Here is a 57,671-nt window from a genome sequence, read left to right as displayed (position 1 = left end):
AAAGAAAGATTTGATATAGCGACGGTCACAGGTAATGCAGCTCATCCTACTGTTCTGGAACAGGCAGGGTTAGATACTGCCGACATGGTTATTGCGGTAACCGACCGTGATGAGACTAATATGCTGGCCTGCATGATTATCAATACGCTGTATAGCCGTCCTAAAACCATCGCGCGGGTACGGGCCATTGATTATCTGAAAAATCCGAAATTATTCGGTCCAGCGGGCATACCGGTAGATATTGTCATCAGTCCGGAACAGATGGTTATGGAATCAATTCGCAATTTAATCGACTTTCCCGGTGTTCTGCATATTTCCGATTTTGCTGAGGGCCTGGTACGGCTGTTTTCAGTTAAAGTGGTGAATGGCGGCTTTTTGACGGGTAAAAGAATTAATGACGTGAAGGAACGCCTGGCTGACGGCAAAATCCGCGTGGTGGCAATTTTTCGGCAAGGCGTGCCCCAGGCGGTGGATGGCGAAGCCATTGTAGCTACAGGCGATGAGGTTTTTTTCGTTGCGCCTCGCAATGAAGTGCGTCGAGTGTTGAAGGCATTGGACAAGCTGGAGGCCCCGTTAAATCGTATCATTATTGCCGGCGGCGGCCATATTGGCAAACGGTTGGCGCTGGCGCTGGAAAATGATCATCATGTAAAAATCATCGAAAAAGACCCTGTCAGGGCAAAAAAAATCGCCAATGATCTTGAACATACGGTGGTATTGAGGGGGGATTGCGTTGACGATACCTTGTTGCTGGATGAGTCCATCGACAATACCGATTTGTTTTGCGCCATCACCGATAATGACGGTGTAAACATTATTTCCGCTTCCCTGGCTAAAAATTTGGGCGCCCGCAAGGCCATCTGTCTACTTAATCATGTTTCTTACAGCAAATTATTACCCGGCACCGGTATTGATGTGGCTGTGCTCCCCAACCAGGAAACGCTGGGCAGCATTTTAAAGCATGTACGCAGAGGTGACGTAGCCCAGGTCAGTTCGTTATGCGGCGGCACCGCCGAAGCCATAGAGGCCATAGCCCATCGAAGCGGCGGCCCTCATTCAGTGGTTGGGCAACGGGTAGACAGTATAAAGTTTCCTGCCGGCATTGTGATGGGCGCATTGATTCGCCAGCAGCAAGTCATTCCAATCCATCATGACACAGTATTTGAAGAAGGCGATCATGTCATAATGTTTGCGAGGGAAAAAAAACTGGTTGCAGAGATCGAGAAGATTTTTCAGCCGCTTCAACCATAAGGGGCGCAACAACCGTGCTGATGATATTGTTTTGCGAACCTTTGCTGCTCTTTATGCCTCATTGTTCTGGCAGGCAACAATACGATAACCCAGTTTTTCGTCTTTTGCTGCTGTGGTGCAGCCTGGCTTTTAAATGCTGACATGAATGTCATTGTTATTATTATCCACGTCTTTGGCTTGGTCCTAATGGGATTTAGCGGCTTAATGGCCACCTGTCTGCTGACTTCCTTTATAGCCGGGGACGGCGCCGCTAGCGCTTTTTCCAAGGGCTCTTTAATTACCTTGCTGACCGGCGCTCTGATGTTTATCCCGACCCTGCGAACGCCCAAATCGGTATCAAGGCAAGCAGGGTTTCTGTTAGTGGCGATTACCTGGTCATTGACGCCGGTATTTTGTACTTTACCGCTGCTGTTTTATTTGCCGGGAATCAGTTTTATCGATGCTTATTTCGAAGTCGCTTCCGCTCTTACTACGACCGGCGCCACGGTTCTAAGCGATATTGACCATTTGCCGATGTCAATTAATCTCTGGCGACATGAGCTATGCTGGATTGCCGGCATGGGCATTATTATTTTTGCGGTCGCCATTTTACCTATTTTAGGTATCGGCGGCATGCAATTGTACAAAGCTGAATCGCCGGGAACTGTCAAGGAAGCCGATTTGCCTCCGCGCGTGGCCCAAACAGCAAAAGCATTATGGTTGGTTTATGCGGGCATTACGTTGGCCTGCATTATCGCTTTGCGATTGGCGGGAATGAACTGGTTTGATGCAATCTGTCATGCTTTTTCCGCGATGAGCTTGGGCGGTTTTTCCACGCATGACAGCAGTATAGGTTTTTTCGATTCCTTATCTGTCGAAGTGGTATTAACGGTATTTCAATTGCTGGCAGCCATCAATTTCGCCACTCATTATATCGTTTTTAAAAAACGCTCATTAAACCCTTATGGGCAGGACCGGGAGGCAAGGAGTTTTCTGCTGCTCATGTTAGTAAGCTGTGTGGTGTCGGCAGCGATTTTGCAGCACGCAGGAACCTATTCCGATTTCCTTACCGCTTTGCGCCATGCTTCATTTAATGTGGTCACTATTGCAACAGATTGCGGATTCTCTACCCAGGATTTTAATCAATGGCCTGTTTTTGTGCCTATGTGGATGCTGTTTTTGAGTTGTATTGCCGCCTCATCCGGTTCTACCGGCGGCGGTATTCGTATGATTCGGACAATTGTTCTTATGAGGCAAGCCCGACTGGAACTGTATAAATTTATCCATCCTTATGCCGTCAAGCCCCTGAAAATAGGCGATACTGTTGTCAGCCACGATATTGTTACTTCGATCACCGGTTTTATTTTTCTGTATTTTATGAGCATTGTAATTCTGGTATTTATGCTGCTGTTGAGCGGGCTGGATTTTATGACCTCTTTCTCCGCGATTATCGCCTGCTTCAACAATGCCGGTCCCGGCCTTGAGCAAGTGGGGCCGGCAATGACTTACGCCAGTTTGAGCGATTTTCAATCAGGCGTATGTATTCTGGCCATGCTGTTGGGCCGGGTACAAATATTCTCCATTGTGATTTTATTCGTGCCTGAGTTCTGGAAAAAATAAGTTCTGCCGCTCTATGAATTTGTCGAAGCTTATCTCTACTTTGTCAGATTACACGATCACTATTTTCCAAGATCGTCATTCCGGCATGGATTGCCGGAATCTAGGTTCCATGGATGGATTTGACCTTGCCATCCATGGCACTGGATACCCGCTTCCCGGCGAGTATGACGAGCTTGCACATTAATCTGACAAAGTAGAATTATTCACCGGCGTTATTATTCAGGCCGTCAATCAAATCAGGGCTTAATCAATGGCCAATGTTTCCAGACTATTTTTTGCTTTATGGCCTGACGATACCACCAGACAAAAGTTGGTGCGGTTGTGTCAGTCCATTCAGGCTAAAGAATTCAAATGGGTGCTGCCGCAAAATTTGCATGTAACCCTGGTGTTTTTAGGAAATATTGACACAAGCGCTGAATTATTAATTAAAAAAAGCGCCGCCGCTATTTCTGCCGAACCTTTTGTAGTAACGTTTGACCGGCTCACTTACTGGAAAAAACCCAAAGTGCTATGCCTTGCCTCTCGGCAGCCGCCGCCAAGTAAATTAATGATATTGGTCGAAGCGTTGGGTCTGGCGGTTGAAAATTGCGGTTTGCAAATTGACGCCAGGCCTTATGCGCCTCATATTACCCTGGCCAGACATGGCAACGCATGGGTTGATCAGGATTGCGAACCTGTCGTTTGGCAGGCCAACTCATTTTGTCTTGTTGAATCCTGTAGCAAGGCTGGCGGCGTTTTTTATAAGGTGATCGAGCAATGGCCGTTTGAAGCCGGATCTTTAGCGTAATCAGCAAGAAGCAAAAGGCGATATCTCTTCCGTATATTGACTGTTAATCATCTTCAATCGTCTGGATCTGACTGGTGAATTGACCGTGGGCAATGCGGGTTTGTACCATATCGCCCGGGGCCAACTGTTCGGTAGAGCGGACAAGCTGTCTGGAAGGCAGGTGGATAGCCATTGCATAACCTCGCTTCAATGTCGCCAGGGGACTGACAGCATGTAATGTCTGGCTTGAGTTTACTAAGCGCTGGTTTAACTGATCCAGTTTGTGTTGAGTTATGTTGATCAGGCATTTGCTTAAATAAAGTTGTCGCTGTTGATGATTTTTTATAAGTACGGCAGGATTAAATTGCCATAAATTAGCCATTTTAGTCTCAAGCTTGCTCAGATTATGGCGAAGCCTTATCTGAATGGCCTGATTAAGCCTTAACTCAAGCTCGTCCATTCGCTGCGCATTTCTTGCCATTTTCTTGCCGGGGTGCAGCTGCTGTAATCTTTTAGTTAACCAGCCTAATAACTGCTGCTTCTGGCTCAGTTTCCTCTGCAGTTGCTGTTGCAATCGAGCTTCGAAATAAATAAATTTGGCCAGCCATTCCTGATGGTCGGGAGTTGCATGTTCAGCCGCTGCCGAGGGCGTGGCTGCCCGCAAGTCTGCCGCAAAATCAGTGATGGTAACGTCGGTTTCGTGCCCTACGCCTGAAATGATTGGAATTTTGCTGGCAAAAATAGCCCGGGCAACGATTTCTTCATTGAAGGCCCAGAGATCTTCCAGTGATCCGCCGCCCCGTGCCAGAATAATCACATCGCATAGGTTGTGCTCATTAGCTGTGGCCAGTGCCCTGACAATTTCATTTTTTGCATTTTCTCCCTGTACTGCAACCGGATAAATAATAACCGGCACCGCCGCAAACCGCCTTTTTAAAACAGTCAGAATGTCCCTGATCGCAGCGCCTGACGGCGAGGTTATTATTCCTATGGCTTTTGGCAAGGCCGGCAGGCGTTGTTTGATGGCAATATCAAACAAACCTTCCTCTAGCAATTTACGTTTTAATGCATCAAACGCCTTGCGTAAAGCGCCGTCGCCGGCTTTTTCAATATGCTCGACAATAAGCTGGAAGTCGCCTCTAGGCTCATACAGACTGACCTGCGCTTTCACCACAACCTGTTTGCCGTTTTCAGGCTTGAAATCCAGTTTGCGCTGGTAAGTGCGAAACATTGCACAGCGTATCTGGGCGTTCGCATCTTTTAGAGAAAAATAGATATGTCCTGACGAGGGCGTACTCAAATTGGATATTTCACCTTCAACCAGAACAGTCAGAAAATGCTCGTTAAGCAGTTGACTGACTTCACGGTTCAGTTGGGTAACAGTCAGTATCAGGCGTTGTGCAGCAGGGTACGAGGAAATAGTCATGAATTAAACAAGGGGCAGGCATAAGGAACGGAATTCAAACTGCTATAAATCAACCAGAGGCAACAGTCCGGTTTAAGGTCAGAAGAGTCAAGTTTTAAATTTGTTTTCTCTCTCGATCTTCTGCATATAGCGCTGGATAGCGGATTCAAAGGCAGAAGTTATATGGGTAAATTTACAGCCTATTTTCTCAATTTTATTCAGTTTTACCGGGTTAATCAGATACACATTTCGTATTTCAAAAGAAACAGTATCTTCGTCTGCTTCCGCGAGTACAAGTCTGCATTGATCAAACTGCGCGTTAAGAACCAGCAAATGAGAAATTTCGCCTGCTTCATTAAGCATTGAAAAACCGGAGAGACTGATATCATATAACTTAAGATCGATTGGCTCCCGGTTTTCCAGTAACACCCTGCAGTAACTGGACTTTGAAACAGGTGATTTTACCCGGTAGAATTCTCTGCGCTGTATCCAAAGAATTACCTCAGGAATAGGCATGATGAATGCCGGACCTCCTTCATATTGAGTTTTTATCAGCCGGGTTACGGGGAAAGTGACTTTGATGCCAAGGTATTCAGTTTTGAAAATTGTATTGGCAGAATTAAGCGCTTGCTGACTTAAATATTCTTTTGGGGCATAATCCAGAATTAGCGAATGATTTTTTTTATCAATTTTTATTATGGTAGTAATGAAGGAATCGTTATTATCGCCAAAATTAGCGCTGATCAGGCATTTATTATTAAATAATAACGATAGATGACTGATTATTTGGGCTGGATTACCGATCAGGAACGAGGATTTGCTTTCCATTTATAATACTGGGCAATTTTCAGGTATATATCATCATGCTATTGTAAAATATCTTAAATATATACACAAAGAAAGGGGTAATCGTGGCGTGGGTGCTTTTATTTTCTGCGGGTTTCGCCGAAATAGTGTTTGCTTTAAGTCTTAAATATAATCAGGGATTTACCAAACTGTGGCCCAGCATAGGCACAATGGTGTCCGCTGTGGTCAGTTTCTATTTGTTGATGATGGCAATAAAAACCTTGCCGCTGGGAACCGCTTATGCTGTCTGGACCGGTATGGGAGCAGTTGGAGTGGCTTTAGCGGGCATTGTCCTGTTTAAGGAATCGGCCGACTTATATCGGCTGGTGTCGCTTGCCCTGGTAGTCGTCGGCATTATCGGCCTTAAATTGACTGATAAAAATTAGCGTGTTGCACCTTGTTTTTCAATCGCCTATTGAGACTGCCATCCTGGAACGAAGTGATTCTGGCGATGTAATCGTCTTCCTTGAAAACTCGGTTCTGCGCATTTTGCAAAAAGGGGCGCTAAGTGACAGCTTAAGCCGGCAACTCACCACCAATCGGCTTTGTGTATTATCCGATGACATAAGCGTGCGTGGAATAATGGCTGAGGAGCTGGTTAAGGGAATAGAAGTAATTGACTATGCTGAGCTGGTTGACCTGACTATTAAAAATACGGTAATTCAATCATGGTGTTGATAGTTAAAAAGCTGTGTCCTGAAACAAGCGAACAGGGCTTTTTAGTGAATCCCGCGGACTGGAGCGAAGAAGTCGCAAAGCGGCTTGCCGAGTTAAATAATATCTCGTTGCAAGAAGGCCACTGGGAAATTATTTTGTTTATGCGTGATTTTTACAAGCGCTTCAAGTACCTGCCAAATAGCCGTGTGTTCATTAAGGCAGTGGCCAGGGAACTTGGAGATAATAAAGGCAATAGCCGGTATTTGCATAAATTGTTTCCTGACGGGCCATTGAAATATGCCTGCAAGCTGGCTGGATTGCCTAAACCGCCCACCTGTTTGTAGAGAAGTGGATGACGCCTTTCTATTTTTGCTTGAAACTGTGAATCAGCCGTCTTTCTTTCTTGTTCGGTTTGTGATTGCTGGCGCTGAAATCAAATAATTCCCGCTGTTCACGACGCTGAATGGTTTGTTGTTCACGTCTGGCTAGACTTTCACTACTTTCTTCGTAGAGTAAAGCCGCTTCCTTAGCCGGGCGGCGTTGGCTTGAGATAGCAGTAATTGTAATTTCCCAGAGACAGCTGTCCCTGGTTATGGAAAGAGCGGCGCCCGGTTTAACTTCCTTGCCGGGTTTGGCGCGCTGGCCGTTAACATGTACTTTCCCGCCTGAGATGGCCTCGGCGGCCAGTTTGCGCGTCTTAAAAAAACGCGCAGTCCATAACCATTTATCCAGACGGATTGATTCCAGTTCAGCCATACAGTACTTTTAATATTTTGTCTCTGACCTAAAGTGGGATGTCAGACAGAAATCAGTGTTCCAACTGTTTCTTTAATTCTCTGGGCAATGAAAAGACGACTTTTTCTTCTATGCCCTGATTCTCGATAGTCGATTGCCCGCCCCATTGCCTTAACTGATTGATAACTTCCTGGACCAGTACTTCCGGTGCGGAAGCGCCGGCGGTAACGCCGACCACGGCAATTCCCTCAAACCAGCTCTGCTGCATATCATCGGCAGTATCTATCAGATAGGCCCTCTTGCCCAACTGTTCAGCAATCTCGCGCAGGCGGTTGGAATTGGAGCTGTTAGGCGAACCCACTACAAGAATGGTATCGGCTGTTTTAGCCAGTTCATAGACAGCATCCTGACGGTTCTGGGTGGCGTAGCAGATGTCATCTTTTTTCTGTTCCTGAATGGCCGTAAAGCGCGCTCTCAAAGCATCCACCATGATTTTGGTATCAGTCATTGATAAGGTAGTCTGCGTCACATAAGCCAGATTTTTCGGATTGTTTACTACCAGATTTTCAACATCCTGCGGCGTTTCCACCAAATAGATGCCGCCATTTTTTGTCGCTTTTTCATACTGGCCCATGGTGCCTTCAACCTCCGGATGTCCGGCATGACCGATAAGAATCACTTCGCGATCCGATTTTGCATGTTTGGCAACCTGCAAATGAACTTTGGTGACCAGAGGGCAAGTAGCATCAAAAACTGTTAAATTACGTTCTTTAGCTTCCTGCTGTACCTGTTTGGAAACGCCGTGGGCGCTAAATATCAAATAGGAACCGACCGGCACGTCATTTAAATTTTCAATGAAAATGGCGCCTTTTTTTTTAAGACCGTCAACCACCGTCCGGTTGTGCACAACTTCGTGCCGTACATAAATCGGCGCCCCGAAGGCTTCGATGGCCTGATCAACAATTTCAATGGCGCGGTCTACGCCGGCGCAGAATCCCCGTGGGTTGGCAAGTACAATTTGCATAGTTTGGCTTCTTTAAGTTGGAGTGTTGAGTTATTTTAACTCAACAGGGTTTCAGATACGATGATTCCATCGGTATCGGCATATAAATAATGATTTTTTCTGAAATTGACGCCGGCAAAAGTGATTAACAGATCGCGGTCGCCATGGCCGGATTTATGGCTCTTTAGAGGATGGGTATGCAATGCGCGAATGCCAATGGGAAGTTTATCAATAATGGCGCAATCCCGGATGCAGCCATAAATCACCATGCCCTGCCAGCCATTGTCAATGGCAATCCTGGCCAGATTATCGCCGACCAGCGCGCACCGGTGCGAACCGCCGCCATCAATAACGAGTACTCTATTTTCAACTTTCTGTTCCAGAATTGCTTTGACCAGAACATTATCCTCGAAAACTTTCACCGTGGTGATCTGCCCGCAAAAGGCAGGCCTGGCGCCATAAGGCCTGAACAGAGGCTCGGCAATCTGAAAATATTCTTCATCGGAATGCGCATCGCAAAGATCGGCAGTAGTAAAAGTCATGGTTCAAGACCCGAAAATGAATGTTTGGGCGGGTTAATGGTCTGTATGACATATTCTATAGCAAGCTTCTTGTTCAGGCCAAAAAAGCAAAATTTAAATGTGGATAGTGTTATTTATAATCGCCTGCATGTTTGTTCTGGGTAATGCCTTGATTCTCCTGCGCACGGCAAAAAAGCCGAAAATTCCTGATAATGTGAAAGCACAGCCTTACGATAACAACAATTCCAGTAATGGGTAGTAATGCTGCTGCAGATATAGGTGCATTATTTAAATAGCCAAGAGAGAACAGGGGTAGCTTATAAGGTCAGGTTTTCAGCATAAAGGTAACCGGGCCGTCATTAACCAGGGAAATCTGCATATCGGCTCCAAACCGGCCGAACTCCACCTTGGGATAAGTTGTTTTTGCCTTATGCTCAAGATATTCGAACAGTTGCCGGCCTTTTTCCGGCGCTGCGGCCGAGCTAAAACCCGGGCGATTGCCTTTTTGCGTATCTGCTGCAAGCGTAAATTGTGGAACCAGTAACAGGCCTCCGTTGATATCTCTTAAACTCAGGTTCATGCGGTCATTGTCATCTGCAAATATCCGGTAGTTGAGGATGCGCTCAAGCAAGCGCTCGGCATCTTTTTGCGTATCATTTTTTTCAACCGCCACCAGCGCCATAATGCCGGTATCGATTTTGCCGGTATCCTGGTTGTCAATCGTGACTTTGGCGGTGGCTACTCTTTGGATAATGGTGATCATGAGGTTTCGCGGAGTCGATTAATTTTGTTGTTTTCAATTCATGGAAGCGCTGCTACTTCCTTAACTGGCGCAGTTACTATTTGAATGAAAAGAATGAAGGCCGGCGCGTCACAACTCAAGCAGGTCTCAGCTCTGGAAATTTAAGAAACTGCAGGCTCAATCAGCTCAAGGCCTTCAGTGGGCGATTATAGAGGTAGACCCATGCAGTAATGCCACTCCCGCTCCTGAGAAATACTTCTTGTTTTTCACGTATGTATTCGTTGGGTTGAGAGAATTCCGGTCCGTATTCTTCATACTGGTCCAGACGCAGGAGCACAATATCTGCATGGTGAAGTAGATAGACTTCACCGTGCACTATAGCATTAGGATCATTAGAAGGAACCACGCCTGGATAATCGTTAACTTTATAGAGCTTGCCGCGATAAGTGGCCTCATCCACAAATTCGGCATGCTTTGCCAAGAGGTGATGCATTTCGCTATTTGTGCCGCGTCTGAGTGTTCCATAAACAAATATATACTCGTAATTCATGACTCTTGATTTAATTTTCGAAACTTTCTGACGAGTTTGATTAAGCCCTTAAAATTTTGCTCTTCCAAGTATTTTACAATGAAGTCATGCTTACCCAAACCCCGTATATACTATTCGAACATTGATTGAACTTCATTTATCTCAAGCTGTTTCAGTTGCACGAGGCTTGCGCTGAACTCAAAAAAATTCAGATAATCGACAAATTTTTCTTCAAGTAATTCATCCGAATGATTTGCTAGTACCACTTGAAATTGACGAATCTTATCTTCATTACCATAATCCAGCAACTGGCGTATCTCAGCATATTTAGCTTTGTAGAAAAACTTCTCAAATAATAAAAAGAGGACTTGTGCCCTTTGATATTTGCTATTCTGAGTGTAAATGTAGAGGGTGTAACCGCCACCGATAAGTGCTGCTACTAGAGTAATAATATCTGTCATATTTTCAGGCTAATGTAAGTAAACATTTATGTGAATAACTATAAGGTATCATAGTTGGTTGAAAATTTATTTTATCGGGCGAAAACCCATCCTACTCACTTTCTGAGCCTTTTAATAGAAGGCTCATTATTTTTGAAACTAGATAACTTCATGAAGTTATTATTGTTATTATTGTTATGGCTGCCGTCGTGGACAAGCGCGCAAATCTATGAATGGCAAGATAAAAGCGGTGGTACGCACTTCTCCGACCGCTCTTATCCGCAGGCCAAACTGGTCGATATCAAGCCCGGCTATGGCTTTTACCGGGTTAAAACGGTTTACGATGGCGATACGGTCGTGCTGGAGGATGGCCGTAAAATCAGATTGCTCGGCATTAATACGCCGGAAGTTCAACACCGCGACAAGATGGCGGATGCGGGCGGCGAAGACGCCAGGCGCTGGTTAATTAATAAACTTCAGAATAGCAAAATAAGGCTGCTGACCGATGCCGAAAAAAAGGATAAATACGGCAGAACCTTAGCCCATTTGTTTACTGAAAAAAAAGAACATATTAACTTGTCCCTGGTTGCCGCCGGCCTGGCGGAAGTCAGCATTTACCCGCCTAATCTATTTTATGCAGATGAGCTGGTCAAAGCCCAGAGTCTGGCGGAAAAAGCCAGGCTCGGTATTTGGCGGCGGCCGGAATACGCTGTTATACCTGTGAACCGCCTTAATGCCGAGGACCATGCCGGCTGGACTCGTCTGGCGGGGAAAGTTGTTAATATTCGCAGTAGCCGAAAGTTTGTTTATCTTGAATTTTCCCGGCAATTTGAAGCGCGTATTGAGCGCAAATGGTTGTCATTGTTTCCGGACATAAATGGCTATCTCGGGAAATATATCGAGGTGCGCGGCTGGCTGAACAGGAACAGAGGGCGATATTCGATGTTAATTCGCCATCCCAGCGCTATTAAAGTTCCGCTTTAGGTAAGATTGATTTGTCCGCTGCGTGTGAATTTGCAGCCTAGATAATTTTCAGAAGTTCCGGAAGAAAGAATTCACTCACGAGCATTTGCCTGTGCCTGATGGCGTAAACAGTTCTTCTGCCCCATACCGGCTGTTCGAGTTTGGCTTCATTCCTTGCCGCCTGAGTCCATGTGGATTGATGAATCAAGGTGACATCCATTTCCATGCGTTCCAGTGCGGGGTCAGAGAAGATCACCTCTCCCAAGGGCCGGTTGCCCAGATGAGACAAATTACTGCGGGCAACTTTTATGGTCTTCTCCGGAATGATGGTTCTGGCCATAATCAGCGGCTTGCCGTCAGCATGAAGTAAAACCTCACGGGTCAGGCTGTATTTGTTTTCAGCTAATTTGAGCAGCCTGCGCTCACTTAAAAATGGCATATGCCATTGATGAAATAGAATTTTGACGGCAATGGAATTGCCGTAATAGCTGCGAAGCCGCCGGGTCAGTGAGCCAGGCTCGTAAGTCCATGATTGGACAGCTTCGGGGAGGGTGCGGCGAATACCCTGGCGGTTTTCAATCCACAGCGGCTCCCGGCTGAATAAAAAGCTTTTAATAGCCAAACCCGGACTAAACCTCTGAATATTCCGTCGATGTGCCCAGCCAGCGATCACACAAAGGCTGTATGGCGTGTGGCGAGTCCTTGAAAAATCTGTCGCCGGTCTGCTGAATATCATTCAGTAAATCAGAATCCCTGGCTAAATCAGCGATTTTAAAATGCATTTGCCCGGTTTGCCGGGTACCCATCACTTCGCCGGGACCGCGCAATTGCAGATCTTTTTCGGCGATGACGAAGCCGTCATTGCTATCCCTCAGTATTCCCAGCCTATGGCGGGCGGTGTCTGATAAAGGTGATTGATACATCAGCAAACAGTAGCTGTCGCCTTCGCCGCGGCCGACCCGTCCGCGCAGCTGGTGGAGTTGGGAAAGACCGAGCCGTTCGGGATTTTCTATAATCATTAAACCGGCATTGGGCACATCGACGCCGACTTCGATAACGGTAGTGGCGACCAGTAAATCAATCTGGTGATTCTTGAATGCCCGCATGATCGCTTCCTTTTCAACAGCTTTCATACGGCCATGAATCAGCGACACCCGCACGGCAGGCAGGGTTTCAGTCAGAAGTTGCGCGGTTTTTTCCGCGGCTTCGCACTGCAGCGCTTCCGATTCTTCAATCAGCGTGCAGACCCAATAGGCTTGCCGTTTTTTATCTACCCAACTGTTAATTCTTTGGACCACATCGGCTCGCCGTTCAGAAGGAATAATGCTGGTTACGACCGGTTTCCTGCCGGGCGGCAGTTCATCAATAATGGAAATATCCAGATCGGAATATTGCAGCATTGCCAGAGTGCGCGGAATCGGGGTGGCAGTCATGACGAGTTGATGCGGTCTGATATTGTCCTGCTGGCCTTTTTCTCTGAGCGCTAGACGTTGATGAACTCCGAACCGGTGCTGTTCATCGATGATGATTAAACCGAGGCGGTGAAAATTAACGCTTTCCTGAAATAAGGCATGGGTGCCGATAACAATGCCTGTCGAGCCGTCTGCGAGCGACTCCAGCACGTCTTTTCGCTGACTGCTTTTAAGCTGTCCGGTCAGAAAACCAACATGGGTCTGAAAATTCTCAAACCATGCGCTGAAATTGCGAAAATGCTGTTCCGCCAGTAATTCCGTTGGCGCCATGACAGCAACCTGATAACCGGCTGTTAAAGCCAGTAAGGCTGCGTAGGCAGAGACCACCGTTTTGCCTGAGCCGACATCGCCCTGAATCAGCCTCATCATCGGCTGCGGCCGGCGGCAGTCTGCTTCAATTTCCGCCATTACGCGCTGCTGAGCGTCGGTCAACCTAAAACGCAGGGAGCGAATGAAATGATCGGTTGCGGTTTTATCGCTGATAAATTCGGGTGCCTGCCAGACCCTGATTTTATTCCTGGTTTTCCGAAGACTCAGATGATGGGCGAGAAGCTCTTCAAATGCGAGCCTTTTCAGAGCGGGTACGCTGCCGTTTTGTAATGCCTCGATTGAAACTGATTCATCCGGCGCATGCAAGGTCTGCAAGGCCTCGGATAATGAAGGATAGCGATACTGCTTTAGAACTGCTTCGGGAATCCAGTCTGCTAAAAGCTGATTTTCTTCACTGCAAAGCCTTAACGCCTGTTTTATCGCCTTCCTTAAAGTAGCTTGTTTCACACCTTCAGTCAGAGGATAAACAGGAGTCAGGCATGTTTCGGTAATGCAGGAATCCGGCTTTGAGAGAATAGCGTAGTCCGGATGAACCATTTCCAGGCCGGCAAAACCCTGGCGAACTTCACTAAAACAACTGATCATCGTGCCGGGTTTTAGCAGAGTGTGCTGGGCGCCGGCGAAGTGAAAGAATTTTATCGAGATAAAACCGGTGCCATCGCTCACTCTGCATATCAGGCTTTTGCGGCCTCTGCTTAAAATATCGGTGAACTCCACTTTACCGCAGATGAGAACCGTCATTCCCGCCGCTAAAGAGCCAATGGGATAGATGCGGGTTCGGTCTTCATAACGGTGAGGCAGGTGAAAAATGAGATCCTGAATAATGCGGATACCGAGCTTTTCAAGGCGACGGGCAGTTTGCGCGCCAACTCCTGCCAATGAATCTACCGATTGATTAAGATAATCCGGATTTTTCATTAACGGGAATGATTAGTCTGGGCAGGATTGCTCTGGTATTTCCGAATGGGGGATTAAAGGGAATAATCCTGCGGTTTCAGGTACATAATCGCATCCATTTCCACCTCGGCGGCTTTAGGCAAGGCGGCAACGCCAATGGCTGCACGTGCAGGGTAGGGCTCATGAAAATAGTTGCGCATGATTTCATTGACTATAGGAAAATGTGCCAGATCGGTTAGAAAAACAGTTAATTTAACAATATCGGAAAGATCGCCGCCGGCCGCCATAGCTACAGCCTTCAGGTTATTGAATACCTGGGTGATTTGCGCTGAGATATCGCCTTCAACCAGCATCATGGATTCCGGAACCAGCGGAATTTGACCTGAAAGATAAACAGTTTGTCCGACTTTAACCGCTTGTGAATAGGTTCCAATAGCTTGCGGCGCCTGAGCTGTACGGATAATTGTTTTTGTCATTTTTGCTCCTGAATATATTTTTTCCATTAAGGGAGATAAAAGCAGTCTAGGCCTTGGTGCGGGTAATCTTTAAAACAACCGATAATTCCTTGAGGCGCCGCATAATCTGGGCTAAATGTACCCGGTCTCTAACCGTCAAGGTGATTTGATCAATGCTGACGCGCTCATCCTGATCCACGACAGTGACATTTTCAATATTTGAATCCAGTTCCGAAATAGTTGATGCTATGGTGGCCAGAGAGCCGCGCCGATTAAGTATTTCTAGGCGAAGATCAGCCGGAAAATCGCCGACTGCATCCTGACTCCATTCAACATCCAGCCAATTGGTCGGCTTTTTTCTGACTTCAGTGCTGTTGCGGCATTCATAATGATGGACGACAATCCCTTTGCCGGGGTTGAAAAAACCAATGATCGGATCGCCTGGAATCGGCCGGCAACACTTCGCAAGATTAATAACCATGCCTTCGGTGCCTTTGATGATCAGCGGGCTTTTTTGGGCTTGGAGATTATCATCCAGTTTAATGGCGCCATTGACATTATCCTGAGTAAGGCGTTTTGCAATCAGAAACGGCATTTTATTGCCCAGCCCGATATCTTCCAGCAATTCATCGAGCGAATGCATGGAAGTCACTTTAAGCACGGCCTGTATCCTTTCGTCGTCAATATTTTCCAGATGCAGCTGCATGGCTTGCAGTTCTTTTTCCAGCAGACGGCGGCCTAAACTGATGGCTTCCTTCTGTTTAAAATGCTTGAGGTAGTTACGAATGCTGGATCGGGCTTTGGCGGTCACTACATAATTAAGCCAAAGTGGATTGGGCCGCGCCCACGATGCGGTAATAACTTCCACAGTCACGCCGTTTTCCAGTTTGGTTTGCAGCGGCACCAGCTGTTTGTCAATTCGCGCCGAAACGCAGGCATTACCGATATCGGTATGCACGGCATAGGCAAAATCAATAACGGTTCCGCCGCGCGGGATTTTAATAATGCCGCCTTTCGGGGTGAAGACAAAAACTTCCTGCGGAAACAGATCCACCTTCAAGTTATCAATAAACTCCAGTGAATCACCGGCGGACTTCTGGATTTCCAGTAAATCCCTCAGCCACTCATTGGCGCGCGCCTGAAACTTTTCACTTTTATCATCTTCGGATTTATACAGCCAGTGCGCGGCGATGCCCGACTCCGCCATGCGATGCATTTCATGCGTTCTGATCTGTATTTCAATAGGGACGCCGTATGGCCCCATCAAAATAGTATGCAGCGATTGATAGCCATTGGCTTTAGGCAGGGCGATATAATCCTTGAAACGGCCTGGAATAGGCTTGTACAGGTTATGCACGATGCCTAATATACGATAACAGCTATCGACATTGTCGCAAAAAATCCTGAACGCATAGACATCGAACACATCCTCCAGGGAAATCTTTTTATTCAGCATTTTCTTGTAAATGCTGTAAATATCTTTTTCACGCCCGACAACTTCACTAGGCAAACCGGCTTGTTCTACCCGGGTTTTTATGGAACTTTCGATAGTGTCAACAATTTTGCGGCGATTGCCCCGCGCTTTTTTTACGGCATTTTTTAACACAGCATGACGGCGTGGATACATTACCTCAAAACTTAAAGCTTCAAGTTTATGTCGGATGTTGCTCATGCCAAGCCGATTGGCTATCGGGGCGTAAATATCCAGCGTCTCGCGGGCAATGCGGCGTTTCGCTTCTGGCGGCATGGCTCCCAAAGTCTGCATGTTATGCAGCCGATCCGCCAGTTTGACCATAATGACCCGTAAATCCTTGGCCATAGCCAGAAACATTTTACGGACATTCTCCGCCTGGGTTTCTGCATGGGATTTTGATTTGCTGTCGATCTGCGTTAGTTTGGTAACGCCGTCAACCAGTTCGGCAACTTCCTCACTGAACTGCGTAGCCAGTTCTTTTTTGGTGACCGGCGTATCTTCAATGACATCATGGAGAATGGCGGCCATGATGCCGTTAACATCCATACGCATTTCAGCAAGGCTGATAGCAACCGAAACAGGATGGCAAATATAGGCTTCGCCGCTTTTACGAAACTGACCGGAATGAGCAGCAGCGCCAAATTCGTAAGCATGGATACAAGCATCGATCTGGCTTTGATCAAGATAGCCGGACAAAGTCGTGCACAAACGCCGAATCAGTTTATCCTGAGGGAGTTCCAGCTCGAGAGTGTCAGCTATTTTCCACATAGGCGTTAGCGATCAGAACAGGGAATTGGGTTCATGAGTCTCGCCTGCCTGATGCAGAAGGTTAATATTGTCGGCCGTAACATGACCGGCGGCAATTTCGCGCAAAGCGACAACCGTATCTTTATCCTTGCCGCGGGTGACAAACTCGGTAGCGCCGTGGCTTAGCTGACGCGCTCTTGCACCGGCTAATAAAACCAGTTTAAAGCGGTTCTCTACATGTTCCAAGCAATCTTCGATAGTGACTCTGGCCATTTTTTAATCCCGTAAGGTAAATAGTGCGCCTGTTTGACCAGGCTCGTTAAAATATGTTGCATTGAGGCTTTTTAATTAATATAAAGCCATGACTGGTTTAAACCTCTAGCTCCTTGATTTCAGTATCGCCACGGCAGGCAGCTCCTTGCCCTCAAGAAACTCAAGAAATGCGCCGCCGCCTGTGGATGTATAAGATACTTTATCGTTGATGCCGTATTTGTCAATAGCCGCCAAGGTATCGCCGCCGCCGGCAATCGAAAATGCAGGGCTTTCAGCAATGGCTTGCGCCAGGGATTGGGTGCCGTTGCCGAATTGGTCTATTTCAAATACGCCGACTGGTCCATTCCAGACAATAGTGCCGGCCGATTTTAAGATTTCGGCATAGTGTCTGGCCGTATCAGGGCCTATATCCATAATTAAATCATCCGCTTCAACATCGGCTACTTGCTTGACGGTTGCGGCTGCGTTTTCTGAAAATTCTTTTGCACATACTACATCAACCGGAATCGGGATATCAGAGCCATTCCGTTTGGCCGCTTCAATTAATTGCCTAGTTTCTTCTATAAGATCCGGTTCATAAAGCGACTTGCCGACCGAAAATCCTGCCGCCGCAATAAAAGTATTGGCAATTCCACCGCCGACGATGAGTTGATCCACTTTTGCCGACAATGATTTCAGCACGGTCAGTTTGGTGGAGACCTTGGACCCGCCGACTATGGCAATTAAGGGTTTAGCCGGCGTTTCCAGGGCTTTGCCCAAGGCATCCAGCTCACGGGCTAATAAAGGCCCGGCGCAGATAACCGGAGCAAATTTCGCCACACTATGCGTTGATGCCTGGGCTCTATGGGCAGTTCCAAACGCGTCCATGACGAATATATCGCAAAGAGCCGCCATTTTCTTGCCCAGCTCATCGCTGTTTTTTTCCTCGCCCTTGTTAAAACGCACATTTTCGCAAAGCACGATTTCACCGGGCTTGATAGAAATGCCGTCCAGCCAGTTTTTTTCCAACCTGACCGGTCTGCGGAGTAAAGCGGACAAGCGTTCGGCAACCGGTTTCAGCGAGGCTTCTTCATCATACTGACCTTCCACAGGGCGGCCCAGATGCGATAACAGAATCACTGCGGCGCCTGCGGCCAAGGCTTGTTCAATAGTGGGGACACTGGCCTGGATGCGGATATCACTGGTAACCTTGCCGTTTTTTACCGGAACATTCAAATCCTGACGAATTAATACCCGTTTGCCTGATAAATCCAGATCGGCCATGCGCTTGATTGACATATTTTATTCTCCTTTGGTAATAAGTAATTGAATAATCTGTAAAAGTTATTATAAAAGTTGGGTATGGACTGGTCTTGCCTGTCTTTGCCCTGAATTTTAACGCACAGATACAGAGATTACCTGTGTTATTGAAATAAAATCGCTGCACTGATCAGCGCTGCGCTGATGAGCATAGCCCATACGGCTGCGCGGTGGTTGCTGGCCAGTTGCTCGCGCAACAGGGACAGTTCCCGGTGTTGCGTTTCTGCATGCTGTTTTGCATAGGCGGCGTTATCCAAGGCTTTATAGAGCAATGCCGGGATTTCCGGGAATTGTTCGGCAAACTCAGGGAACTGCTTCAGTATTTTTTTAAATTTGGCTTTAGGGCCCATACGCTCCTGAAACCACTTTTCGAGAAAAGGTTTGGCAGTTTGCCATAAGTCCAGCTCAGGGTAGAGCTGACGGCCCAGGCCTTCAATATTTAGCAGGGTTTTTTGCAGCAATACCAGTTGCGGTTGAACATGCATATCAAAACGGCGCGCAGTCTGGAATAAACGCAGCAGCAATTGGCCGAAGGAAATATCCTTGAGCGGTTTTTCAAAGATGGGTTCGCAAACGCTGCGTATCGCGGATTCAAACTCTTCTATTCGCGTAGACGCAGAGATCCAGCCGGATTCAACATGCATTTCTGCAACTTTGCGATAATCACGATTGAAAAAAGCCAGAAAATTTTCGGCAAGATAATGCTGGTCGGACAATGACAGGGAGCCGACGATGCCGAAGTCAACCGCTATATATTTGGCGGGCAACTCGACGAAAATATTGCCGGGATGCATGTCTGCATGAAAGAAGTTATCCCTGAACACCTGCGTAAAAAAAATTTCCACGCCGCGTTCGGCCAGTAATTTAAAATCAGCGCCGCCGGCCCTGAGCTGCCTGATTTCACCTACCGGTATGCCGTAAATTCTCTCCATTACCAGCACTTTTTGCCGCGTTAATGGCCAGTGTATTTCAGGTATGTAGATAAGCGTGGAATTGGCGAAATTACGGCGCAGTTTGCTGGCATTAGCCGCCTCTCTGAGTAGATCGAGTTCATCCAGGGTGGTTCTTTCAAATTCCGCAACGACTTCGATGGGATGTAATCTTCGCGCATCAGCCCAGAATCGTTCGGCAAAACGCGCCAGTTCATAAAGCAGCCCTATATCGGAGTGAATGCGGTCTTCAATATCCGGACGCAGCACTTTAACAACAACGTCTTCGCCGTTGGCTAATACGGCGCTATGGACTTGTGCGACAGAAGCTGAAGCCATGGGTTCAGGATTAAACTTGGCAAAAGCCTGGGCAAGGGGCATGCCGAGTTCTTTTTCAATAATACGGCGGGCAATATTACTCGCAAACGGCGGCACTCTGTCCTGCAGTTTTACCAGTTCATCAGCAATGTCATCAGGCAGAATATCCTTGCGGGTGGATAAAGCCTGACCGAATTTGACATAAATGGGTCCAAGCTCTTCCAATGCGTGCCGGATCCTGACGCCTCGCGGTTCAGATTGACGCCTGAGCCGATAGTAGGGGGAAAACACTGCTAAAAAACGGATCGGGCGAAATAAATGGGTTTTTAAGATGATCTCATCCACTCCATGAAAGACCAGAACCCAATTAATATGGAGCAGACGCAGTAATAATTTCGGGCGGAGCACAGGTTACCTTTAGAGTAGAAGAAAGCCAAAGGCGCAAGGCGCGAGGCGGAAAATAGGTTTTTTAGTCTTGCCCCTTGGGTTTTGAGCTTTGAGTAACTTCCAGCCGTTCAATTCTGCTTTGCAAGCGGTCAAAGCGGGTGCGAAGTTCATCTACCTGACGATAAAAAATATCCATTTCCGGGCCGGCCGGTAAATCGCGGGTTTCTTCCTGCAGGTATTCCGTTATATTCAGCCGGAATGTTTCAAATGAATCCTTTGCCCAGCTTTGACCTGCGCGGAAAAATTGACCAATCTGGTGGGCAATAATGTCCCCGGTATAACGGGACAGTTTTTCCTCCAGATCAATATCCAGCTTGGCAAAAAGTTGCTGAAAGCGCCGGCCTGTAGTCATATCGCCTTCGATTTTTACTTCCCCCGAGAAAATCGAACGCATAGGCTTTGAGCTAAGTCCCATTAAGCCAAGCGCAAAAACCGAACCGCTTAAGCGAGTGTCGGGTTGATCAGGGATATGATCCAGTAACTGAATGGATTCCGGAGTAGGGCAGAGATAAACGGTTTCATCAAACGGTTGAATAGTCACAGCGATAACTTTCCCGGCTAAAGGCGCTAAGAAAAAACCGCTATCCTCATCCAGGCTGAGATATTTGTTGAGTGCTGTTTCCACAGCCCCCATCAGCAATGGTTTGAGAATCATGCTAAATTTTATAGCCTCTATGGACAGCAACAATGCCTTGCGTCATATTGAAATATTCGCAACGTTCAAAACCTGCATTTGCCATCATTTTTTTCAATTCATTCTGCTTTGGGTGCATGCGTATGGATTCAGCCAGATAGCGATAGCTGTCTTCATCCTTGGCCACTATCCTGCCAATCTTGGGCAACAGGGTAAATGAATATAAGTCGTACAATTTTTCCGTCAGTTTATTGGTCGGGTGTGAAAATTCAAGCACGATAACACGGCCGCCGGGTTTCAGGACTCTATGCATTGACCGCAACGCGGCATCTTTGTCGGTTACATTCCGCAAGCCGAAGGCAATGCAGACACAATCAAATGAATTATCTTCAAAAGGCAGGCGTTCGGCATTGACTTGGGCGTAGCGGATATTGCCGGCCAAACCTTTGTCTATCAGCCGATTCCGCCCTTTACGCAGCATTTCGGAATTAATATCTACCAAAACTACCTGGCCTTCCTTGCCGACGCGTTTTTCGAACAGTGCAGTCAAGTCGCCGGTTCCCCCCGCCAGATCAAGCACCTGCTCGCCTTTGCGAACATTGCTCAATTGTACGGCAATCCGTTTCCAGAGGCGGTGGATGCCCAAAGACATCAAATCATTCATGATGTCATATTGTGCAGCAACAGAGTCAAATACGCCGCGAACCAGGTGAGCCTTATCTTCAGAGGCTACCTGTTTAAAACCGAAATGCGTAGTATCGTCATTGCTCATGGGTGTGCCTCTGTTTTTTAGGGTTAATTGCGTTTATAGCCTGAAATCCCCGGTTTATCAACGTCATCGAGGCATCAAAGCTGAAATCCAGACTATTTTACAGAGCCTGTCAGTTTTGCAGCGGTTCTTTATGGATATGCCCGGCCGCGGCCAGTCTCTCAAGATAGTCAGCCCATAAGGTCTGATATTCAGCACCGAGTTTGTAAAGCAAATCCCAGGTATAAATGCCCGTGTTATGACCGTCGCTAAATACCGGAGCTATGGCGTAATTGCCTATCGGTTTGATCGCTTTGAAGGTGACATCTTCTTTGCCGACCTGAAGGATTTCCTGACCGGGCCCATGACCCAGCGCTTCGGCCGAAGGGGTATAGACGCGCAAATATTCACACGGCAATTTAAACACGCTGCCGTCATCAAAACTGATTTCCAGCCTATTGGAAACCTGATGCAGCTTGATTTCAACAGGTCTGGCGTTGACAGGCTTTGCAGTTAAGCGCATGGGATTTATAATATATAGCGGCTCAGATCTTCATCTTCAACAAACTCGGTTAATTGTTTATCTACATAAGCCGAATCAATAACAATAGTTTTTTCCATTAGATCGGGCGCGGTATAGGATACCTCTTCCAATAACCGTTCCAGAACGGTATGCAGTCTTCTGGCGCCGATATTTTCTGTTCTTTCATTCACTTGCCAGCCCAGTTCAGCAATCCGCTGAATACCGTCGGCGGTAAAGGATAATGAAACGCCTTCGGTCGCCAACAAGGCTGCATACTGCTGGGTTAAGGAGGCATGCGGCTCGGTAAGGATGCGTATGAAATCCTCAGCGGTAAGAGCATCCAGTTCAACACGGATAGGAAAGCGGCCTTGCAGTTCGGGAATCAAATCCGATGGTTTGGTCACATGGAATGCGCCTGATGCGATAAACAAGATATGGTCGGTTTTGATGGCGCCATATTTCGTGCTGATGGTGCTGCCTTCGACCAATGGCAACAGATCGCGTTGTACGCCTTCGCGAGAAACTTCACCGCCGCCGCCCCCCAGCTCGGAGCGTTTGCAAATTTTGTCGATTTCATCCAGGAAGACAATGCCGTTCTGTTCTACGGAATCCACTGCGCGTAATTTAATCTCATCCTCATTGACCAGTTTGGAAGCCTCATCCTCCTGCAAAACCTTCAAGGCTTTTTTGATCGTCATCTTGCGCAGCTTGGTTTTGCCCGAACTCAGATTCTGGAACATGCCCTGCAACTGACTGGTCATTTCCTCCATGCCCGGAGGAGCCATGATTTCAATGCCCACCGGAGCCACATGAACATCAATTTCTATTTCTTTATCATCGAGATTGCCTTCACGCAATTTCTTGCGCATTTTTTGACGCGTAGATTCACCGCCCTCATAACCCGGTCCGCCGCTTGCCCTGGGCAGCAGAATATCAAGAATCCTGTCTTCGGCAGCATCGAAAGCCCTGGCCTGAACCTTCTCCATTTCAGCCATGCGCGTCATTTTTACTGCGGTATCGACGAGGTCCCGAATGATCGAATCCACATCGCGGCCGACATAGCCGACTTCGGTAAATTTAGTGGCCTCTATTTTAATAAAAGGCGCGTTTGCCAGGCGCGCAAGCCGGCGCGCAATTTCGGTTTTACCGACCCCGGTGGGTCCGATCATTAATATATTTTTCGGCGTAATTTCTTCGCGTAAAGCCGCGTCGACATGCTGACGGCGCCAGCGGTTGCGCAGGGCAATGGCGACCGAACGTTTGGCGCTGGCCTGGCCAATAATATGTTTATCCAGTTCGCTTACAATTTCTTTGGGGGTCATCTGTGACATTCGTCTACTCGTCAGGTTCTGTATCCAGTTCTTCTATGCGCATATTATGATTGGTATAAATACAGATATCAGCGGCTATATTCAAGGACATCTCAACAATCTCACGCGCGCTCAGCGTAGTATTTTCCAGCAACGCACGTGCTGCCGCTTGCGCGAAAGCACCGCCCGAACCTATCGCCATCAAATCAAATTCGGGCTCAATCACATCACCGGTACCGGAAATAATCAATGACGTTTTTGCATCAGCAATCGTTAACAATGCTTCCAGTCGGCGCAAGGTACGATCGGTACGCCAGTCTTTAGCCATCTCGACTGCGGCGCGTGTCAGGTTGCCGCGGTGTTTTTCCAGTTTGCCTTCAAAATGTTCAAACAGCGTGAAAGCATCGGCTGTTGCTCCGGCAAAACCGGCAATGACCTTGTCATGGTACAAGCGTCGTACTTTGCGCGCATTGCCTTTCATTATCGTATTGCCCAGGGTGACCTGGCCATCTCCGCCGATTACGACCTTATCGCCTCTGCGAACAGAAAGTATGGTTGTTCCTCTAAAACTCACTTTAAAATCCTACTATTATCTAACACAGTTAAGTAATTTTACATGGTCTGAGGATAAATGTGCGAAAAAATGAATTTGGGCTTAAGATCAAGCAATAAGAAAATCTATCGTTGGGGATGAAGCCCATGTTCGGGACGAAGTCTGCTCCAGCCCCGAGGAAAGCAACGGCGCTTTAGGCCTGGGGCATGAAATCGCCAAGCGATTTGATTAAAAATTACGATTGGGCGTTTAGCGGAAGTTCAGTAAAATATGCTACGCTGAACTTTAAAGTCAGAAAGAGGACGATTTATGGATGCGCTGAATCAAATATCTACAACTCTGGCACTGACAATGGGATTGTCGTGGGCCAGCGGCATCAATCTTTATGCCACGCTGTTTACCCTGGGTTATCTTGCCAATACCGGCAATATTAATTTACCGGCCGATCTGCAAGTTGTCGCAAACCCCGCGGTTATGGGCGCGGCTGGACTCATGTATTGGATTGAATTTTTTGCCGATAAAATGCCGGGGGTGGATACCGGTTGGGATGCTATCCACACGTTTATTCGTATTCCTGCCGGCGCCATGCTGGCAGCAGGCGCGGTCGGAGATTTGGATCCTGCCGTAGAAATAGCGGCAGCCATACTGGGCGGCGGTTTGGCTGCCGGGACGCATGCGACCAAAGCGGGTACCCGCGTATTGATCAATAGCTCTCCCGAACCTTTTAGCAACTGGCTAGCCTCAATAGGGGAAGATATAGCCGTGGTAGGCGGGGTTTGGGCCTGTATCAATCATCCGCTGCTGTTTTTAATGGCTCTGGCATTATTCATTCTGTTAATGATCTGGCTGTTGCCAAGAATATGGGCAGGCGTGAAAAGAATCTTTCGTTTCATCACCGGCCTGTTACGAAATGAACCCCGTCCTTCCGGTTTAAACTCGCCTCAATAAATTTAGAGATAATATTGACTATAGCCAAATAATCAAGTCTAATAGCGCTCTTTTGCAGTTCCGCCCAGGTAGCTCAGTCGGTAGAGCAGAGGACTGAAAATCCTCGTGTCGACGGTTCGATTCCGCCCCTGGGCACCATGCCTGCATTCAAAGACATTCGCAGAAGTACGCAAAGCCGCATTCTACAAGGGATAGCGGCTTTTTTTATCTCCGCAGAGATAAGGCACATTGACATCCTGTCATGCCGCTATCAAATACCACTTTCTCACCCGGAGCTTAACAGAATGGCGTACTTGCCGGAACGCTCCAAGATGCTTTAAACCTGGAGCGATTACCTGGAAAGCCTGAAATAAGGCGCGGCTATTATCCCGCTTCGCAAAACGGGCGGTTAGCCAAAAATCTATAGGCGTTCATTCCTGGATCAGAAAGCGCTTAATCATTACCCCCCACCCAGGACTACTCTTACCCATCCTTGGCGAACTCAATCAGGTCGCCGCTTCAGGTTCAACTTAGGAGAAAAAGTCTCAACAGGCAGAAAACTTTAATCGGTTAATATTTCTGATTTTTTGAATCATTGACGGAGATAGCCTACTATTAATCATGCACCGGAAAATCCTGCCTCCCATTAATGTCCAGGCCGGGAAATCCGGTTTTTTTTTGAAAAACGGGAAACAAATTGGCTTACCTTGAAGATAAAATCCAGCAAGTACAAGATAAGGCTTTGCGCGATTTGCTGGAAACCTTCCGGGTCAAGCGTATCAAGGATGGTTCAGCGGTTTTGAGCAGGGACGCGGACGGCAGCAAATGCGTTCAGCCATTGGATAAACTGGTAGTTGTTCAGCGTTTCGGCGAGACCATTTATCCTGCCTTAATACCGATGGCTACCGTTGAAAACGGCGGCAATCGGCCTTTTCATACCTTGATCGAAGCGGATAACTTTCACGCCCTGCAATTGCTCGATTACCTGTACGCCGGGCAAGTGGACTGCATTTATATCGATCCGCCCTACAACACCGGCGCCAAGGATTGGAAATATAACAATAACTATGTCGATAATAACGATAGCTGGCGGCATAGCAAGTGGCTGACCTTTATGGAAAAGCGGTTGAAATTGGCTAAACGACTACTCAAGCCTGACACCGGGGTTCTTATTGTGACGATTGATGAGCATGAGGTTCATCATTTGGGAATGTTATTGGAGCAAACTTTCCCTAATTTCTATAGGCAAATTGTCACTATCGTTGTTAATCCGAAAGGTGTAACTCAAGGACGATTTTCCCGAGTTGAAGAGTGTGCGTTATTCTGTTTCTCAGAAAAGGCTTTTGTTGCCGGGCTTCGAGATGATTTATTAACATTGAACAGTTTAAATGTAAAAAACCATAAAATTCCTCGCTGGAAAGGGCTATTACGGTCTGGTACAAATGCGCGTCGACAAGACAGAGAAAAATTATTTTTTCCAATCCTAATTGATACAGATCGACATACAATTATTGGGGTAGGTGAATATCTGCCTCTTGATAAACAACCAGATATAGATGCGTCAATTAATGGTTATGTCGTAGCTTGGCCAATTCGTTCTGACGGCTCGTTTGGAAATTGGGGTGTCGGCCCCGTGACATTGCGCAAGTTAATCTCCAAGGGCTATGTTTCTCTTGGTGGATTTGATGCTAAGCGCAAAACATGGGGTATTTCCTACCTGAGCAAAAAACTACAACTGCAAATAGAATCTGGAGCCATTCAAATTGTCGAGTTTGATGCTGTTAAAAATATAGTTAATGTCGAATACGCTGAAGCACGAGAACGGCAAATTAAAACTGTCTGGCACAGAAGTTCTCATGATGCAGGTGCTTATGGTGCGGATATTCTGAAAGCAATTTTTGGCGAAACAGGCCGATTTTCATTCCCAAAATCCCTTTATGCGGTCAGAGATTCTATTTCGGCAATTGTCCTTGATCGACCCAACGCACTAATAGTAGATTTCTTTGCTGGTTCAGCAACAACCCTAAATGCCGTTAATCTAATGAACGCCACAGACAACGGCAACCGCCGCTGCATTCTGGTGACCAATAACGAGGTTTCGGCGGAAGAGGCGAAAAACTTGCAGGAACAAGGCTTAATGCCCGGCGATGCCGACTACGAAAAACACGGCATTTGCCAATCGGTCACTTGGCCGCGCAGCAAGTACACGATTTTGGGCAGGCGCGATGACGGTACTTTGCTGGACGGGGATTATCTGACCGGACGCACCATAACCAAAAACAAACGCCGTACATTTAAACAAATCGGCTTTATCGACACAGCGCAACTTACCACCGCACGAAAAAAAGAACTGGCTGGCTTGCTGGACGGCATTCCGCAATCCAAGATCAATAAGGACACGGCTTTTTTCGTGGACGAAACGTGTACATCATCGGTGCTATTCGATGATGCTTGCGCAGACGCTTATCTGGAAGCCTTGGACGATATGACGCATATCGAGACGTTTTATCTGGTTACGGCCAATAACGCGCTGTTCGAACGCTTGAAAGGGGCAATCAATGAATTGCTTGGGCCGTTAAAAGTCAGCGTAGAGGAAAAACGTCCGTTAAGCGCCGGCTTTGAAGCGAATCTGGCTTATTTCAAACTGGATTTTCTTGACCCTGATGAAGTGCAATTAGGCCGCCGGTTTGCAGCGTTAGTGCCTATTCTATGGCTAATGGCCGGAGCGAAAGGGGCTTGTCCTGATGCGGATGACAGTAAGCCGTTTTTTATACCGGAACGCAGCCCCTTTGCGGTTCTGCTTGATGAACATTGCTTCCTGCCTTTTAAACAGGAACTGCAAACGCGACCGGATATTAGCCATGTGTTTTTGGTGACGCACTCCGAAGAGGGTTTTTTCTCAATGCGGGATGAGCTGGATACCGGCTATCAGGTGATGCAATTGTTTAAAAACTATCTCGATCAATTCAAAATCAATACGAAACAACGGGGACGATCATGAAATTGATGCTGAAGGAATTTCAGGAAGACACACTCACTAGACTGATTAAAAGCATTCGTCAAAGCAAGTATCTGGTTAAGGACGGCAACCCGCAAGCAATAGTTTTATCCTCGCCCACCGGTTCCGGTAAAACGGTCATCGTTGCCGCTTTGATTGAGACTATTTTCCAGGGTGCAGATGAAATTTTCGCCGAACCGGATGCAGTATTTTTATGGTTGTCCGATCAACCGGAATTGAACGAGCAATCGCGGCGTAAGATTGCTTTGTGCTCAAGCCGTTTGCGCGAGGCGGATTTGGTCGTGATCGATAGCGATTTTGATCAGGAAATCTTTGATGGCGGCAAAGTCTATTTTCTGAATACGCAAAAGCTGGGGAAAGATAAAAATCTGGTCAAAATCAAAGGCGATAACCGCCAGTTCACTATTTGGGAAACGATCCAAAAAACCCAGGATGTATTAAAAGATAAGTTCTATCTTATTATTGACGAAGCGCATCGGGGCATGAACCAATCGTCCACAGACGCGAATGCGGCAAAAACGATTGTGCAGCAATTTGTTTTCGGTAATAACGAACTGCCCGCTATCCAGTTAATTCTTGGCGTTTCGGCAACGCCCAAGCGCTTTCAGGATTTATTGCAGGATGCTCAGCACTATCACTCCCGCATTCAGCATTCTGTCACCGTCAACCCGGAAGACGTCACCGCCTCCGGTTTATTGAAAGATAAAATCGTGCTTTATCATCCGCTTGAAGAGCAAGCATCGGACTGGTCGTTATTGGCCGCCGCCGTAAGGCAATGGCTTAAGATGTGCGATAAATGGAGCGTTTATGTCCAGTCACAAGGTATTGCCGCCGTTAAACCTATTATGGTGATTCAGGTTGAAGACGGTAACGAAAGCACAATCAGCAAGACGCCGTTGGGCCAAATCATCGCTATTTTAGAAACGGAAATCGGGACAATTCAGGATGATGAATTGGCGCATAGTTTTCAAGAAGATAAACCGCTATCCATTGGCGACCGAAAAATCCGTAAAATTGATGCGTCACTGATTCAAGAGGACGATAAGGTTAAATTCGTGTTGTTTAAAATGAGTTTAACCACCGGTTGGGATTGCCCGCGAGCGGAAGTGATGATGTCGTTCCGCAAAGCCATCGATCATACCTTAATCGCCCAATTGATCGGGCGCATGGTGCGCACGCCGTTAGCTCGCCGGATTGAGAATCAGGAATTTTTAAATTCGGTTTTCTTATATTTGCCGCATTACGATCAAGAGGGTTTGAAAAAAGTTATAGAGAATTTGAAATCCGATCCGGAAAGCGTACCGCCGACCGATGTGGTTGAGGGTGCCGAACAAGTCACTTTATATCGTTCTACGGAACATGCCGCCTGTTTCGACGCGCTGCAAGCCATGCCAAGCTACCGTGTCGAGCGCATTCGCAAGACTTCCGACACGCGCCGTTTAATGCGGCTGGCGCGGTTATTAACGGCAATCCATAATTTTGACCCCGATGCTTTACCAAAAGCCAAGCAGCTGATCTTGGGCACATTGAAAACTGAAATTGAGCGGTTACAGCAAACGGATGGTGATTTTGCCGAAAAATTGCGCGGTTGTCATGAAATCGCCATTCAACCGGTTACTGTGGATCAGGGCAGGTGGACAAGCATAGTAGGAGAAGCGGAGAAAATTCCGTTATCGGATGCCAATATCGAACAGTTGTTTCAACGCGCGGGGCAACGGTTAGGAGAAGGTCTGCATATCGAATATTGGAAGGAATATTACGATGCCAACGAACCGCAGCGGCCTAAACTGGAGCTGTTTTTAGCGCTGCAACAGCAATCCGTTTGGGAAGCATTGGAAAAACGGAGCTTGCAGCAATTTAACGATTTGCTGAATCAAAATCACTCAAAAATCGGCAAGCTTACCAGCGCAGAACGGGAGAAATACAATAAACTGAAAGTGGTCGCTAAAGACCCAGAACTGATAGATTGGGAGTTGCCGGATGAAATCATTGTTAATCGACCGGCTAATGCTATCCAGTTGAACAAGCATTTATACTTGCCGGAGGACGGCAAGTACTCGTCTTTTCTAAATGAATGGGAAAAATTGGTTATAAAAACGGAAATTGCTAAACAAGAAGTTGTCGCCTGGCTACGCAATGAAAGCCGCAAACAATGGTCGTTTTGCCTGCCCTATGAGCATCAGAAAAGTACTCAAGCAATGTTTCCCGATTTTTTAGTTATCCGCCACGAGCAAGCAGGAGGATACATTATCGACATTCTGGAGCCGCATAATCCAGATTATGACGACAACGCCGCGAAAGCGGTTGGATTGGCAAAATTTGCATCTAAACATTGGAGTAAATTTGGCCGTATTGAATTAATCCGCGTTGAAGGCACGCATATCAAGCGGCTGGATGTGAATGACAATCACCATCGGGAAAATGTGTTGCGTGTAAATGGCAATCCACATTTGGACGCGTTGTTTGCCGGTTTATAATCAGTAAACCCTTCAATAATACGGCTTGCAAGGCGTAATGAGATGGCGTTTCTGTCATGATTTCAAAAATTCACTTTGAATACCTTTTCTGGCGGCGCTGAAGCAAGACCTTCTTCCTGTAACGCCTGCTGTACTGCGGGACGCCCAGAAATTTTATCAGCATAGCTTATCAGCAAAGGCCAGCGGGAAAGATCAAACTTGAGATAGGGGCTCCATCTTAAGGTAACAAATAAATAGGCATCCGCTGCGCTAAATTGCTCACCCAGCAAAAATGTTTGTGTCGAAAGATGTTCGGAGACAGTTACCAAACGGGCAGCTAAGCTTTCAATAGCCTGTTGTTTGGCAGCTTCCGGCGTGGCGGGCTTGAATAAAGCTGAAAAGCTTTTATGGATCTCGGTTGATATAAAACTCAGCCATTGTTGTAACTGGTAACGCTCAAACGAGCCGGCCGGAGGCGCTATTTTTTTATCAGGCGCGAGGTCTGCAAGATACTGCACTATTGCAGCTACTTCAATGAGCTTTCTGCCATTGTCGAGTATCAAAACCGGCACGTAACCGTTAGGATTGATCTGTCTGAAATCTTCCCCGGTTTCAGTATGCTTGCCTTGCAAATCTACTTTAACCAGTTCCAGCGGAAGACCGGCTTCCTTGGCTACAATATGGGGGCACAGCGAGCAGGCGCCAGGACTGTAATAGAGTTTCATAGTTTTTCCTTTCTGTAATATTAATAGACAAGACTTGATCAGTCTTTGAGCGCTTCAATCTGAATAATAATTTTGACTTCATCAGCAAGCGCCGGAGCATATTTGCTAACGCCAAAATCCGTTCGTTTAATGGTGGTGACCGCATTAGCTCCGCAGGTGTTTTTCATGGCAATCAGGTTCATGCCGCAATGGAAATGATCTACTGTCAAGTGTACGGGTCTGGTAATGCCATGCAGAGTCAGATTGCCGTCAACCGCTACAAGCTGTTCGTTATTAAAGCTGAGCTTGCCGGATGAAAAGGTAATTTTTGGATAACGGGCGACGTCAAAAAACTCATCACTACGCAAATGTTTTTCCAGCTCAGGAAGGCCGGTGCTGATAGAAGCCGCGTCAATAACTACATCAACTTTTCCAGTACCGGTTTTGGAGTCAAGAGCGACTTTGCCGCTGGTATGGTCAAAACGGCCCCGTTGTATTGAAAAGCCCAGATGATTAATCTCAAAACCGGGAAAAGTATGCCTGGGATCGACTGTATAGGAATCTGCTGCTACGGCTGAAAAGCTTTCAAGGCAGGCAATAATTCCTGCAAGAATGGATTTTTTCATAGTTTTCCCTATTTTCAGAATAGTATTTAATTAAAACCTAACTCTAATTATTGCTATTGTCAAAATCACATGGGGAATATACCCTTTTTAAGTTGCAATTGACGCGGTCTTGCAGTGTGAAATTCAGATCTTATCAGTATCTGTATTTTCTAACCTCATTTGCCTCGGTGCGGGGAGAGTTTTTGAGAAAAACTGTACCGGATCAGCTTCGGGTTTGCCTGCACTCGTGAATGCATCTTGCCATCTATCATTTAGTGGATAATGCCGTGAGCCAATCCTGAATTCTGTCGGCAGCCTGCCGAGTTAGCTCAGCAAAGGCGCTTACCGCACCGGCGGCGTCAGGCGTTTTAGTCGGCCGTTCCATAAGGAATACCTGCGTACCACTTTCCTGCCTATTGCCGAAAGCATAAGCATTTACAAAAAATCGCATTACTACACGAGCCCGATCAGGCGCATCGAATTGCTGTTCAAAGCTCAATAGCTGAATATTCAATGGATAATTCAAGATCTTGCCGCTGGAAATCAGCTGCTGCTCAAACAATTCAGGCGGGGGGGCAATCCATCGGTCAAGCGTATAGAAACGAACATTCGTAGGGGAGGAATAAAGCAGTCGGTAACGAATGCGGTTGTCCCAGAGCCATTTAGGCGCCTCGACAGTGATATTCGGCTTGGCTGTTAGCCTGCTTCCAGCAGCAGAAGTTGGGGTTGCGACCCCAAAATCATGTACAGCCGGTTGTTTGGTGGGGCTAATGCTGCAGCCTGTGCCGGCAACTGCCAGAATAAAGGCCGGTAAACTGATTGATAAATATCTCATTGTGATTCCTGATAGCCGGGTTCGCCTGGCCCTGGCTCTTGCTGACCCGGCCCCAGCAGTAAGGAGCGCGGATCGTTTTCCAGCATTGTAGCAACCCGGCTAACCTGTGTGGTTGTCGATTGTAGTTCCGCCAGCAGTTCATTGACCTTCGGCAATGTTGTTTCCAACAGTATATCGCTGGCGGTTCTGCTGGTGTCTGCAAGTTTGTTGGCTTTTATGCCGAGGGCCTTCACTTCCCTCGTTAAACTTTTTAAATCGTTGGTTAAATCATCAATATTAGTCAAGGTCTTGTGAGCGTCCTTGCTTAATGCCGGGACACCGGCCAGTGCTCTGTCAACCGCTTTTTGCAGATCGGAAAGTTTGTCAGTTAATGTTTTCAGGTTAGTTAAGATGCCGCCGATACTTTCAGTATTTTCATCGCTCAACAACAGGCCCAGCCGCATCATTATATGGTCGGCCTTTTTCAAAATATCTTCCCCTGAGCTCATTAATCTGTCGGTCAAGGACGGCTTTAAAGGAATACGGTTTGCCGGCTCATCACCTGGCGGTAAAGGAATCGAAATACCGCCTTCATCCTCCAGTTCAATCTGGGTCAGGCCGGTCACGCCCTTTAAGTTTAAAGTGGCGTAAACCCCTTTAGTCAGCACGATCTGCTTATCGACTTCTATGGGCACAAGAATAGTGCTGGAGTCATTCGGGTCAAATAAAATATTGATCACTTTTCCTACGGCAATGCCGCGGTAAAAAACCGTTGACTCGGGATTAAGGCCGGAAACCGATTCCCGGGTTGAAATGACATAGACATTGCGCTCCCGCTCAAAATGGCCTATCCAGTAAATGATGGCCGTCACCGCTGTCACCAGAATAATTAAAAACAAACCGGTAATCAGTGCGTGCTTATCTCTACCCATGGGCAGCCTCTTGCTCTTGAGATTGAAATACCCGCCGGGCGCGTTTATTGTAAAAAAATTTTTCAATAAACGGATGCTTGCAGCTTAATACCGAAGCCAGCGTTCCAAAAGCAATTAATTGATTATCCGCCAGTACCGCCACCTGGGTGCACAAGTCTCTTAAAATATCCAGGTCATGGGTAATCATGAACACCGTAAAATTCAGGGCGCGATGCAGTTCGGATAACAGGCTGACAAAGTCCTCACTGGAAATAGGATCCAATCCGGAGGTCGGTTCATCGAGCAACAACAGGCCTGGTTCCAGAACCATCGTGCGCGCGAGCGCTACCCGCTTGATCATGCCGCCGGACAGATCTGCCGGTTTTAACCAGGCATCCTGGTCAGATAAGCCTACCATTGACAGCTTCATAAACACTATCCGCTTGATCAATTCTTCATCCTTTAATCCCAGTTCCCGCAGCGGGAAGGCAATATTATCAAAAACGTTCAAGACACTGAACAATGCGCCTTTCTGAAACAGGACGCCGCAATTACTGCGCAACCTTTGCCCGTGATCGGCTGTCACATTTTTCAAGGATTGCCCCATAACGAATATTTCGCCCTGGGTGGGTATTTGCAGGCCAATAATTTCACGCAGCAAAGTCGTCTTGCCGGAACCTGATGCGCCTACCAGACCCAATATTTCCCCATGTTTCAGGCAGAGACTAATATCCTGGTGGACGACTTTATCGCCAAAGCTCGTCGAGACATGCTCCAGCCGTATAGCACAGGTTTCGGTCATGGCATGCCCACGCCCATAAATAAAATGGCAAACATCGCATCGATCATAATCACCACAGTAATCGCTGCAACCACGGAGTTAGTCGTCTCACTACCCAGACTTTCAGTGTTCGGTTTGATTCTGAAGCCAAAATGACAGGCGATCAGCGCAATGAACAGGCCAAATACGGCACTTTTCCCGAGGCCGATAAAGACATTCAGCAGCGGCACTACATCCGGCAGCTTAAGGAAAAATTGCTGATAGCTGATATCCAGTGTATTTTGCGCAGAAAACATCCCGCCTATAAGCGCCGCCGCGCTAGTCCATGCGCTTAAAAGCGGCAGGACTACCGTCAGCGCCGCCACTTTTGGCAGGATCAGGCGCAAGGAATGGGAAATGCCCATTGCAGATAATGCATCCAGCTCCTCAGTAACCCGCATGATGCCGATTTGCGCAGTCATTGCGGAACCGGAACGGCCAGCGACCAGGATGGCGGCTAATAAAGGCCCCAGTTCACGAATAATGCTCAGACCCAGGATATCAATAATATAAATTTCGGCGCCGAAAGTTTTTAACTGCAATGCTGACAGGTAACTGAGCACTATGCCGATCAGGAATCCTACCAGTGCCGTGATACCTAAAGCCCGAACGCCTGCCTCATAAATCGTGATGGAAATCTCCGCCACGGGGATATCAGCAGGATGAACCAGTAAATAGCCAAAATCCAGCACCAGTTGGCCTAACAGCGACACCAGATTGACTAACTGGGCCCAGAAACTCCAAACCATTTGCAGCAAATAGTTTAAAACCAGGCTGGAACGGGAAACGGAAGGTTCAGCAGGCACATTCTGCCCTTGCCAGCGCTCAAACAAGCGTTGATGTTCCGGTTTTATCATTAAGCCAGTCGGCATCTGTTCTCCCCATGCTTGCCAGAGCATCAGGGCGGTAGCGCTATCGAGCATGTCAACCAGGTGCATATCCCATGTAGTCGCTTTATCAGCGGCGATGGCCTTGAGCTTTTGGCGCAGTCCAGGCGTTAGTGCGAGACTGCGAATATTCCAGTTGCCTGAGAGCTTGACACAGGACTGTCCATTATCCTGCTCACTGACTTCCATCTGCGGCGATGAAACCGGGTTCGTTTGGACTTCAGTCATTGAACTCTTCATAGATTACAAGCAAGGTAAAAAATGCAGGCGCAAAGTCAGAACTTATTTTTCACGTTTGCGTGGTTCCAGGCATCGGTATTGTATCTTTTTAGCCCTAGCGATACCAAAATATCCTGTATTAATTATCAATTTTTTCATGAGTTTACCAGCAGCGAGTTTCAATCGCACAGTTGCGTGGTATTGCCGATAAGAGAGGAAACTGCAGCATTAATTAAGCCCAACTATTACTTTTACCCGTATCAGGCGATGGGAAATGTAATGTGGTAATCGATTTTTCAATGCTGGTCAGGATATGTCGAAAACATTCAAGGGAGAACACAATTAATTGCTGACTTATTATCTGTAAACTCTGCTTATATTGATAAATTTGAATCAGGTTTTCTGAGCCTAGAAGTAGCGGCTGTTCATAAGAAAATGCGCAGCAATACTGCCGAGATAGCCCAAAGCGATGGCCGGAGCCCATTTTAAATGACTGGCAAAAGTATAAATACCTTTCGCCTGTCCCATCAAGCCCACGCCGGCCGCTGATCCCACCGCCAGCAGGCTGCCTCCCACGCCGGCAGTCAAAGTCACCAGCAGCCACTGGCCCTGGGAAATATCCGGGGCCATGGTTAACACAGCCAGCATGATCGTACCGTTGTCAATAAAGGCTGAGGCTACGCCAACCAGCATATTAGCTACAGTGGGATCAATCTCTCCGTATAAATGATGGGATGCAACAGTTAAATAGCCCATAAAACTCAATCCCCCCACTCCGACCATTACGCCGTAAAAAAACAGCAGGGTATCCCATTCGAGATCAGCCACTTTATTAAATACATCAAAAGGTTCGTCCAGTTCCCTGTGGCTTTCTACAAATGCCTTCGATCTGTTCATATACTTCATCGGGGCGAAATAATCGATTCTGCCGTGGGCCGAGATTCTGCTGCTTGCTTGCTGCTCTTGGGTTTCAAAATCGTCCGGCTCGACGCTGCCGGCTGCAGTTTTGTGCAGGTAATAACTGAAAAATTTCAAATAGGCAAGGCCAAGCATCATGCCTGCGGCGGGAGGCAGGTTCAGCAGATTTTCAAAACAGGTAGCAGTAATGATGGTTAACAGGAACAACGCAATAATTATCCCGCCGCCGCGCTTGATCTCCTGCGCTTCCGATACCGCCTCAGGCCTTTCCTTTGGAATTTTGAAATGCATAATGGCGGCAGGTAAAACGAAGTTGACCACGGCCGGAATTAGCAGGGAAAAGAAATCTGCAAAGGGTACAATACCTTTTTGCCATATCAATAAAGTGGTAATGTCGCCAAATGGGCTAAATGAACCCCCCGCATTTGCCGCTACTACGACGTTGATACAGGACAGGGTGACAAAGCGAGGGCTGTGCTTGCCCATGGCTACAATGACCGAGCCCATAAGCAGGGCGGTAGTCAGATTATTACATACCGATGAAATGAAGAAAGCCTGAAAGCCGGTAATCCAGAATAATTGCCGATAGCTGAAATTTTTACTTAACAGCCAAACCCTGAGGCTTTCAAATACGCCCCTGTCTTCCATGGCATTCAGGTAAGTCATCGAGACCATAATGAACAGAAACAATTCGGCATAGCTTTCCAGGCTGGTACGAAACGCCCTGCCTGCCTGTTCGCCCATTCCTGCGCTGACATAAACGACGGCAATAAAAACCCAGATCAAGCTGGCTGCAAATACCATTGGTTTGGACTTTCGCAGTTCGGTAACTTCCTCTATCATGGCCAGGAAGTAAGCAGCAGCAAACAAAATCAAAGCCAGATAGCCGGCCCCGTGTCGGGTCAAGTCCAGGGGCGGAACTGTAGCAATAGCGGCGCCTTCTTCAGCCGCCATTGACACCTGGGGCAAAATCTGAAAAAGCAGAATTGGGCTATATTTTAATAAGGACAACAGCTTTACAAATAGCGCTAGCGGGTAAGCCCTCAGTTGAGCCTGTTCTTCGCCTCCATTATCTGAATTTCGTATGGACTCTATCTGGGATTTTTTTAAAAGGGTTTGGGTCAACCCGGATTTAACAATCATTAAAATCCCTGATATAGCTGAAAATAGAGTAAAAACGCATAACAGCACTTCAAGATTCATTAGCGGTCCACAAAATATACGAGATAGTATGACGGGAAAAGACTCCCGGATTGAGCACGGGGATATTATATTAGAAACAATATGGATAGGGACCGATAACATAGTAGAGATATAGGGGGTATTTCGATCGAGAGGATAAAGCCTCACTGAAGAGTAACCTATATTCTTGAAACTGCCAAGGAAGTTAAATTATACGGGGATATAAATCTATAAATAGGGAGCTAACCTAATTAAACAGTTAATACTCAAGAATATAAATATTCTAACGCTTGTTGGATCGCGAGAGCATTCGCCATCCGTTTACTGTAAATCCCGATATAGTGTGATATCATGCTTTAGGTATATAAAAGCTTAAAAATCCCCGCCACCTTCTTCCTTATTCCAACAGGTAAATCAATGTCCACTGATGTTTCTCCCTTACCCTCTTTCCGTGATTTAGCACTGAATGAACCCCTGCTAAAAGCACTGGATGATGTCGGTTATGAAACACCTTCGCCTATTCAGGCGCAAGTAATTCCCCATATGCTGCAAGGCAAGGATGTTATGGGTCAGGCGCAAACAGGAACCGGTAAAACGGCCGCTTTCGCTTTGCCTATCCTGGCCCGTATACAACTCAACCAGAGAGACCCGCAGGTTCTGGTTTTGGCGCCAACTCGTGAACTGGCTATTCAAGTGGCCGAGGCCTTTCAACGTTATGCTGCGCATTTAAAAGGTTTCCATGTTCTGCCTATTTATGGGGGGCAGGATTACAGTACCCAACTGCGCCAGCTAAAGCGCGGTGCTCATGTAGTGGTCGGTACCCCGGGCCGAGTGATGGATCATATGCGTAAAGGCACACTGAAACTGGATGGACTCAGCGTTTTGGTTCTCGATGAAGCGGATGAAATGCTGCGCATGGGTTTTATTGATGATGTGGAATGGATCCTTGAGCAAACCCCTGAAAACAGACAAATTGCCTTATTTTCTGCAACCATACCGACCGCCATACGCAAAATTGCCCAGCAATATCTGCATGAGCCTGAACAAGTCACCATCAAAGTAACCACCGCCTCAGCAGAGCATATCCATCAGCGGTACTGTCTGGTCAGCGGCGTACATAAACTGGATGCGCTAACCCGTATTCTGGAAGCTGAAACCTTTGAAGGCATGATTATCTTCGTCAGAACCAAAACCGCAACCGTTGAGCTGGCGGAAAAGCTGGAAGCTCGAGGTTATTCTGCGTCTGCGATTAATGGCGACATGTCGCAGGCGCTGCGGGAACGCACCATTGCGCATCTTAAAAACGGCAAACTGGATATTCTAATCGCCACCGATGTGGCGGCCCGGGGACTGGATGTAGACCGTATCACTCATGTCGTCAATTATGACATTCCTTATGATACTGAATCCTATATTCACCGGATTGGCAGAACCGGCCGCGCCGGCCGTACCGGTGATGCTATTTTGTTTATTGCTCCCCGGGAAAGAAAACTGCTGGATAATATCGAAAAAGCAACCAAGCAAAAAGTTGAGGAAATGGGCTTGCCCTCAACCGAGGTCATTAACAACAAGCGTATCGCCCGCTTTAAGCAGAATATTACCGATACCCTGGCTGCAGAAGAGCTTGGTTTTTTCACCCAGCTGATAGAACAATATCAGCAGGAGCATAATGTAACCGCCCTGGAAATAGCCTCTGCGCTGGCGAAGCTGGTGCAAGGCGAGACTCCCTTGTTAATGCAGAATTTGCCTAAAAAATCCAGGGAAACAAGCGAAGACAGGCCGCAAAGAACCGATAGACTGCAACGCGAAGGCCGTCCGCAGCGGGATCGTAAACCCAGACGCGGATTTGGGAGCGGTTCGGAAATTGAAATGGAAGTGTTTCGCATCGAAGTCGGCCACAATCATGGCGTAAAACCAGGCAATATCGTTGGCGCCATAGCCAATGAAACCGGCATTGATGGCGATCACATAGCCCGTATCAGAATTGAAGACGATTACAGCACAGTAGAGCTGCCTGCGGGTATGCCTAAAGAACTGTTCAATGAGCTGAAAAAGATCAGGGTGGCAGGGCAGCCGCTTAATATATCAAGAATGGATGAAGGTGACCGAAAGTCAATAGTTGATGGCGGCGCTAAAAAAGAGGATAAAAGCAAAAAAAGGATGAGTTCCACATCGCGGCGGGCAAAGCCGAAATTCGCCCAATAAATTTTAATCCTGACTTTTTTTGTTCCAAATGCAGTTGCCGCTAGTTTTTTCAATAAACTCCAGGCGCTGTTGATGCTCTGCCAGTTCCATTTCATTACAACGAATGACAGTCAAGGCAGGCCGGTCCAGGGATAGAAGTTTAATGACTGCATGCGCTTCTGTGTCTTCCGACTGCGATGACCCTTCATCCAATAGCGTAAACTGCCCGCCGGTCATTAACAAAAACACATCGGCCAGAATTTCAGCATCCAGCAGCGCCCCGTGCAAATCCCGGTGGCTATTATCAATGCCATAGCGTTTACATAATGCATCCAGGCTGTTTCTTTGGCCGGGATGCTTCTTTCTGGCATAAGCCAGGGTATCAAATACGGAGCTGTATCCCGCAATCGTACCGGCTTCGTCATTTAATAAGGAAAGCTCGTGATCAATAAAGCCTATATCGAACGGTGCATTATGAATTATTAATTCAGCGCCGCGAATAAACGCAATAAAATCCTCAAAAATATCCTTAAAACGAGGTTTATCCTGTAAAAATTCATTAGTGAGGCCATGAACTTCAATCGCGCCTTCATCACATAATCGATCAGGATTTATATAGACATGAAAGCGCTTGCCGGTCAGACGACGATTCATCAATTCCACACAGCCAATTTCAATAATCCGATGGCCTTCCTGCGGATTCAGACCGGTGGTTTCAGTATCAAGAACTACCTGGCGACTGGCAGTATTTATTCTATTATCCAATGTGTTACCTGAAAGTTTTAATATTAGTCATGCGCTATATGATACCTTATCAGCTTTCAACAGAGCTTGATTAATGAGGGGCTATTCCTGCGGATTTTTCTGCTACACTAAGCCCGGCTTAAATAAAACAGTACTAGCCGTTATCGGTTCTTCAAGTCTGAAATAGATTTGCGCTAATCAAAAGATGACAAATCTGGCTTGGGCTAGCCGTAGCGTCATGTTATAAATGCTGAATTCATATTAATTCAGTTAAATACAGTTATAGCTAAGTGGAGTCATTTATATGGGTCAAAAAAAATCCAACGCTGATCAGAAAAAACTGGACCGGATTGTTACCGAAGCAAGGCGCAACCAGGAACTGAGAGAGCAGTCATATCGCGGCCAGGCATTAAAACTTTATCCCTGGATATGCGGTCGCTGCGCGCGCGAATTTACGCATAAAAATCTGAATGAATTAACGGTTCATCATAAAGACCACAATCACGACAATAATCCAACGGACGGTAGTAACTGGGAATTATTGTGTCTGTATTGCCATGATAATGAACATTCAAAATATGAACAAACCCGCTTTGACAGTAATTTGCAAGCCGGTAAGCGTGCTAACCCTGTTGCTACTCACAATCCATTTGCCGACCTTAGAACTTTATTAGGCAATAAAAAGTAGGCTTGATCCTTATACTGTATAAAAATTAAAAAATGGCATGCTCATCAAGGAGTTGCGGAGAGCCGTGGGTCAGGGAATCAATTCCACGGTTAGCAAGAGCATCTGCCCGCTCGTTGCCTTTATCCCCGGAATGACCTTTTACCCATAGCCACTCAATAGTGTGCGGCTTGATTGCAATGTCCAGTCTGCGCCATAAATCATCATTTTTAACCGGCCTTTTAGCGGCATTTTTCCATCCCCGTGCTTTCCAGTTGCTTATCCACTCCGTGATACCTTGACGCACGTATTGAGAATCGGTATGAATCTGCACTGAACAGGGTTTTTTTAATGTTTCCAGAGCCTGTATTGCAGCCATCAATTCCATACGGTTATTGGTTGTATGCCGCTCGCCGCCGTAAAGCTCCTTGGTCTTATTTTTATAGTTGAGGATGACTCCCCATCCGCCCGGACCCGGATTGCCGCGGCAGGCCCCATCGATATAGATAATGACCGAATCAGTCATGGCTGCTCATCCGTGCCGAGGGGTTAAGAGAATTTACCAAAGCCAAACGGGGATTCAGCTCTATCACAGGCGTTAATGGAATTAAATTGTAACGGCGTTTTATGGCTTTAACAGCGTAGGCCGTCGCTGTAAATGAATGTTTATTGGCGATAAATTTTCCATGGGTAGAGGTTACGGAATTAAAATTAAACTGTGATGATACAGTTACTTCAAAATTCAACACTTTCAACCAGTCCAAAATTCTTGAACGGGAAATAAAATGTCCGCGCCATGTATCAGCCATTCTTTTGTCCCATATGTATTGATATCTTACCCAGATACTCCAGGGATTAAAATTTAACACTAACACTATTCCTTCCGGCTTTAAAACTCGTTCGACTTCTCTTATTGTCTGAAACCGATTGGCATCAAACTCCAGTAAATGCGGCATAATAACCATGTCGACGCTTTCGCTTTTTAAAGGCAGATTATATGATTTTGCCTGTATTTTTTGACCTTCCTGGCAACCCACGTTTTTGGCATCAAGCACCGTAAAATTTTTGTATAAAGAACAATCAATAAAGTCGTTTTCCCACCCTAATCCGCCGATCTGCAAAACAATCTGCTGACAACTGACAGTAATGGAACGCTGTAAATAGTCGGCTTCAAGCTGTTGCAGCAGCTTGCCTCGAGGGGTCTGGTACCAGGCAAACAGAAAATCGCGTTTCATTCAATAGACTCAACAATACAAGACTTTAGTGATTTTCAATAGAAACAGGTTATAATAAATTTCTACTAAATATTACACTTCGCTATAAGGGGGTTAGGGATGAATGTTAATTTTAGCAAGCTAATTATGTTTTTATTAATTTTGATCTCATTAATCGCTAGCGGTTGCTCGGAAACCGGTAAAGCTCCACTGAGGATTAATGATAGACCCCCAATAATATCGAAGCAAGACCGCAGCAGCTATATACATTACCCCTCGCTGGTACCCGCCAAACAAAAATTTAAAACCAAATTAACACATAACGCCACCATTTGGGACAGACTGGTGTCTTTATACTCCCTGCCTCCTATTGAAAATGAACGGATTGACCGCGAGCTTAACTGGTATTTACAGAATCCGGACGCGCTTGTTGCGCTGCAGCAGCGAGCAGAACCCTATCTGCATCTGATTCTCGATGAAATTGAGGCGAAAGACATTCCGGGCGAACTGGCCTTATTACCGGTTGTTGAAAGCTCCTTTATTCCCGATGCGTATTCAAAAAGCCAAGCTTCAGGGCTTTGGCAATTTATCCCTGCTACGGGCCGTTTGTTCGGGCTGCAACAAAACTCCTGGTATGACGGTCGGCGTGATGTTTATGCTTCAACAAAGGCTGCGACTACTTATCTTAAGCAGCTCAGTGAGACTTTTGACGGGGATTGGCTGCTTGCCCTGGCTTCCTATAATTTCGGCAAGGGCAATATTTTAAAATGCATTGAAAAAAACGAGGATCTTGATCTGCCTGCCGATTACTGGTCATTAAGTCTGCCCGAGGAAACGTTTAATTATGTCCCCCGTTTATTGGCTATTGCCAAATTATTTGCCAACGCTGAACAATACAACATTCCTTTGCAGCATATTCCCAATAAACCTTATTTTGAAGTCGTTGACATAAAAGCTCCGCTGGACCTGAACAAAGCCGCAGCAATGGCCAACATTCCACTGAAAGAATTTTTAAAGCTGAATCCTGGCTTTAATCGCTGGTGTACGGCTCCGGAAGGCCCGCATCGTCTGTTAATTCCTGTGCAACAGGCGCAATTTTTTAAAACAAATCTGGCCCAGCTCTCCTATGCAGATCGGTTAAATTTAAATCAATACAGTAAAGTCAGCACAGATCAGCTTCAGAACGAAGCTAAAGCAGTCGTAAGTGCAAATACCAAAGCATCGGCAAGGCTACGCTACTACAAAGTTAAAGCTGGCGAAAGTTTGCTAGCCGTCGCCACCCGAAATCATACAACCCTCAAGTCAATACGGCAAACCAACCATTTAGCCGGCAATACTGTCCGTTCCGGTATGCGCCTGGCGATTCCTGCCTTAAAAAAGTCAGCTTATATTTCTCCTGTTGCCAAAGCGCCTGGACATAAATCCGGATACACTCAGACTTATGTTGTTAAGAAAGGCGATACTTTCTGGAAAATCGCCCAACGATTTTCAGTGAGCACTAAAAATATTGCGGACTGGAATAAAATTACCTTAAAAACAGACCTGGTTCCAGGTAAAAGACTTACCATTAAAAAACTTGAACCGCAGCTTGCGACGGCATTATCAACAATCCGCCTGGTTTATTACACAGTTCATAAAGGGGATTCACTGCTACAGATTTCCAGAAAATTTAATGTATCTGTTGCCGACTTGCGTGAATCAAATGCGAATATTCTCACTAACGGCCTTCGGCCTGGCCTAAAATTGAAAGTTTTGATTGATAATAGCCAGCCTTCAACCTAGTATTCAGTCAAGTTATTTATGACGGGTGATAATTTAAAAGAGCGGTTCCTGGTGAGCTCGCCGAACCATGAGCACAAGCCCTTCAACAAGCTCAGAACGAACGGAGTGTTAAATGGGACGCGAAAAACAAGAGTGATGAGTACTTGTGCCGCCCTTGCTTTAGGATAAACCGTTAAGTCTGTGATTTAACATGTACTTAGTCATTTTAATTAGGCGAGGTAAAACTAGCTTAACTATTCACTTCCTTTAATAGAAATCTTTTAAAGTCAGGCTGCCCAAGTTGATTATGAGCGGCCGATATGCTCAGTATGTAAATAATTTTCTGACTGCATCTCTATTAAGCGGGAAACCGTGCGCTCAAATTCAAACGCACCTTCGCCCTGCGTATAAATCTTGTGAGCCGGTACGGCAGCGCTGCAAATCAGTTTTACCTTATGTTCATAAAGGGCATCAATCAAGGTAGCAAAACGCTTGGCTTCATTGTGCTTTTCTGCCTTTAATCGTGGAATTTCAGCCAAAATCAAGGTACTGAATTCTCTGGCAATTTCCAGATAATCTGCGGAACCTAGCGGCTGCTCACACAACTGGTCAAAGGAGGTAAAGAGAATGTCGCCATGCACGGCTTCCAAAATGAGATTTCTCCCCCAAACCTTTAAATTGCCGGGTTGCCGGGGAGCAAAATTGGTAAAGTAATTAAAACTTTGCTGTACAAACTCAGCGGCGTTTTCATCAAGCGGGCAATAGTAAGTAGTCTTCAGGGCCTGCAAACGACTTAACCGGTAATCTTCTTTTGCGACAAGTTCTATAATTTCGGATCTTTCCTGAAGGAGTTTAATAAAGGGTAAAAATAATTCTCTTTGTAGTCCGCCCGGATATAAATCCTCGGGATGACGGTTGGAGGTTATAACGACAGTTGTACCTAAAGCAAATAAGCTGCTGAAAAGTCTTCCCAAAATCATCGCATCCGCGATATCGGTGACATGAAACTCATCAAAGCATAGAAGCAGGGCTGAGCCCCTGATTTTTTTTGCCAATGCAGAAATTGCATCGGTATTATTTTGTTGACGCCATTGATGCATGAACGCATGAACCTCCAGCATAAACGCGTTAAAATGTACGCGCCGTTTTTGGATAAGGGGACAAGCCTCATAAAATAAATCCATCAACATGGTTTTACCACGTCCGACTCCGCCAAAAATATATAAGCTGCGGCATTTTTCAGGCTGATTGGAGATGAGTTTATAGGCAGCGGATTTGAGGTCATAATCAACCGCAGCAAGCAATTTTTCCAGAATGGATTGCAGAGGCTTCAAAGCCATGAATTGAGCATCATCGAACTGAATATTTTTCCGAGTTGCCTGCTCCTGGTATTGTTTTTCCAGTATTCCGGACAGGTCAGGGAGTTGTTCTAAAGATGCTCCGGCAGCTTGCTGAAAAAACCGTTTTAGCATGTGGGATTTTAATGAAATAAAGTGATAATAATAGAACAGCCGTTTAGCCCTATCCCGTCCAGCCAAGGCCGGTTGCAATACAGTTTATTGACAATAAAAGAGAAACCAATTTCTTTTGTTGCTCCTGGTTTTCCTTATTCGTCTCGCGAAAAAATTTAACCAGCTTTACTTGTTCGCGCCCAACCTGATTGATTGAAGGCAGCCGTCTGCCCAGTTTACGCCGAAAACGGGGAAATCTTTCAGCCAGTAGATTGCTTCCTGATACGGCTAAAACATGTTGGACCGTGCGATGATATTCATCCTGAACCCTAGAGAAAATCTGTTCCCGGACTGAACTGTCAGTTACCAGTTCAGAATAATCCTTGCCTATAAGCAAGTCCACCTGACAAAGGGTTTTTTCAACTTCGTCAATCACCAGCCGAAAAACCCGGGATTGCTCAAACAATTGCTGAAGTAAATCACGTCCGGCCTGGCCGTGGGCTTGGGAAAATTTTTCCAGTGCGCTGCCAAATCCATACCATCCGGGTATCAAATGCCGGTTCTGAGTCCAGGCAAATACCCAGGGAATAGCTCTGAGATCCGATAATGAAGAAGCGCCGAATCGGCGCGCAGGGCGTGAACCGATATTCAGCAAAGCTAATTCTTCAACCGGGCTGGCTGATGCATAATAGTCAACGAGCCCCGGCTGCTCAATGAGCAGCCGGTAAGCTTCATAAGACAGCTGTGATAATTCTTCAAGCGCCTCATAATGCTCCTTGCGGGGTCGCAGTTCTGCTTCCGTGGTTGATTTAAGGCTATGCTCAAAAACGCTGGCAGCTAAAAGTTGCAGATTATATAAGGCAGTGCCACGATTGGCGAATTTACTGGATATGACTTCGCCCTGTTCGGTAACCCGAAGCTGGCCATGCACAGAACCTGCAGGCTGGGCTGCAATCGCCCGGCCTGCCGGAGCGCCGCCGCGGCTTACCGAGCCGCCGCGTCCGTGAAAAAAAGAGATAGGAATTTTACAGTCTTCGGCAACCGCCATCAGCCTGGTTTGAGCCTTGCTGAGTTCCCAGTTTGAGGTCAGATAGCCGCCATCCTTGTTGGAATCGGAATAACCCAGCATCACTTCCTGCGTTCCTCCCTGTTTTACTATTGAATGGCGTATCAACGGAATCGTCAATAATCCCCGCATCACTGCAGGAGCCACTCTTAAATCTTCGATTGTTTCAAATAAAGGCACGATAGGTAAAAGACAATATTCAATACCGTCTTCTTTTATAAATAGACCGGCAAATTTGGCAATAAGATAAACGCCCAGTATATCCGTGGAAGTTCTCGTCATGCTGAGTATGAAATTGCCAAATGCCCGTTCATCAAATTTTTCACGGCTTCCAACCACCAGCTGCATCAGTTCAAAGGTTTCCCGGGCCTCTGCCGATAAGTTGCCGGCTGGTATGTCTATTTGCAAGGGATTGTCCAGTTGCTCCTTAATCCAGCTTTCCCATTCAAGAGTGGTTTCTGCCGGGCGATCTGTTTCTTCTTTCTGATTAATTGCCGCCCATAGTGATATCAGGGTCTTCGTGATTACGGTTGAATTTTGGCGAAGATCAAGATTGGCTGTTCTGAACCGAAAGATTTCAGCTTCCCGTCTTAGCGGCGTTACCAGCATTTTGGTTATACCTGCGCTTTTGCTCTCCAGTAATGCTGTTTCCAGTATTCTCAAATCATTGATCAATTCATCCGCGGAATAGTAGGCATACTGATTACATTCGGGGAAGCTATTCCTTTCCGATGCCTCAATAGTCTTTGCCAGCTTATGAGACATGCATACGGTAAACTGTCGGAATAGTTCGCCGGGATTTCTTGCCGCTATCGCCTGACCATTTTCAATGCATTTGAGCTCCTGATCCAAAACCGCCAAAAAAGAAGCAGGAATCTTGATATTGTGCCGTGCAATAATCAGGTTATGGATAAGACCTTGCAGTTTTTGTTTGTATCGATACAAACAGGCCCGGCGATTATGAAATAAAGTATTTCGGGTCACTTCATTGGTAACGAATGGATTTCCGTCCCGATCTCCGCCTATCCAGGAACCGAATTGAAATAATGGCGGAATGGTAAAATCAGCTTCGGGATAATATTGGTTTAAGGCGAAGTCCAGTTTATTCAGCAATTCTGCCGATTGTTCAAACAATGCTTCATTAAAAAAATGCAAACCCCAGGCTACTTCCTGCGCGACAGTAGGTTTTTCCAAACGCAGCTCGCCTGTCAGCCAAAGCAAGTCGATTTCATTTCTTACCTTATCCACTAAGGCATCATGCTCGCGGGGCGTCCAGCGACTGGACTGAAGCTCCACCAGAAGCAAATAAATGCGCCGATGTATTTCCAGCACTGATACCCGTTTCGCCTCAGTAGGGTGGGCCGTCATTACCGGAATGATTTTCGCATTATTCAGGAGAGTCTGAATGTCGTGTGCAGAAATATTGGCTTGGGCCGCCTCGCTAAATACCCAATCAAAGGTGCCCATTACCTGGTCTGCGCCTTGTTCTACTTCTATGGTGCGCCTGCGCAGCATGCCGCCGTCTTCTTCAGCGATTTGCAGCAGTTGAAACCAGATGCCTCGAGCTTGCAGGAACCTTAACAGCAGCTTCGGATTATTGGCCGGAATCGCGGATTCATTGCGAATAACAGCTTCAAGTTCGGGCAGTCTGTAGCGGATGACATCCATCAGAAGATCAAACAAAAAAGCTATGTTCTGATTGGCGTATGCAGCCGAGCGGTCGGCGATCGAGGGATGTTCTCCGCTGGAGTAAATTATACTTGCCACCGTAATCCTTTTACTTTACAAGATTCATTTCATATCTGCTCAACGAGCAGATATGTCCAATACCCGATGGTAAAATAAATTGTATAGTTCACGAAGAAAATATCCATGCTCAGCCAAAGGCGCTTGTCCTCAAGATACAGGAAAATTAATCCCTGGATGCTCAACCTTAAGCCTTTGCAACTTCACCTTTGGCTTTTAAAGCGTCAGTCTTTTTCTTGTAAAAATCCATCTTATCAAAATTAAGATAACGATAGGTATCATCAGCTGACTCGTTAATTTGTCCCGCGTAATGCATATATTCATCGAAAGTGGGAATTTTACCCAGAATTGAGCAAACGGCCGCCAATTCAGCCGATGACAGGTAGACATTGGCGCCGTTGCCCAAGCGATTGGGGAAATTTCGGGTTGATGTAGAAACAACGGTAGAATTTTCTGCAACGCGGGCCTGGTTACCCATGCATAAGGAACAACCGGGCATTTCCATTCTGGCGCCGGCTTTGCCGAAAGTACTGTAATAGCCTTCTTCAGTTAATTGGGTCTGGTCCATCTTGGTTGGGGGAGCAACCCATAGCCGGGTGGGCAATTCACCTTTCTGTTTTTCCAGCAGCTTGCCCGCAGCGCGGAAGTGGCCGATATTGGTCATGCATGAACCCAGGAAAACCTCGTCAATTTTCGTCCCGGCCACTTCGAAAAGCGGCTTTATGTCATCCGGATCATTAGGACAGGCCAGCAGCGGCTCCTTGATTTCATTCATATCAATTTCAATGACTTCAAAATACTCGGCATCGGCATCGGCTTCCAGTAATACCGGATTTGCCAGCCATTCTTCCATTGCCTTGATCCGCCGTTCTATTGTGCGCGCATCGCCGTAACCTTCGGTAATCATCCATTTCAGCAGGGTAATATTGGAGCTCAGGTATTCACGGATCGGAGCTTCATTTAATCGTATGGTGCAGCCCCCGGCCGAACGTTCCGCTGACGCATCGGATAATTCAAAGGCCTGTTCCACTTTGAGATCCGGCAAACCTTCGATTTCCAGAATACGGCCTGAAAAGACATTTTTCTTGCCTTTCTTCTCTACGGTAAGTAAACCTCGCTTCAGGGCTGCATAAGGAATGGCGTTCACCATGTCCCTAAGAGTGATGCCCGGCTGCATTTTACCTTTGAAACGCACCAGGACGGATTCAGGCATATCCAGCGGCATAACGCCGGTTGCTGCGGCAAACGCTACCAGACCGGATCCTGCCGGAAAGGAAATGCCGATCGGGAAGCGGGTATGCGAGTCGCCGCCGGTGCCGACAGTATCGGGCAGCAACATGCGGTTCAGCCAGGAATGAATAATGCCGTCGCCCGGGCGCAAGGATACGCCGCCGCGGTTCATAATAAAGTCAGGCAGCGTATGCTGCATGGCGACATCGATCGGCTTGGGATAAGCGGCGGTATGGCAGAACGATTGCAGCACCAGATCCGCTGAAAAACCCAGGCAGGCGAGATCTTTCAATTCGTCCCGGGTCATAGGTCCGGTGGTGTCCTGGGAGCCGACGGTAGTCATGTGCGGTTCGCAATAGGTGCCGGGCCGAACGCCTGCCATGCCGCAGGCTTTGCCGACGATTTTCTGCGCCAGCGTAAAGCCTTTGCCGCTGTCTTTAAAGGCGGAAGGCCGGCGAAAAACAGGGGATGGCGCCAGGCCAAGCGCTTTGCGGGCGCGGTCGGTCAAGCCCCTGCCGATAATGAGCGGAATGCGCCCGTCGGCGCGCACTTCATCAAGAATAACGGGAGTTTTCAGTTCAAATCTGCAGACTACTTCATCCTGGCCGTGACGCTTTACCACGCCTTCATACGGATAAATATCGATTACATCGCCCATATGCATAGGGGTGACGTCGCATTCGAAGGGGAGGGCACCGGAATCTTCCATGGTATTGAAGAAAATTGGAGCAATTTTGCCGCCAATGCATACCCCGCCTTCGCGTTTATTAGGAATATAGGGAATATCATTGCCCATATGCCACAGCACTGAATTGGTCGCGGATTTCCTGGAAGAACCGGTGCCCACGACATCCCCGACATAAGCCACAGGAAAGCCTCTTTGCTTCAGCTCAGCAATTTGCTGTTCGGCATTGGTAATGCCTTCGCGCGGCATTTTCAGCATGGCTTTGGCATGCAGGGGAATATCGGGCCGCGACCAGGCATCCGGCGCAGGGGATAAGTCATCGGTATTGGTCTCGCCGGGCACTTTAAACACAGTGACTGTCAGTTTTTCAGGCACAGGCGGCTTGCTGGTAAACCATTCGGCTTCGGCCCAGGACTGAATAACCTGCATTGCGTGGCGGTTGCCGGCATCCGCTTTTTCCTTCACATCATGAAAAGCATCAAATACCAGCAAAGTATGGGAAAGCGCCTTGCCGGCAAGCGGAGCCAGCGCCTCGTTATCCAATAGTTCTATTAAAGGCGCGATGTTGTAACCGCCGAGCATGGTTCCCAGTAATTCAGTCGCTCGTGCTGCATCGAGAATGGGAGAACTTGCTTCGCCTCTGGCGATGGCTGCCAAAAACCCCGCTTTAACATACGCCGCTTCATCCACGCCTGCCGGTACGCGGTAAGTCAGCAAGTCCAGGATAAATTGTTCTTCGCCCGGCAGCGGCTGTTTAATCAATTCAACCAAAGCAGCTGTCTGCCCGGCATCAAGAGGTTTGGGAACCACGCCCTGGGCGGCGCGTTCCTGAACGTGTTTGCGGTATTGTTCTAGCATTGCGAGCTCCTTGGAGATGATTTAAAACAGTAATTATGAGTGAGTACTATTCCTTAATTACTTAGCAAGTAATATGCCTAAGTGTATAATATCTGGCGGCAAACATCTTATCCATAGGATTTGTGATTTATTCAATCCCGCCGCGACACGCCGGATAGGAAGGACATCTCACACTTTACACTATGCCATGGCCGCTACGATGGCATTGCCCATTTCCACGGTGCCGGCGGTGGAGTCGGGATTCAGATCCGGGGTGACCTGTTTGCCTTCCCGCACCACTTTTTCGACGGCGCTCTGGATGCGCTGGGCGGCTTCGATCTCGCCCAGATGACGCAGCAGCATGACCCCGGCCATGATCACGGCGGTCGGATTGGCCAGATTCTTGCCAGCCAGATCAGGGGCGCTGCCGTGCACGGCTTCAAACAACGCCGCCTCCTTGCCGATATTGGCGCCCGGCATCAGCCCCAAGCCGCCCACGAGACCGGCGGTCAGATCGGAGAGAATGTCGCCGAACATATTGGTGCAGACAATGACATCAAACTGCTGCGGATGCATCACCAGATGCATGCAGGTGGCGTCTATGATTTTTTCCTCTACCTGGATTTCCGGATACCGCGGTGCAATTTCACGGGCCACATCCAGAAACAGGCCTTGCGTGTATTTTAAAATATTGGCTTTATGGCACACTGTGACTTTGCGCCGCTGATGCTCCCGTGCATACTGAAACGCATACTCGATAATGCGCTCCGAGCCGGCACGGGTGACCACGGCCAGGCTTTCGGCAATATCCTTCTTCGGGGTCAGGTAATGCTCCAGGCCGGCGTACAAGCCTTCGGTATTTTCCCGGACAATGACAAGATCGACATCGGCATAGCGGCTGTTGACGCCGGCCCAGCTCTTCGCCGGCCGGACATTGGCGTACAGCTCATAGGTCTGGCGCAGCACCACATTAATGCTGCGAAAGCCTTTGCCGCCAATGGAGGTTGTCAACGGGCCTTTAAAGGCCAGCTTGGTCTGATCAATAGCGGCCAGGGTTTGCTCCGGCAGCGGCGTGCCGAAGCGCTCTACCGCCGCCAGTCCCGCATAGGCTTCCTGCCAGTGAATCGGAGCGCCGGCGGCGTCCATCACCTTGACGGCCTCGTCCATAATGGACGGTCCAATCCCATCGCCTTTTATCAATGTGACAGTGTGCATTTAAATCTCCACAGTTTAATAAACAAAAAACAATAATACACAGATTCTGGAATATTGAGTAATGCAATGAGCGAAATTACCTATTAAATACTCCTGCCAGAGCTTTAACTCTCTCAAGGCATGAGGCTTTCAACACTAAGACAAGCGCGTATGCATTTGCTATGATACAGGCAGCGATTGGTAGTAAAGCTCTGGTTCCTTCACATTTAAAAGCTTTACGTTGACAGCAATGCACACTCAATATAATAAACTCAGGAGTTATATATATGTCCAGCCTCACATCCCCGCCGAATGGCAGTTCCATTACCATGGAAAACGGCAAGCTTGTCGTTCCTGATAATCCCATTATTCCTTATATAGAAGGCGATGGCACCGGCCCGGATATTTGGCGCGCTACCGTCCGGGTTCTGGATGCGGCAGTCGCCAGCGCTTACTCAGGGCAAAGGAAAATTCACTGGCTGGAAGTTTATGCCGGACAAAAAGCTAACCGCTTGTTCAACACCTGGCTGCCTGATGAAACCGTCGCTGCCTGCAGAGATTATCTGGTTTCTATCAAAGGGCCGTTAACCACGCCGATTGGCGGCGGCATCCGGTCTTTAAATGTGGCTTTGCGGCAATTACTGGATATGTATGTGTGCCTGCGTCCGGTGCGTTGGTTTCAAGGCGTACCCTCGCCGGTAAAAAATCCTGCCGCCGTCGATATGGTCATTTTCCGGGAAAATACTGAAGACATTTATGCCGGTGTGGAGTTTGAACAAGGCAGTGATGACGTCAAGCGTTTCCTGCGTTTATTGCGCGAGAATTTTCCAGCGCAATTCAGCAAAATCCGTTTTCCTGAAACGTCGGGGATTGGTATAAAACCGGTCTCACAGGAAGGAACTGAACGCCTGGTACGCTCTGCTATTGATTATGCTATTGCCAATAAGCGCAAAAGCGTAACCATTGTGCATAAAGGCAATATTATGAAATTTACCGAAGGCGCATTTCGCAACTGGGCATATGCCGTTGCAAGCCGCGAATATCGGGAGCAGACTTACTCCTGGGAACAATGGGAAAAAACCCGCGCTGAATCGGGCGAGGCGGCGGCCAATAAGGAACAGAAAGAAGCATTAGCCGCTGGCCGTATTCTGATCAAGGATGCAATCGCCGATATTACCCTGCAGCAGATCCTGACCCGGCCAGAGGATTTTGATGTTATCGCGACCTTGAATCTGAACGGCGACTATTTATCCGATGCGCTGGCCGCGCAGGTTGGCGGAATCGGCATTGCGCCGGGAGGCAACATCAACTACCAGACAGGCACCGCTGTTTTTGAGGCCACGCACGGGACAGCGCCCAAATATGCCAATCTGGATAAAGTCAATCCCGGCTCATTAATCCTTTCCGGTGAAATGATGCTGCGTTATATGGGCTGGTACGAGGCCGCTGACGCTATCCTTAAAGCCATGGATGCCGCTATCGCCAGCAAACGGGTGACTTATGATTTTGCCCGCCTCATGGAAAACGCCACGGAAGTCAAATGCAGCGAATTTGCCGATGTGTTGATTGAGAATATTTAATGCTCCTGCTATGTCTCCTAGTTTGTGACTCCAGGCTATCAGCATGAAGCTTTTAACACTGGAATGCGCAAAGGCCATACGTGACGCCTTTAATGAATATAACCTTGAGTTCAGACTCGTTACGCAACGCGCGCAACGGCGTTTCGAAAATTGCGATTGGAAAGGAAGCCAGCGCGATTCCGTCGAACGTATTGAGTTATATAATCTATTCGTTAACCGGACTGTCACCGAACTGAAGCGCCGACTAGGCTATTTGTCACGGGACAAGCCTTTATGGAAAGCCATCAAACAATGTTTTGAACCGCTCTTGACGGATTATATTGACTCCGAATTTACCAAAACCTTTTTCAATTCCATCACGCGCAGAATATTTACTACCGTCGGGGTCGATCCCGAGGTCGAGTTCGTCACGCTCAATCATTCTCCGCTTCCCCAAATTCCTCACGCCATTAAAAGTCGTATCTATTATCGCACGGATGAAGGTTTGCAAAGCTTGTTTGACCGTTTGCTGGAGGATTTTGCCTTTGCCACGCCTTACCAGGATAAAGCTGGCGATATAGCTTTTATTGTCCGGCAAGTTACTGAATATGAGCTGGAGATAAAGGGTGCTATCGATAAAGTGGAGATACTGGAAGCGGTCTTTTTCCAGATTACCCGCGCCTACCTGGTTGGCAGGGTAGTTTGCGGCACATCCTCGTCCCCGCTGGTTATAGCGCTAAAAAATACTCCTGACGGTATTTTCGCAGATGTGGTAATGATGACAATAACAGATGTCAGCGTGTTATTCAGTTATACCCGTTCTTATTTTCAGGCAGATCTTGAAACAGTCAGTGATGCTGTGGTTTATTTAAAATCCTTGCTGCCGCACAAAACTGCAGGCGATCTGTTTACTGTGCTGGGCCGTGCAAAACAGGGGAAAACCGATCGCTTCCGCAATCTGTTACGGCACATGGAAAAACATAATGAGCAATTTATCCATGCGCCGGGTGAAAGAGGCCTGGTAATGATCGTATTCACCCTGCCCACGCATGACATAGTAATTAAAGTCATCCGGGATAAATTCGCGCCGCCTAAATCGGTTTCACGCAATGATGTCATGGCGCGTTATAAACAGGTATTCGAACATGATCGAGCCGGCAGACTCGCGGATGCCCAGGAATTTCAGTATTTAAAATTCGAGCGCAGCCATTTTGAGAAATCGCTGTTTGAGGAACTTGACTCAGAAGCGCGAGATAGTATTCTGCTGGAAGGCGAAAATATTATTTTCAAGCACTGCTATATCGAGCGCCGGTTAACGCCTTTGAATCTGTTTTTGCAAAGCGCTGATCAAAAAGCGGCGGAAAAAGTTGTTTATGACTATGGACAGGCGATACGGGATCTGGCGTTAAGCAATATCTTCCCCGGTGACCTGTTATTAAAGAATTTTGGCGTCAGTGCCCGCGGCCGGGTGATTTTTTATGATTATGATGAGCTGTGCATGGTAACGGATTGCAATTTCCGCGATCTTCCCGATGCCGGTAACGACCAGGAAGAAATGAGCTCGGAAGCCTGGTTTTATGTGGCGGAAAACGATATTTTCCCGGAGCAATTCATTGCCTTTCTGGGATTTAAAGATGATCTTTATCAATTATTCATGCGCTGGCATAAAGAAATCCTGACCGCAGCCTATTGGCGCGATCTTCAGTCCAAACACAGACTTGGAGAAGTCCTGGATGTCGTTCCCTATCATCATTATCCATTTTAACGATTAGGATTTATGGTAGCGGCAGCATGTACTCGAGAATCTACTTGGTACTTGGTAGTGTTACCGTATCGGCTTGGCAGTCAATGTTGGCCAATGCATATTCAGTGGTTTGCAGCCTCCGGTCCAAGGCGCAACGGACTACTGCCTAATCACGATGACGGAGGAAAGCTCAGGAGGGAAACATTCAGCAGGCGATTCATCTCATCGAGGGTAGGCGTTTTCGGTAAAATTGCGAAATTCCACTGTGCAGGGAGTGGTGAGCGACCAAGCTGGCTTTTGCATAGATAGTGCCACGTTTTTTAGCTGCTTGGCAATAAACTGACGTATAACGTCAGCTCATAAGGTCGTGAACACAACCTCTGAACTACTAAGCGAGCCTGTAAAAATCTAAGCACAACACGCCGTTAACTACGGCGCGTTTTACTAGCTAAGCGTTGCATATTGCGCAGGTAATCATCAAAGCGCTCGACTTGCGCATCAACCCGATCGGCTGAAATATCCGCAATGCTATAACACCCCGCTCACGCAGAACAGGTAAAAAAATCCTCAAGCCGCGTTGATATATAGGCACACAGGAAAAATAGGTCGTGTGTAATCGCAGTTTGGCAAATGTTTATCAAGGAAGCGGATTACCACAGGTTCATCGAGTTCTTCAATGGCAATGTGGTTCAGTCTCATCGACCGTTTCAGATGCGCGAGTCCAGGCATGTTCTGCAGTTTCTTCCGCCTATCGGCACTTGATCAGATAGTTAAAATAAACCAAGACCTAGGGCGTGTGCAGGATATTGCGTAGCTAGCGCTGGAGGGTATGCAGCCTGCCTAGGGTATTGACTTTATCACAGTTTTCTGAGAGGGAGCAAGATTGCCAAGTCGAGACCGGTACTGTGCTCAAACTTTAAACCCCACAATACAAGCTATAAACCTTTCAGCACCAATTTACTGTGCATAAAAAATGCTTAACATAATGGCCGACCCTTGCCGTGCCAATGAAGTTGTCATGTCTCACATGAATCCCATCGGTTCCCCGGCCTGACTCATCAGTTTTAGGTCGGGATACCAATATTGTTGCAGATTTTCAAAGGCGTAGAGTCAATAAAAGCCATGACTTAGAAGATGCAGTTACGAAACGGAAAAAATCGTACGCTAAGCTTCGCGGGGCACCTGGGTGAACAAACGCCGGTAGTCGGCGGCAGCGAATGGTGTCAGATTAGGCCACACCTGCAATTCCAACAGATGCTCACGCCGAGTCTCCGTTCGTTAGGCATATTGCGGGCAGACGTCCGGCTCGATACGCAACTGGTTACCGATAATAGCAGCAGGGACACAAGCGGTTCCGTATTGGTTGGCACGGCGAAACCAGGATAGCGCAAATAACACAACTGTACGGAGAAACCGAGGCGGTTGTGATTGCTGCGCCGTTGCCGAATCACCGACAGGTCGGATTCGGATAATGTGTAATGCTAAATGAGGTTGTCGTCAGTAGTCGGAAAGGCAAGCAGGTCACACGCTCGGCTGGCGTCAGCAAACTGCGACGAGGCATGGTCAGTTATCCGTTCGCAGGTATTGGTACAGCGTTTCGCGGCTAATGCCATACTCGCGGGCCAACTTTGCTTTCTGTTCTCCCGTGCCGGCTCGCTTTTGTAACTCTTCTATTTGCTCGGTCGATAACGCTTTTTTACGCCCCCTGTGAGCGCCGCGCTGTTTAGCCAATGCAATGCCTTCGCGCTGCCATTCAAGGATCAGAGCCCGTTCGAACTCTGCAACACCCCTCTGACCGACAGCAATAAATTAGCCATCGCCGAATCTTCGCCGGTGAACGTCAGGCACTCCTTGATGAATTCGATGCATACGCCGCGCTTGGTTAACTGCTGCGCCAATCGTCGCAAGTCATCCAGATTCCTCGCAAGCGGTCCATACTCTGTACCACAACCGTATCGCCTTCTCGTACCAACGAAAGCAGCTTGTCTAAGGCGGGTCATCCGGTAGCTTTGCCGGATGCCTTATCGGTAAAAACTTTACTGACCTCGATTTGTTAGAGAAGGAGTTACAGAATTATTATATGAAGTGCTTGGCAAAGATTTAAGATCAACCACAATCATTATTGATGAAATAGATCCTAGTAGTCAGTCATGTTGAAGCGAAGGGATAATTTATGGTATGACTATTGGCTTTGACGCAACGAGGTTTAGTGTCATGCCCGCCATTAAATATAAAGTCAATTTGACCGACGAAGAAAAACGTCA

The 57,671-nt window shown here is 47.2% G+C and carries 53 protein-coding genes and 1 tRNA gene (1 of these 54 running past the window's edge); 19 read left to right on the top strand and 35 right to left on the bottom strand.

Translation table 11 applies throughout. From position 1 onward, the window contains the following. The 3 genes from trkA to thpR form a co-directional block, all read left to right on the top strand. A protein-coding gene (gene trkA / locus HUX64_RS03760; RefSeq protein ID WP_174624901.1) for a Trk system potassium transporter TrkA crosses the window boundary here: on the top strand, positions 1–1,251 show its 3' portion. 117 nt of this gene lie to the left of the window's left edge; 1,251 of the gene's 1,368 nt are visible here — the last part of the coding sequence; its start codon lies off the left edge, out of view; the stop codon is at positions 1,249–1,251. A 141-nt stretch (positions 1,252–1,392) separates the two neighbouring features. After that, positions 1,393–2,850, top strand: a complete 1,458-nt coding sequence (locus HUX64_RS03755) for a TrkH family potassium uptake protein (RefSeq protein ID WP_174624900.1) — start codon at positions 1,393–1,395, stop codon at positions 2,848–2,850. Positions 2,851–3,100: 250 nt separating this feature from the next. After that, entirely contained in the window at positions 3,101–3,637 is a 537-nt protein-coding gene (thpR, locus tag HUX64_RS03750; RefSeq protein ID WP_174624899.1) for an RNA 2',3'-cyclic phosphodiesterase, read from the top strand. A 43-nt stretch (positions 3,638–3,680) separates the two neighbouring features. Here the strand turns inward: thpR and xseA are convergent, their stop codons facing one another. Continuing rightward, positions 3,681–5,042 carry an exodeoxyribonuclease VII large subunit gene (gene xseA, locus HUX64_RS03745; RefSeq protein WP_174624898.1) on the bottom strand — a complete coding sequence of 454 codons (1,362 nt, stop codon included), beginning with the start codon at positions 5,040–5,042 and terminating at the stop codon, positions 3,681–3,683. Between the two features lie 87 nt (positions 5,043–5,129). Then, positions 5,130–5,849 (bottom strand): flagellar brake protein, encoded by a 720-nt coding sequence (locus HUX64_RS03740; RefSeq protein ID WP_174624897.1) that lies wholly within the window; start codon positions 5,847–5,849, stop codon positions 5,130–5,132. An 83-nt stretch (positions 5,850–5,932) separates the two neighbouring features. On the opposite strand from HUX64_RS03740, the gene HUX64_RS03735 reads away from it, so the two are divergent. From HUX64_RS03735 to HUX64_RS03725, 3 genes are read left to right on the top strand one after another with little or no spacing between them, the layout of a single operon-like run. Beyond that, positions 5,933–6,253, top strand: coding sequence for a DMT family transporter (locus HUX64_RS03735; RefSeq protein ID WP_174624896.1), 321 nt, complete (start codon positions 5,933–5,935; stop codon positions 6,251–6,253). A gap of 1 nt (position 6,254) precedes the next feature. Further along, positions 6,255–6,545 (top strand): sulfurtransferase complex subunit TusB, encoded by a 291-nt coding sequence (gene tusB, locus HUX64_RS03730; protein WP_174624895.1) that lies wholly within the window; start codon positions 6,255–6,257, stop codon positions 6,543–6,545. Continuing rightward, positions 6,536–6,868 carry a TusE/DsrC/DsvC family sulfur relay protein gene (locus tag HUX64_RS03725; protein ID WP_174624894.1) on the top strand — a complete coding sequence of 111 codons (333 nt, stop codon included), beginning with the start codon at positions 6,536–6,538 and terminating at the stop codon, positions 6,866–6,868. Before tusB ends, HUX64_RS03725 begins: the two co-directional genes overlap by 10 nt. Before the next feature lie 19 nt (positions 6,869–6,887). On the opposite strand, the gene HUX64_RS03720 is transcribed toward HUX64_RS03725, so the two are convergent. The 3 genes from HUX64_RS03720 to rraA are packed head-to-tail and all read right to left on the bottom strand — an operon-like array spanning position 6,888 to position 8,804. After that, the gene (locus tag HUX64_RS03720; RefSeq protein WP_174624893.1) at positions 6,888–7,280 is read right to left on the bottom strand and encodes an RNA-binding S4 domain-containing protein; all 393 of its coding nucleotides are present in this window, start codon (positions 7,278–7,280) and stop codon (positions 6,888–6,890) included. 52 nt (positions 7,281–7,332) lie between these two features. Then, positions 7,333–8,283: a 4-hydroxy-3-methylbut-2-enyl diphosphate reductase gene (gene ispH, locus HUX64_RS03715; RefSeq protein ID WP_174624892.1), complete on the bottom strand. Its 951-nt coding sequence runs from the start codon at positions 8,281–8,283 to the stop codon at positions 7,333–7,335. Between the two features lie 35 nt (positions 8,284–8,318). Beyond that, the gene (rraA, locus tag HUX64_RS03710) at positions 8,319–8,804 is read right to left on the bottom strand and encodes a ribonuclease E activity regulator RraA (protein ID WP_174624891.1); all 486 of its coding nucleotides are present in this window, start codon (positions 8,802–8,804) and stop codon (positions 8,319–8,321) included. A gap of 97 nt (positions 8,805–8,901) precedes the next feature. Between rraA and HUX64_RS03705 the strand changes: the two genes are divergently transcribed. Next, positions 8,902–9,042 carry a hypothetical protein gene (locus tag HUX64_RS03705; protein WP_174624890.1) on the top strand — a complete coding sequence of 47 codons (141 nt, stop codon included), beginning with the start codon at positions 8,902–8,904 and terminating at the stop codon, positions 9,040–9,042. 66 nt (positions 9,043–9,108) lie between these two features. On the opposite strand, the gene dtd is transcribed toward HUX64_RS03705, so the two are convergent. The 3 genes from dtd to HUX64_RS03690 all read right to left on the bottom strand — a co-directional run bounded on the left by dtd (position 9,109) and on the right by HUX64_RS03690 (position 10,515). Further along, positions 9,109–9,546, bottom strand: a complete 438-nt coding sequence (gene dtd, locus HUX64_RS03700) for a D-aminoacyl-tRNA deacylase (RefSeq protein ID WP_174624889.1) — start codon at positions 9,544–9,546, stop codon at positions 9,109–9,111. Between the two features lie 160 nt (positions 9,547–9,706). After that, a complete protein-coding gene (locus tag HUX64_RS03695; RefSeq protein ID WP_174624888.1) occupies positions 9,707–10,075 on the bottom strand; it encodes a gamma-glutamylcyclotransferase family protein in 369 nt (122 codons plus the stop codon). Positions 10,076–10,185: 110 nt separating this feature from the next. Beyond that, a complete protein-coding gene (locus HUX64_RS03690) occupies positions 10,186–10,515 on the bottom strand; it encodes a DUF4760 domain-containing protein (RefSeq protein WP_174624887.1) in 330 nt (109 codons plus the stop codon). 150 nt (positions 10,516–10,665) lie between these two features. Between HUX64_RS03690 and HUX64_RS03685 the strand changes: the two genes are divergently transcribed. Then, a complete protein-coding gene (locus HUX64_RS03685; protein ID WP_174624905.1) occupies positions 10,666–11,478 on the top strand; it encodes a thermonuclease family protein in 813 nt (270 codons plus the stop codon). Positions 11,479–11,515: 37 nt separating this feature from the next. Here the strand turns inward: HUX64_RS03685 and HUX64_RS03680 are convergent, their stop codons facing one another. The 12 genes from HUX64_RS03680 to hslV form a co-directional block, all read right to left on the bottom strand. After that, positions 11,516–12,079, bottom strand: coding sequence for a chorismate--pyruvate lyase family protein (locus HUX64_RS03680; protein ID WP_174624886.1), 564 nt, complete (start codon positions 12,077–12,079; stop codon positions 11,516–11,518). Between the two features lie 7 nt (positions 12,080–12,086). Beyond that, positions 12,087–14,177, bottom strand: coding sequence for an ATP-dependent DNA helicase RecG (gene recG, locus HUX64_RS03675; RefSeq protein WP_174624885.1), 2,091 nt, complete (start codon positions 14,175–14,177; stop codon positions 12,087–12,089). A gap of 53 nt (positions 14,178–14,230) precedes the next feature. Beyond that, positions 14,231–14,632: a RidA family protein gene (locus tag HUX64_RS03670; protein ID WP_174624884.1), complete on the bottom strand. Its 402-nt coding sequence runs from the start codon at positions 14,630–14,632 to the stop codon at positions 14,231–14,233. A gap of 46 nt (positions 14,633–14,678) precedes the next feature. Beyond that, a complete protein-coding gene (locus tag HUX64_RS03665; RefSeq protein ID WP_174624883.1) occupies positions 14,679–16,853 on the bottom strand; it encodes a RelA/SpoT family protein in 2,175 nt (724 codons plus the stop codon). A 12-nt stretch (positions 16,854–16,865) separates the two neighbouring features. After that, positions 16,866–17,105, bottom strand: coding sequence for a DNA-directed RNA polymerase subunit omega (rpoZ, locus tag HUX64_RS03660; protein WP_174624882.1), 240 nt, complete (start codon positions 17,103–17,105; stop codon positions 16,866–16,868). A 105-nt stretch (positions 17,106–17,210) separates the two neighbouring features. Next, positions 17,211–18,383, bottom strand: a complete 1,173-nt coding sequence (locus HUX64_RS03655; RefSeq protein WP_174624881.1) for a phosphoglycerate kinase — start codon at positions 18,381–18,383, stop codon at positions 17,211–17,213. Positions 18,384–18,508: 125 nt separating this feature from the next. Then, positions 18,509–20,059 (bottom strand): ubiquinone biosynthesis regulatory protein kinase UbiB, encoded by a 1,551-nt coding sequence (ubiB, locus tag HUX64_RS03650; protein ID WP_174624880.1) that lies wholly within the window; start codon positions 20,057–20,059, stop codon positions 18,509–18,511. Between the two features lie 61 nt (positions 20,060–20,120). Beyond that, positions 20,121–20,753, bottom strand: a complete 633-nt coding sequence (locus HUX64_RS03645; protein WP_174624879.1) for a ubiquinone biosynthesis accessory factor UbiJ — start codon at positions 20,751–20,753, stop codon at positions 20,121–20,123. A gap of 1 nt (position 20,754) precedes the next feature. Beyond that, on the bottom strand, positions 20,755–21,504 hold the full coding sequence (gene ubiE / locus HUX64_RS03640; protein WP_174624878.1) for a bifunctional demethylmenaquinone methyltransferase/2-methoxy-6-polyprenyl-1,4-benzoquinol methylase UbiE: 750 nt from the start codon (positions 21,502–21,504) through the stop codon (positions 20,755–20,757). A 109-nt stretch (positions 21,505–21,613) separates the two neighbouring features. Further along, positions 21,614–22,003, bottom strand: coding sequence for a gamma-butyrobetaine hydroxylase family protein (locus HUX64_RS03635; protein WP_174624877.1), 390 nt, complete (start codon positions 22,001–22,003; stop codon positions 21,614–21,616). Between the two features lie 5 nt (positions 22,004–22,008). Beyond that, on the bottom strand, positions 22,009–23,334 hold the full coding sequence (hslU, locus tag HUX64_RS03630; protein ID WP_174624876.1) for an ATP-dependent protease ATPase subunit HslU: 1,326 nt from the start codon (positions 23,332–23,334) through the stop codon (positions 22,009–22,011). A gap of 4 nt (positions 23,335–23,338) precedes the next feature. After that, entirely contained in the window at positions 23,339–23,887 is a 549-nt protein-coding gene (gene hslV / locus HUX64_RS03625; protein ID WP_174624875.1) for an ATP-dependent protease subunit HslV, read from the bottom strand. Positions 23,888–24,175: 288 nt separating this feature from the next. Here hslV and HUX64_RS03620 point away from each other — a divergent pair, with 288 nt between their 5' ends. The 4 genes from HUX64_RS03620 to HUX64_RS03605 all read left to right on the top strand — a co-directional run bounded on the left by HUX64_RS03620 (position 24,176) and on the right by HUX64_RS03605 (position 30,289). Continuing rightward, the gene (locus HUX64_RS03620; protein WP_174624874.1) at positions 24,176–24,814 is read left to right on the top strand and encodes a DUF4126 domain-containing protein; all 639 of its coding nucleotides are present in this window, start codon (positions 24,176–24,178) and stop codon (positions 24,812–24,814) included. Between the two features lie 62 nt (positions 24,815–24,876). Then, a tRNA-Phe gene (locus tag HUX64_RS03615) sits at positions 24,877–24,952 on the top strand. Positions 24,953–25,490: 538 nt separating this feature from the next. Beyond that, positions 25,491–27,794 carry a site-specific DNA-methyltransferase gene (locus tag HUX64_RS03610; RefSeq protein ID WP_174624873.1) on the top strand — a complete coding sequence of 768 codons (2,304 nt, stop codon included), beginning with the start codon at positions 25,491–25,493 and terminating at the stop codon, positions 27,792–27,794. Beyond that, the gene (locus tag HUX64_RS03605) at positions 27,791–30,289 is read left to right on the top strand and encodes a DEAD/DEAH box helicase (RefSeq protein WP_174624872.1); all 2,499 of its coding nucleotides are present in this window, start codon (positions 27,791–27,793) and stop codon (positions 30,287–30,289) included. The genes HUX64_RS03610 and HUX64_RS03605 overlap by 4 nt, the downstream gene beginning before the upstream one ends. Before the next feature lie 62 nt (positions 30,290–30,351). Here HUX64_RS03605 and gstA read toward each other — a convergent pair whose 3' ends face one another. The 7 genes from gstA to nhaD all read right to left on the bottom strand — a co-directional run bounded on the left by gstA (position 30,352) and on the right by nhaD (position 37,100). Then, positions 30,352–30,993, bottom strand: a complete 642-nt coding sequence (gene gstA, locus HUX64_RS03600) for a glutathione transferase GstA (RefSeq protein ID WP_174624871.1) — start codon at positions 30,991–30,993, stop codon at positions 30,352–30,354. A 38-nt stretch (positions 30,994–31,031) separates the two neighbouring features. Beyond that, a complete protein-coding gene (locus tag HUX64_RS03595) occupies positions 31,032–31,598 on the bottom strand; it encodes a YceI family protein (protein WP_174624870.1) in 567 nt (188 codons plus the stop codon). A 247-nt stretch (positions 31,599–31,845) separates the two neighbouring features. Continuing rightward, complete coding sequence (locus tag HUX64_RS03590) at positions 31,846–32,412, bottom strand: ABC-type transport auxiliary lipoprotein family protein (protein WP_174624869.1); 567 nt, start codon at positions 32,410–32,412, stop codon at positions 31,846–31,848. Beyond that, positions 32,409–33,323: an MlaD family protein gene (locus tag HUX64_RS03585; protein WP_174624868.1), complete on the bottom strand. Its 915-nt coding sequence runs from the start codon at positions 33,321–33,323 to the stop codon at positions 32,409–32,411. Before HUX64_RS03585 ends, HUX64_RS03590 begins: the two co-directional genes overlap by 4 nt. Continuing rightward, a complete protein-coding gene (locus HUX64_RS03580; protein WP_174624867.1) occupies positions 33,316–34,104 on the bottom strand; it encodes an ABC transporter ATP-binding protein in 789 nt (262 codons plus the stop codon). Before HUX64_RS03580 ends, HUX64_RS03585 begins: the two co-directional genes overlap by 8 nt. Then, positions 34,101–35,237: an MlaE family ABC transporter permease gene (locus HUX64_RS03575; RefSeq protein ID WP_174624866.1), complete on the bottom strand. Its 1,137-nt coding sequence runs from the start codon at positions 35,235–35,237 to the stop codon at positions 34,101–34,103. Before HUX64_RS03575 ends, HUX64_RS03580 begins: the two co-directional genes overlap by 4 nt. A 399-nt stretch (positions 35,238–35,636) precedes the next feature. Then, the gene (gene nhaD, locus HUX64_RS03570) at positions 35,637–37,100 is read right to left on the bottom strand and encodes a sodium:proton antiporter NhaD (protein ID WP_174624904.1); all 1,464 of its coding nucleotides are present in this window, start codon (positions 37,098–37,100) and stop codon (positions 35,637–35,639) included. A gap of 645 nt (positions 37,101–37,745) precedes the next feature. Here nhaD and HUX64_RS03565 point away from each other — a divergent pair. Then, positions 37,746–39,533 carry a DEAD/DEAH box helicase gene (locus HUX64_RS03565; protein WP_174624865.1) on the top strand — a complete coding sequence of 596 codons (1,788 nt, stop codon included), beginning with the start codon at positions 37,746–37,748 and terminating at the stop codon, positions 39,531–39,533. A gap of 3 nt (positions 39,534–39,536) precedes the next feature. On the opposite strand, the gene dnaQ is transcribed toward HUX64_RS03565, so the two are convergent. Continuing rightward, positions 39,537–40,277, bottom strand: coding sequence for a DNA polymerase III subunit epsilon (dnaQ, locus tag HUX64_RS03560; RefSeq protein ID WP_174624864.1), 741 nt, complete (start codon positions 40,275–40,277; stop codon positions 39,537–39,539). Between the two features lie 283 nt (positions 40,278–40,560). Between dnaQ and HUX64_RS03555 the strand changes: the two genes are divergently transcribed. Continuing rightward, the gene (locus HUX64_RS03555; protein ID WP_174624863.1) at positions 40,561–40,944 is read left to right on the top strand and encodes a YajD family HNH nuclease; all 384 of its coding nucleotides are present in this window, start codon (positions 40,561–40,563) and stop codon (positions 40,942–40,944) included. A 25-nt stretch (positions 40,945–40,969) separates the two neighbouring features. Here the strand turns inward: HUX64_RS03555 and rnhA are convergent, their stop codons facing one another. Continuing rightward, the gene (gene rnhA / locus HUX64_RS03550; protein WP_174624862.1) at positions 40,970–41,446 is read right to left on the bottom strand and encodes a ribonuclease HI; all 477 of its coding nucleotides are present in this window, start codon (positions 41,444–41,446) and stop codon (positions 40,970–40,972) included. Next, positions 41,439–42,155: a class I SAM-dependent methyltransferase gene (locus tag HUX64_RS03545; protein WP_174624861.1), complete on the bottom strand. Its 717-nt coding sequence runs from the start codon at positions 42,153–42,155 to the stop codon at positions 41,439–41,441. The genes rnhA and HUX64_RS03545 overlap by 8 nt, the downstream gene beginning before the upstream one ends. 324 nt (positions 42,156–42,479) lie before the next feature. Between HUX64_RS03545 and HUX64_RS03540 the strand changes: the two genes are divergently transcribed. Continuing rightward, complete coding sequence (locus HUX64_RS03540; RefSeq protein WP_343034376.1) at positions 42,480–43,916, top strand: lytic transglycosylase; 1,437 nt, start codon at positions 42,480–42,482, stop codon at positions 43,914–43,916. A 284-nt stretch (positions 43,917–44,200) separates the two neighbouring features. Here HUX64_RS03540 and zapE read toward each other — a convergent pair whose 3' ends face one another. The 4 genes from zapE to HUX64_RS03520 all read right to left on the bottom strand — a co-directional run bounded on the left by zapE (position 44,201) and on the right by HUX64_RS03520 (position 52,125). After that, complete coding sequence (gene zapE / locus HUX64_RS03535) at positions 44,201–45,367, bottom strand: cell division protein ZapE (RefSeq protein ID WP_174624859.1); 1,167 nt, start codon at positions 45,365–45,367, stop codon at positions 44,201–44,203. Positions 45,368–45,416: 49 nt separating this feature from the next. Beyond that, positions 45,417–48,179 (bottom strand): phosphoenolpyruvate carboxylase, encoded by a 2,763-nt coding sequence (locus HUX64_RS03530; protein ID WP_217426422.1) that lies wholly within the window; start codon positions 48,177–48,179, stop codon positions 45,417–45,419. Between the two features lie 166 nt (positions 48,180–48,345). Beyond that, complete coding sequence (acnB, locus tag HUX64_RS03525) at positions 48,346–50,931, bottom strand: bifunctional aconitate hydratase 2/2-methylisocitrate dehydratase (protein ID WP_174624858.1); 2,586 nt, start codon at positions 50,929–50,931, stop codon at positions 48,346–48,348. A 180-nt stretch (positions 50,932–51,111) separates the two neighbouring features. Further along, positions 51,112–52,125 carry an isocitrate/isopropylmalate dehydrogenase family protein gene (locus HUX64_RS03520; RefSeq protein WP_174624857.1) on the bottom strand — a complete coding sequence of 338 codons (1,014 nt, stop codon included), beginning with the start codon at positions 52,123–52,125 and terminating at the stop codon, positions 51,112–51,114. Positions 52,126–52,391: 266 nt separating this feature from the next. Here HUX64_RS03520 and icd point away from each other — a divergent pair, with 266 nt between their 5' ends. The 4 genes from icd (at position 52,392) to HUX64_RS19555 (ending at position 56,793) form a co-directional block, all read left to right on the top strand. Next, positions 52,392–53,684: an NADP-dependent isocitrate dehydrogenase gene (icd, locus tag HUX64_RS03515; protein WP_174624856.1), complete on the top strand. Its 1,293-nt coding sequence runs from the start codon at positions 52,392–52,394 to the stop codon at positions 53,682–53,684. A 43-nt stretch (positions 53,685–53,727) separates the two neighbouring features. Then, positions 53,728–55,428 (top strand): bifunctional isocitrate dehydrogenase kinase/phosphatase, encoded by a 1,701-nt coding sequence (aceK, locus tag HUX64_RS03510; protein ID WP_174624855.1) that lies wholly within the window; start codon positions 53,728–53,730, stop codon positions 55,426–55,428. A 609-nt stretch (positions 55,429–56,037) separates the two neighbouring features. Beyond that, entirely contained in the window at positions 56,038–56,169 is a 132-nt protein-coding gene (locus HUX64_RS20090; RefSeq protein ID WP_281355251.1) for a hypothetical protein, read from the top strand. A gap of 372 nt (positions 56,170–56,541) precedes the next feature. Continuing rightward, positions 56,542–56,793 carry a hypothetical protein gene (locus tag HUX64_RS19555; protein ID WP_246246888.1) on the top strand — a complete coding sequence of 84 codons (252 nt, stop codon included), beginning with the start codon at positions 56,542–56,544 and terminating at the stop codon, positions 56,791–56,793. Between the two features lie 177 nt (positions 56,794–56,970). Here HUX64_RS19555 and HUX64_RS20360 read toward each other — a convergent pair whose 3' ends face one another. Next, positions 56,971–57,138: a helix-turn-helix domain-containing protein gene (locus HUX64_RS20360; protein WP_425484242.1), complete on the bottom strand. Its 168-nt coding sequence runs from the start codon at positions 57,136–57,138 to the stop codon at positions 56,971–56,973. Between the last annotated feature and the right edge of the window lie 533 nt (positions 57,139–57,671).

The sequence above is a fragment of the Candidatus Methylobacter favarea genome (assembly GCF_902806695.1).
GTDB lineage: Bacteria > Pseudomonadota > Gammaproteobacteria > Methylococcales > Methylomonadaceae > Methylobacter_B > Methylobacter_B favarea.
The sequence above is the reverse complement of the archived record's forward strand: the minus strand, read 5'-3'. Positions and strand labels throughout refer to the sequence as shown.

Coding starts and splice junctions, on each gene's coding strand:
- HUX64_RS03565 (WP_174624865.1), top strand. CDS start 37,746: ATGTCCACTGATGTTTCTCCCTTACCCTCTTTCCGTGATTTAGCACTG.
- recG (WP_174624885.1), bottom strand. CDS start 14,177: ATGAAAAATCCGGATTATCTTAATCAATCGGTAGATTCATTGGCAGGA.
- HUX64_RS03670 (WP_174624884.1), bottom strand. CDS start 14,632: ATGACAAAAACAATTATCCGTACAGCTCAGGCGCCGCAAGCTATTGGA.
- HUX64_RS03635 (WP_174624877.1), bottom strand. CDS start 22,003: ATGCGCTTAACTGCAAAGCCTGTCAACGCCAGACCTGTTGAAATCAAG.
- HUX64_RS03595 (WP_174624870.1), bottom strand. CDS start 31,598: ATGAAAAAATCCATTCTTGCAGGAATTATTGCCTGCCTTGAAAGCTTT.
- HUX64_RS03755 (WP_174624900.1), top strand. CDS start 1,393: ATGAATGTCATTGTTATTATTATCCACGTCTTTGGCTTGGTCCTAATG.
- HUX64_RS20090 (WP_281355251.1), top strand. CDS start 56,038: ATGTTTATCAAGGAAGCGGATTACCACAGGTTCATCGAGTTCTTCAAT.
- HUX64_RS03740 (WP_174624897.1), bottom strand. CDS start 5,849: ATGGAAAGCAAATCCTCGTTCCTGATCGGTAATCCAGCCCAAATAATC.
- HUX64_RS03720 (WP_174624893.1), bottom strand. CDS start 7,280: ATGGCTGAACTGGAATCAATCCGTCTGGATAAATGGTTATGGACTGCG.
- HUX64_RS03695 (WP_174624888.1), bottom strand. CDS start 10,075: ATGAATTACGAGTATATATTTGTTTATGGAACACTCAGACGCGGCACA.
- rnhA (WP_174624862.1), bottom strand. CDS start 41,446: ATGACTGATTCGGTCATTATCTATATCGATGGGGCCTGCCGCGGCAAT.
- rpoZ (WP_174624882.1), bottom strand. CDS start 17,105: ATGGCCAGAGTCACTATCGAAGATTGCTTGGAACATGTAGAGAACCGC.
- HUX64_RS03685 (WP_174624905.1), top strand. CDS start 10,666: ATGAAGTTATTATTGTTATTATTGTTATGGCTGCCGTCGTGGACAAGC.
- icd (WP_174624856.1), top strand. CDS start 52,392: ATGTCCAGCCTCACATCCCCGCCGAATGGCAGTTCCATTACCATGGAA.
- HUX64_RS03725 (WP_174624894.1), top strand. CDS start 6,536: ATGGTGTTGATAGTTAAAAAGCTGTGTCCTGAAACAAGCGAACAGGGC.
- acnB (WP_174624858.1), bottom strand. CDS start 50,931: ATGCTAGAACAATACCGCAAACACGTTCAGGAACGCGCCGCCCAGGGC.
- nhaD (WP_174624904.1), bottom strand. CDS start 37,100: ATGGCGGCTGAAGAAGGCGCCGCTATTGCTACAGTTCCGCCCCTGGAC.
- ubiE (WP_174624878.1), bottom strand. CDS start 21,504: ATGAGCAATGACGATACTACGCATTTCGGTTTTAAACAGGTAGCCTCT.
- HUX64_RS03705 (WP_174624890.1), top strand. CDS start 8,902: ATGTGGATAGTGTTATTTATAATCGCCTGCATGTTTGTTCTGGGTAAT.
- thpR (WP_174624899.1), top strand. CDS start 3,101: ATGGCCAATGTTTCCAGACTATTTTTTGCTTTATGGCCTGACGATACC.
- hslU (WP_174624876.1), bottom strand. CDS start 23,334: ATGTCACAGATGACCCCCAAAGAAATTGTAAGCGAACTGGATAAACAT.
- HUX64_RS03545 (WP_174624861.1), bottom strand. CDS start 42,155: ATGAAACGCGATTTTCTGTTTGCCTGGTACCAGACCCCTCGAGGCAAG.
- rraA (WP_174624891.1), bottom strand. CDS start 8,804: ATGACTTTTACTACTGCCGATCTTTGCGATGCGCATTCCGATGAAGAA.
- HUX64_RS03585 (WP_174624868.1), bottom strand. CDS start 33,323: ATGGGTAGAGATAAGCACGCACTGATTACCGGTTTGTTTTTAATTATT.
- HUX64_RS19555 (WP_246246888.1), top strand. CDS start 56,542: ATGCAGTTACGAAACGGAAAAAATCGTACGCTAAGCTTCGCGGGGCAC.
- HUX64_RS03520 (WP_174624857.1), bottom strand. CDS start 52,125: ATGCACACTGTCACATTGATAAAAGGCGATGGGATTGGACCGTCCATT.
- xseA (WP_174624898.1), bottom strand. CDS start 5,042: ATGACTATTTCCTCGTACCCTGCTGCACAACGCCTGATACTGACTGTT.
- dtd (WP_174624889.1), bottom strand. CDS start 9,546: ATGATCACCATTATCCAAAGAGTAGCCACCGCCAAAGTCACGATTGAC.
- zapE (WP_174624859.1), bottom strand. CDS start 45,367: ATGCTAAAACGGTTTTTTCAGCAAGCTGCCGGAGCATCTTTAGAACAA.
- HUX64_RS03645 (WP_174624879.1), bottom strand. CDS start 20,753: ATGATTCTCAAACCATTGCTGATGGGGGCTGTGGAAACAGCACTCAAC.
- HUX64_RS03555 (WP_174624863.1), top strand. CDS start 40,561: ATGGGTCAAAAAAAATCCAACGCTGATCAGAAAAAACTGGACCGGATT.
- HUX64_RS03665 (WP_174624883.1), bottom strand. CDS start 16,853: ATGTGGAAAATAGCTGACACTCTCGAGCTGGAACTCCCTCAGGATAAA.
- HUX64_RS03605 (WP_174624872.1), top strand. CDS start 27,791: ATGAAATTGATGCTGAAGGAATTTCAGGAAGACACACTCACTAGACTG.
- HUX64_RS03575 (WP_174624866.1), bottom strand. CDS start 35,237: ATGACTGAAGTCCAAACGAACCCGGTTTCATCGCCGCAGATGGAAGTC.
- gstA (WP_174624871.1), bottom strand. CDS start 30,993: ATGAAACTCTATTACAGTCCTGGCGCCTGCTCGCTGTGCCCCCATATT.
- ispH (WP_174624892.1), bottom strand. CDS start 8,283: ATGCAAATTGTACTTGCCAACCCACGGGGATTCTGCGCCGGCGTAGAC.
- aceK (WP_174624855.1), top strand. CDS start 53,728: ATGAAGCTTTTAACACTGGAATGCGCAAAGGCCATACGTGACGCCTTT.
- HUX64_RS03690 (WP_174624887.1), bottom strand. CDS start 10,515: ATGACAGATATTATTACTCTAGTAGCAGCACTTATCGGTGGCGGTTAC.
- HUX64_RS03655 (WP_174624881.1), bottom strand. CDS start 18,383: ATGTCAATCAAGCGCATGGCCGATCTGGATTTATCAGGCAAACGGGTA.
- HUX64_RS03620 (WP_174624874.1), top strand. CDS start 24,176: ATGGATGCGCTGAATCAAATATCTACAACTCTGGCACTGACAATGGGA.
- HUX64_RS03580 (WP_174624867.1), bottom strand. CDS start 34,104: ATGACCGAAACCTGTGCTATACGGCTGGAGCATGTCTCGACGAGCTTT.
- HUX64_RS03590 (WP_174624869.1), bottom strand. CDS start 32,412: ATGAGATATTTATCAATCAGTTTACCGGCCTTTATTCTGGCAGTTGCC.